The sequence below is a fragment of the Micromonospora sp. NPDC005087 genome, assembly GCF_042872965.1.
GTDB lineage: Bacteria > Actinomycetota > Actinomycetes > Mycobacteriales > Micromonosporaceae > Micromonospora.
Genome location: NZ_JBIALB010000001.1, coordinates 778337 through 834010 on the forward strand (window position 1 = coordinate 778337; position 55674 = coordinate 834010).

The 55674-nt window shown below is 73.2% G+C and carries 55 protein-coding genes and 2 pseudogenes (1 of these 57 running past the window's edge); 22 read left to right on the top strand and 35 right to left on the bottom strand.

Translation table 11 applies throughout. The features are described from left to right. Positions 1-138 precede the first annotated feature (138 nt). Both cydB and ACFYPS_RS03650 read right to left on the bottom strand, forming a co-directional pair. Positions 139-1137 carry a cytochrome d ubiquinol oxidase subunit II gene (cydB, locus tag ACFYPS_RS03645; protein ID WP_354965167.1) on the bottom strand — a complete coding sequence of 333 codons (999 nt, stop codon included), beginning with the start codon at positions 1135-1137 and terminating at the stop codon, positions 139-141. Between the two features lie 15 nt (positions 1138-1152). Then, positions 1153-2565, bottom strand: a complete 1413-nt coding sequence (locus ACFYPS_RS03650) for a cytochrome ubiquinol oxidase subunit I (RefSeq protein ID WP_354965168.1) — start codon at positions 2563-2565, stop codon at positions 1153-1155. A gap of 190 nt (positions 2566-2755) precedes the next feature. Between ACFYPS_RS03650 and ACFYPS_RS03655 the strand changes: the two genes are divergently transcribed. From ACFYPS_RS03655 to ACFYPS_RS03690, 8 genes are all read left to right on the top strand, one after another. Then, complete coding sequence (locus ACFYPS_RS03655) at positions 2756-3529, top strand: lysophospholipid acyltransferase family protein (protein ID WP_387322819.1); 774 nt, start codon at positions 2756-2758, stop codon at positions 3527-3529. A 46-nt stretch (positions 3530-3575) separates the two neighbouring features. Further along, positions 3576-4160, top strand: a complete 585-nt coding sequence (locus tag ACFYPS_RS03660; protein WP_354965169.1) for a TetR/AcrR family transcriptional regulator — start codon at positions 3576-3578, stop codon at positions 4158-4160. A 58-nt stretch (positions 4161-4218) separates the two neighbouring features. Further along, complete coding sequence (locus ACFYPS_RS03665) at positions 4219-5178, top strand: SDR family NAD(P)-dependent oxidoreductase (protein ID WP_354965170.1); 960 nt, start codon at positions 4219-4221, stop codon at positions 5176-5178. 283 nt (positions 5179-5461) lie between these two features. Continuing rightward, entirely contained in the window at positions 5462-6031 is a 570-nt protein-coding gene (locus tag ACFYPS_RS03670; RefSeq protein WP_387322571.1) for a hypothetical protein, read from the top strand. A 2-nt stretch (positions 6032-6033) separates the two neighbouring features. Next, a complete protein-coding gene (locus ACFYPS_RS03675; RefSeq protein ID WP_387322821.1) occupies positions 6034-7179 on the top strand; it encodes an NYN domain-containing protein in 1146 nt (381 codons plus the stop codon). A 52-nt stretch (positions 7180-7231) separates the two neighbouring features. After that, positions 7232-7999, top strand: a complete 768-nt coding sequence (locus tag ACFYPS_RS03680) for a glycerophosphodiester phosphodiesterase (RefSeq protein ID WP_354965172.1) — start codon at positions 7232-7234, stop codon at positions 7997-7999. Between the two features lie 16 nt (positions 8000-8015). Beyond that, the gene (locus ACFYPS_RS03685) at positions 8016-9407 is read left to right on the top strand and encodes an MFS transporter (RefSeq protein WP_354965173.1); all 1392 of its coding nucleotides are present in this window, start codon (positions 8016-8018) and stop codon (positions 9405-9407) included. A gap of 53 nt (positions 9408-9460) precedes the next feature. After that, positions 9461-10177: a thymidine kinase gene (locus ACFYPS_RS03690; RefSeq protein ID WP_121652894.1), complete on the top strand. Its 717-nt coding sequence runs from the start codon at positions 9461-9463 to the stop codon at positions 10175-10177. 10 nt (positions 10178-10187) lie between these two features. Here ACFYPS_RS03690 and ACFYPS_RS03695 read toward each other — a convergent pair. Continuing rightward, positions 10188-11410: pseudogene (locus ACFYPS_RS03695) on the bottom strand (low temperature requirement protein A). After that, positions 11397-11855 carry a hypothetical protein gene (locus ACFYPS_RS03700; protein ID WP_354965175.1) on the bottom strand — a complete coding sequence of 153 codons (459 nt, stop codon included), beginning with the start codon at positions 11853-11855 and terminating at the stop codon, positions 11397-11399. Before ACFYPS_RS03700 ends, ACFYPS_RS03695 begins: the two are co-directional and overlap by 14 nt. 148 nt (positions 11856-12003) lie before the next feature. On the opposite strand from ACFYPS_RS03700, the pseudogene ACFYPS_RS03705 reads away from it, so the two are divergent. From ACFYPS_RS03705 to ACFYPS_RS03715, 3 genes and pseudogenes are all read left to right on the top strand, one after another. Beyond that, positions 12004-13350 (top strand): annotated as a pseudogene (locus ACFYPS_RS03705) (acyl-CoA dehydrogenase family protein); the annotation flags it as partial. 145 nt (positions 13351-13495) lie between these two features. Then, positions 13496-13708, top strand: coding sequence for a hypothetical protein (locus ACFYPS_RS03710; protein ID WP_387322823.1), 213 nt, complete (start codon positions 13496-13498; stop codon positions 13706-13708). Positions 13709-13795: 87 nt separating this feature from the next. Further along, positions 13796-14143 carry a VOC family protein gene (locus ACFYPS_RS03715; protein ID WP_387322825.1) on the top strand — a complete coding sequence of 116 codons (348 nt, stop codon included), beginning with the start codon at positions 13796-13798 and terminating at the stop codon, positions 14141-14143. Positions 14144-14171: 28 nt separating this feature from the next. On the opposite strand, the gene ACFYPS_RS03720 is transcribed toward ACFYPS_RS03715, so the two are convergent. Continuing rightward, positions 14172-15017: an LLM class flavin-dependent oxidoreductase gene (locus tag ACFYPS_RS03720; protein WP_387322574.1), complete on the bottom strand. Its 846-nt coding sequence runs from the start codon at positions 15015-15017 to the stop codon at positions 14172-14174. Between the two features lie 29 nt (positions 15018-15046). Further along, positions 15047-16045, bottom strand: coding sequence for a tyrosine-type recombinase/integrase (locus ACFYPS_RS03725; RefSeq protein WP_354965179.1), 999 nt, complete (start codon positions 16043-16045; stop codon positions 15047-15049). Positions 16046-16147: 102 nt separating this feature from the next. Between ACFYPS_RS03725 and ACFYPS_RS03730 the strand changes: the two genes are divergently transcribed. Then, positions 16148-17203, top strand: a complete 1056-nt coding sequence (locus ACFYPS_RS03730; protein WP_354965180.1) for a YafY family protein — start codon at positions 16148-16150, stop codon at positions 17201-17203. On the opposite strand, the gene ACFYPS_RS03735 is transcribed toward ACFYPS_RS03730, so the two are convergent. The 5 genes from ACFYPS_RS03735 to ACFYPS_RS03755 form a co-directional block, all read right to left on the bottom strand. Further along, the gene (locus ACFYPS_RS03735) at positions 17110-17628 is read right to left on the bottom strand and encodes a GNAT family N-acetyltransferase (RefSeq protein ID WP_354965181.1); all 519 of its coding nucleotides are present in this window, start codon (positions 17626-17628) and stop codon (positions 17110-17112) included. The two genes, ACFYPS_RS03730 and ACFYPS_RS03735, sit on opposite strands and share 94 nt — an antisense overlap. A 73-nt stretch (positions 17629-17701) precedes the next feature. Further along, positions 17702-18127: a DUF6069 family protein gene (locus ACFYPS_RS03740; protein WP_354965182.1), complete on the bottom strand. Its 426-nt coding sequence runs from the start codon at positions 18125-18127 to the stop codon at positions 17702-17704. 75 nt (positions 18128-18202) lie between these two features. Beyond that, a complete protein-coding gene (locus tag ACFYPS_RS03745) occupies positions 18203-18679 on the bottom strand; it encodes a MarR family winged helix-turn-helix transcriptional regulator (RefSeq protein WP_354965183.1) in 477 nt (158 codons plus the stop codon). A gap of 52 nt (positions 18680-18731) precedes the next feature. Next, positions 18732-19247 carry a DUF2087 domain-containing protein gene (locus ACFYPS_RS03750; protein ID WP_354965184.1) on the bottom strand — a complete coding sequence of 172 codons (516 nt, stop codon included), beginning with the start codon at positions 19245-19247 and terminating at the stop codon, positions 18732-18734. A gap of 61 nt (positions 19248-19308) precedes the next feature. Further along, the gene (locus ACFYPS_RS03755) at positions 19309-19806 is read right to left on the bottom strand and encodes a MarR family transcriptional regulator (RefSeq protein ID WP_354965185.1); all 498 of its coding nucleotides are present in this window, start codon (positions 19804-19806) and stop codon (positions 19309-19311) included. Between the two features lie 65 nt (positions 19807-19871). Here ACFYPS_RS03755 and ACFYPS_RS03760 point away from each other — a divergent pair, with 65 nt between their 5' ends. Then, on the top strand, positions 19872-21110 hold the full coding sequence (locus ACFYPS_RS03760) for an MFS transporter (RefSeq protein WP_354965186.1): 1239 nt from the start codon (positions 19872-19874) through the stop codon (positions 21108-21110). Positions 21111-21132: 22 nt separating this feature from the next. Here ACFYPS_RS03760 and ACFYPS_RS03765 read toward each other — a convergent pair whose 3' ends face one another. Both ACFYPS_RS03765 and ACFYPS_RS03770 read right to left on the bottom strand, forming a co-directional pair. Continuing rightward, positions 21133-21642, bottom strand: a complete 510-nt coding sequence (locus ACFYPS_RS03765) for a DUF664 domain-containing protein (RefSeq protein ID WP_354965187.1) — start codon at positions 21640-21642, stop codon at positions 21133-21135. A gap of 21 nt (positions 21643-21663) precedes the next feature. Next, the gene (locus ACFYPS_RS03770; RefSeq protein WP_354965188.1) at positions 21664-22692 is read right to left on the bottom strand and encodes an aldo/keto reductase; all 1029 of its coding nucleotides are present in this window, start codon (positions 22690-22692) and stop codon (positions 21664-21666) included. Between the two features lie 506 nt (positions 22693-23198). Here ACFYPS_RS03770 and ACFYPS_RS03775 point away from each other — a divergent pair. The 3 genes from ACFYPS_RS03775 to ACFYPS_RS03785 all read left to right on the top strand — a co-directional run bounded on the left by ACFYPS_RS03775 (position 23199) and on the right by ACFYPS_RS03785 (position 26145). Next, entirely contained in the window at positions 23199-23864 is a 666-nt protein-coding gene (locus ACFYPS_RS03775; RefSeq protein WP_354965189.1) for a hypothetical protein, read from the top strand. Positions 23865-24106: 242 nt separating this feature from the next. Then, on the top strand, positions 24107-24532 hold the full coding sequence (locus ACFYPS_RS03780; RefSeq protein ID WP_354965190.1) for a hypothetical protein: 426 nt from the start codon (positions 24107-24109) through the stop codon (positions 24530-24532). Between the two features lie 59 nt (positions 24533-24591). Beyond that, positions 24592-26145 (top strand): glycosyltransferase family 39 protein, encoded by a 1554-nt coding sequence (locus ACFYPS_RS03785; protein ID WP_354965191.1) that lies wholly within the window; start codon positions 24592-24594, stop codon positions 26143-26145. 7 nt (positions 26146-26152) lie between these two features. On the opposite strand, the gene ACFYPS_RS03790 is transcribed toward ACFYPS_RS03785, so the two are convergent. Further along, complete coding sequence (locus ACFYPS_RS03790; protein WP_354965192.1) at positions 26153-26638, bottom strand: Rrf2 family transcriptional regulator; 486 nt, start codon at positions 26636-26638, stop codon at positions 26153-26155. A gap of 140 nt (positions 26639-26778) precedes the next feature. Between ACFYPS_RS03790 and ACFYPS_RS03795 the strand changes: the two genes are divergently transcribed. Continuing rightward, positions 26779-27513: an SDR family oxidoreductase gene (locus tag ACFYPS_RS03795; RefSeq protein ID WP_387322579.1), complete on the top strand. Its 735-nt coding sequence runs from the start codon at positions 26779-26781 to the stop codon at positions 27511-27513. Positions 27514-27600: 87 nt separating this feature from the next. Here the strand turns inward: ACFYPS_RS03795 and ACFYPS_RS03800 are convergent, their stop codons facing one another. Next, positions 27601-28341 (bottom strand): hypothetical protein, encoded by a 741-nt coding sequence (locus ACFYPS_RS03800; RefSeq protein ID WP_354965194.1) that lies wholly within the window; start codon positions 28339-28341, stop codon positions 27601-27603. A 516-nt stretch (positions 28342-28857) separates the two neighbouring features. On the opposite strand from ACFYPS_RS03800, the gene ACFYPS_RS03805 reads away from it, so the two are divergent. Beyond that, positions 28858-31635 carry a LuxR C-terminal-related transcriptional regulator gene (locus ACFYPS_RS03805; protein ID WP_354965195.1) on the top strand — a complete coding sequence of 926 codons (2778 nt, stop codon included), beginning with the start codon at positions 28858-28860 and terminating at the stop codon, positions 31633-31635. A gap of 177 nt (positions 31636-31812) precedes the next feature. Then, complete coding sequence (locus ACFYPS_RS03810) at positions 31813-32358, top strand: hypothetical protein (protein WP_354965196.1); 546 nt, start codon at positions 31813-31815, stop codon at positions 32356-32358. Here ACFYPS_RS03810 and ACFYPS_RS03815 read toward each other — a convergent pair. From ACFYPS_RS03815 to ACFYPS_RS03900, 18 genes are read right to left on the bottom strand one after another with little or no spacing between them, the layout of a single operon-like run. Then, positions 32345-32902, bottom strand: coding sequence for an NAD(P)H-dependent oxidoreductase (locus tag ACFYPS_RS03815; protein WP_354965197.1), 558 nt, complete (start codon positions 32900-32902; stop codon positions 32345-32347). The two genes, ACFYPS_RS03810 and ACFYPS_RS03815, sit on opposite strands and share 14 nt — an antisense overlap. 23 nt (positions 32903-32925) lie before the next feature. Further along, positions 32926-34056, bottom strand: coding sequence for an LLM class flavin-dependent oxidoreductase (locus tag ACFYPS_RS03820; protein ID WP_354965198.1), 1131 nt, complete (start codon positions 34054-34056; stop codon positions 32926-32928). 4 nt (positions 34057-34060) lie between these two features. Further along, on the bottom strand, positions 34061-36841 hold the full coding sequence (locus ACFYPS_RS03825) for a cytochrome P450 (RefSeq protein WP_354965199.1): 2781 nt from the start codon (positions 36839-36841) through the stop codon (positions 34061-34063). 24 nt (positions 36842-36865) lie between these two features. Beyond that, positions 36866-37603: a class II aldolase/adducin family protein gene (locus ACFYPS_RS03830; protein ID WP_354965200.1), complete on the bottom strand. Its 738-nt coding sequence runs from the start codon at positions 37601-37603 to the stop codon at positions 36866-36868. Beyond that, a complete protein-coding gene (locus ACFYPS_RS03835) occupies positions 37596-38288 on the bottom strand; it encodes a 2-hydroxychromene-2-carboxylate isomerase (protein WP_387322583.1) in 693 nt (230 codons plus the stop codon). The genes ACFYPS_RS03830 and ACFYPS_RS03835 overlap by 8 nt, the downstream gene beginning before the upstream one ends. Beyond that, positions 38288-39196 carry a thioesterase family protein gene (locus tag ACFYPS_RS03840; protein WP_354965202.1) on the bottom strand — a complete coding sequence of 303 codons (909 nt, stop codon included), beginning with the start codon at positions 39194-39196 and terminating at the stop codon, positions 38288-38290. The genes ACFYPS_RS03835 and ACFYPS_RS03840 overlap by 1 nt, the downstream gene beginning before the upstream one ends. Then, on the bottom strand, positions 39193-40002 hold the full coding sequence (locus tag ACFYPS_RS03845) for an alpha/beta fold hydrolase (protein WP_387322585.1): 810 nt from the start codon (positions 40000-40002) through the stop codon (positions 39193-39195). The genes ACFYPS_RS03840 and ACFYPS_RS03845 overlap by 4 nt, the downstream gene beginning before the upstream one ends. After that, positions 39999-40967 carry a beta-ketoacyl synthase N-terminal-like domain-containing protein gene (locus tag ACFYPS_RS03850; RefSeq protein WP_387322587.1) on the bottom strand — a complete coding sequence of 323 codons (969 nt, stop codon included), beginning with the start codon at positions 40965-40967 and terminating at the stop codon, positions 39999-40001. The genes ACFYPS_RS03845 and ACFYPS_RS03850 overlap by 4 nt, the downstream gene beginning before the upstream one ends. Then, the gene (locus ACFYPS_RS03855) at positions 40964-42079 is read right to left on the bottom strand and encodes a beta-ketoacyl synthase N-terminal-like domain-containing protein (protein ID WP_354965205.1); all 1116 of its coding nucleotides are present in this window, start codon (positions 42077-42079) and stop codon (positions 40964-40966) included. The genes ACFYPS_RS03850 and ACFYPS_RS03855 overlap by 4 nt, the downstream gene beginning before the upstream one ends. A gap of 3 nt (positions 42080-42082) precedes the next feature. Then, positions 42083-43117 carry a beta-ketoacyl synthase N-terminal-like domain-containing protein gene (locus tag ACFYPS_RS03860; RefSeq protein WP_354965206.1) on the bottom strand — a complete coding sequence of 345 codons (1035 nt, stop codon included), beginning with the start codon at positions 43115-43117 and terminating at the stop codon, positions 42083-42085. Continuing rightward, a complete protein-coding gene (locus tag ACFYPS_RS03865) occupies positions 43114-44319 on the bottom strand; it encodes a beta-ketoacyl-[acyl-carrier-protein] synthase family protein (RefSeq protein WP_354965207.1) in 1206 nt (401 codons plus the stop codon). The genes ACFYPS_RS03860 and ACFYPS_RS03865 overlap by 4 nt, the downstream gene beginning before the upstream one ends. 3 nt (positions 44320-44322) lie before the next feature. Further along, the gene (locus ACFYPS_RS03870; RefSeq protein WP_089020954.1) at positions 44323-44577 is read right to left on the bottom strand and encodes an acyl carrier protein; all 255 of its coding nucleotides are present in this window, start codon (positions 44575-44577) and stop codon (positions 44323-44325) included. A gap of 21 nt (positions 44578-44598) precedes the next feature. Then, a complete protein-coding gene (locus tag ACFYPS_RS03875; protein ID WP_354965208.1) occupies positions 44599-45069 on the bottom strand; it encodes a beta-hydroxyacyl-ACP dehydratase in 471 nt (156 codons plus the stop codon). Then, positions 45069-45539, bottom strand: coding sequence for a hypothetical protein (locus ACFYPS_RS03880; protein WP_354965209.1), 471 nt, complete (start codon positions 45537-45539; stop codon positions 45069-45071). Before ACFYPS_RS03880 ends, ACFYPS_RS03875 begins: the two co-directional genes overlap by 1 nt. After that, positions 45536-46288: a 3-oxoacyl-[acyl-carrier-protein] reductase gene (gene fabG / locus ACFYPS_RS03885; protein WP_354965210.1), complete on the bottom strand. Its 753-nt coding sequence runs from the start codon at positions 46286-46288 to the stop codon at positions 45536-45538. Before fabG ends, ACFYPS_RS03880 begins: the two co-directional genes overlap by 4 nt. A gap of 12 nt (positions 46289-46300) precedes the next feature. Then, positions 46301-47560: a CoA transferase gene (locus ACFYPS_RS03890; RefSeq protein WP_354965389.1), complete on the bottom strand. Its 1260-nt coding sequence runs from the start codon at positions 47558-47560 to the stop codon at positions 46301-46303. 18 nt (positions 47561-47578) lie between these two features. Next, entirely contained in the window at positions 47579-48718 is a 1140-nt protein-coding gene (locus ACFYPS_RS03895) for a steroid 3-ketoacyl-CoA thiolase (RefSeq protein ID WP_354965211.1), read from the bottom strand. A gap of 36 nt (positions 48719-48754) precedes the next feature. Next, positions 48755-50029, bottom strand: coding sequence for a cytochrome P450 (locus tag ACFYPS_RS03900; protein WP_354965212.1), 1275 nt, complete (start codon positions 50027-50029; stop codon positions 48755-48757). Positions 50030-50107: 78 nt separating this feature from the next. Between ACFYPS_RS03900 and ACFYPS_RS03905 the strand changes: the two genes are divergently transcribed. Genes ACFYPS_RS03905 through ACFYPS_RS03915 form a run of 3 tightly spaced genes read left to right on the top strand, consistent with a single transcriptional unit; the run spans position 50108 to position 54818 of the window. Further along, positions 50108-51319 (top strand): cytochrome P450, encoded by a 1212-nt coding sequence (locus tag ACFYPS_RS03905; protein ID WP_354965213.1) that lies wholly within the window; start codon positions 50108-50110, stop codon positions 51317-51319. Further along, a complete protein-coding gene (locus tag ACFYPS_RS03910; RefSeq protein WP_354965214.1) occupies positions 51316-52524 on the top strand; it encodes a cytochrome P450 in 1209 nt (402 codons plus the stop codon). Before ACFYPS_RS03905 ends, ACFYPS_RS03910 begins: the two co-directional genes overlap by 4 nt. Before the next feature lie 29 nt (positions 52525-52553). After that, positions 52554-54818 carry a xanthine dehydrogenase family protein molybdopterin-binding subunit gene (locus ACFYPS_RS03915; protein ID WP_354965215.1) on the top strand — a complete coding sequence of 755 codons (2265 nt, stop codon included), beginning with the start codon at positions 52554-52556 and terminating at the stop codon, positions 54816-54818. A 43-nt stretch (positions 54819-54861) separates the two neighbouring features. Here the strand turns inward: ACFYPS_RS03915 and ACFYPS_RS03920 are convergent, their stop codons facing one another. Together ACFYPS_RS03920 and ACFYPS_RS03925 are read right to left on the bottom strand one after the other, a co-directional pair. Continuing rightward, positions 54862-55056 (bottom strand): ferredoxin, encoded by a 195-nt coding sequence (locus ACFYPS_RS03920; protein WP_354965216.1) that lies wholly within the window; start codon positions 55054-55056, stop codon positions 54862-54864. A 3-nt stretch (positions 55057-55059) separates the two neighbouring features. Next, positions 55060-55674, bottom strand: partial view of a methyltransferase gene (locus ACFYPS_RS03925; RefSeq protein WP_387322593.1) — the 3' portion only. 411 nt of this gene lie beyond the right edge of the window; only the last 615 of its 1026 coding nucleotides appear in the window; its start codon lies beyond the right edge, outside the window; it ends in the stop codon at positions 55060-55062.

A 55674-nucleotide genomic window follows, 5' to 3' on the forward strand; every position in this document is an offset into this window, starting at 1 on the left:
GGGGGGGGGGGGGGGGGGGGGGGGGGGGGGGGGCGGGGGGGGGGGGGGGGCCCGCCCCCCCCCGGGGGGGGGGGGGGGGGGGGGGCCCCCCCGCCGGGGGGGGGGGGGGGGGCCCCCCCCCCCCCCCCGCCCCGGCGGTCAGTGCTGCGGGATGTTGGCCACGCCGATCCGCTTGCGGAACACCCAGTAGGTCCAGCCTTGGTAGGCCAGCACGACCGGGGTGAAGATCACCGCCACCCAGGTCATGATCTTCAGGGTGTAGGGGGTGGAGGCGGCGTTGGTGGCGGTCAACGTGCCCGCCGCGTCCAGGGTGGAGGGCAGCACGTTCGGGAACAGCGCCGCGAACAGGGTCGCCACCGCCAGCCCGATCGCCACGGCGGTGCCGGTGAACGCCCAGCCCTCCCGGCGTACCCGGGCGGCGGCGAGGCCACCGAGCAGGGCGAGGGCCGCGCCGACGGCGAGCACGACGGCGGCCGCGCTGGAGCGGATGCTCAGCGTCCAGGCCAGGAAGCCCACCGCGAGCACGGCGGCACCGACGCCGAGGCGCACCGCGAGGGCGCTGGCGCGCTCGCGGATCTCGCCGGCGGTCTTCAGGGCGATGAACACCGCGCCGTGGGTGACGAACAGCGCCAGGGTGGTCGCGCCACCGAGCAGGGCGTACGGGTGCAGCAGGTCGACCAGGCCACCGACGTACTCGTGCTCGGCGTCCAGCGGCACACCGCGCAGGATGTTGGCGAAGGCGACGCCCCACAGGAACGCCGGCAGCAGCGAGCCGACCACGATCGCCGCGTCCCAGCGACGCTTCCAGGACACCTCGGGGCGCTTGTGCCGGTACTCGAAGGCCACCCCGCGGCCGATCAGGGCCAGCAGGATCAGCAGCAGCGGCAGGTAGAAGCCGGAGAAGAGGGTGGCGTACCACTCGGGGAAGGCGGCGAACATCGCGCCGCCGGCGGTGATCAGCCACACCTCGTTGCCGTCCCAGACCGGGCCGATCGTGTTGATCAGGACCCGTCGTTCCCGGTCGTCGCGGCCGAGCACGGGCAGCAGCATGCCCACGCCGAAGTCGAAGCCCTCCAGGATGAAGTAGCCGGTGAAGAGCACGGCGATGAGGAGAAACCAGATGGTGGTGAGGTCCACGGCAGGCTCCGGTGATCAGTAGGCGAAGGCGAGCGGACGCTCGGCGTCGTCGGTGTCGTCGGACGGGGGCGTCTCGGTGACGTCGGGTACGCCGGCGCGGGCGTAGCGCAGCAGGAGCTTGACCTCGATCACCGCGAGGGTGGCGTAGATCAGCGTGAAGGCGGTGAACGAGGTGAGCACCTCGGCCAGCGAGACGCTGCGGGACACGCCGTTGCGGGTGAGCATCTCGCCGAAGACGATCCACGGCTGGCGGCCCATCTCGGTGAAGATCCAGCCGAAGGAGTTGGCCAGCAGCGGCAGCACCGGCATGACCATCCCGGCGCGCAGCAGCCACCTGCTGGTGGGCGTGCGGCCCTTGCGCTGGCTCCAGAGCACCAGCAGGGCGATCGCGGCGGCGGCCATCCCGAAGGCGATCATGAAGCGGAAGCTCCAGTAGGTGACCGGGATGATCGGGGTGTAGCTGCCGGCGCCGTACTGGGTGGCGTACTGGGCCTGGAGGTCGTTGATGCCGTGCACGGTGCCGTGGGGGTCGCCGGTGCCCAGGTACGACAGCAGGTACGGGATCTTGATGGCGAGCACCTCGCGGCTGCCGTCGAGGCTGCCGACGGTGAGCACGGAGAACGAGGCGGGGCTCTCGGTGGTGTAGAGGCCCTCGGCGGCGGCCATCTTCATCGGCTGGACCTCGGTCATGATCTTGCCCTGGATGTCGCCGGTGAACAGCACGGCGGCGGAGGCGACCAGGACCACCCAGGAACCGAACTTCGCAGCGAAGCGGTAGGCGCCGGTGTCGGCGGAGTCGCGGTTGCGGATCAGGTGCCACAGGCCGACGGCGGCGACCAGCGACCCGGCGACCAGGAACGAGCCGGCCAGGGTGTGCGGGAAGGTGATCAGGGCGACCTTGTTGGTCAGCACGGCCGGGAAGTCGGTCAGCTCGGCGCGGCCGGTGTCCGGGTTGACCTTGTAGCCGACCGGGTTCTGCATGAACGAGTTCGCGGCGAGGATGAAGTACGCGCTGAGGTTCGTGCCGATCGCGGCGGCCCAGATGCTGGCCAGGTGTGCTCGCTTGGGCAGCCGGTCCCAGCCGAAGATCCACAGGCCGATGAAGGTGGATTCGAGGAAGAACGCGACCAGCGCCTCGATGGCCAGGGGCGCGCCGAAGATGTCGCCGACGAAGCGGGAGTAGTCGCTCCAGTTCATGCCGAACTGGAACTCCTGCACGATGCCGGTGACCACGCCCATCGCGAAGTTGATGAGGAAGAGCTTGCCGTAGAACTTGGTGAGCTTGAGGTAACGCTCGTTGCCGGTGCGGTGCCACAACGTCTGCAGGATCGCCACCAGCACGGACAGGCCGATGGTCAGCGGAACGAAGAGAAAGTGGTAGACGGTGGTGACACCGAACTGCCATCGGGCGACGTCCAACGCGTCCACCTGGAACCCCCAGCCATGTCGTACTACGAGACGTAGTAAATACTACTGCTCGTCGTAGAGGAGCGGGCAGGGTCGGGCGGCCCGAACCGGCCCGGGACCAATGACCTTGATCACCCGGGCCGCCGGGCCCGGCGGCAACCGGCCGACCCGCCCTCGCGGCACCGCTCGCGCGTGCGACGATGGCGCGCTGATGGACACCGCGCACTCCCCCTGGCAACCGCCGCTGATCTGGCGCGCCGCCCAACTGCTGGCCCGAGCCCTGGTCGGCCTGGTGGCCCGCCTCGAGGTCACCGGCGACGTCCCCGCGCACCTGCGCCGCGGACCGCTGGTGCTGGCCGCCAACCACATCAGCCCGTTCGACCCCGTGGTGATGGCCGCCGCCTGCCAGACCCGCGGCATCGCCCCCCGGATCATGGCGACCGCCGGGCTGTTCCGCGCCCCGGTGTTCGGCTCCCTCATGCGCCACGCCGGGCACATCCGCGTCGACCGGGGCACCGATGCGGTGCACCGGGCCCTGGAGGCCGCCACCGCCGCCGTCGCGGGAGGATCGGTGATCCTCATCTACCCGGAGGGGCGCATCAGCCTCGACCCCGGCATATGGCCCGAACGCGGCAAGACCGGCGCCGCGCGGCTCGCCCTGGCCTGCGCCGCCCCGGTCATCCCGGTCGCCCAGTGGGGCGCCCACGAGGTGCTGCCCTACCGCGCGCCCCGGGGCATGCTGCGCGGCGTCGCCCGCGCGCTGTGGCGCCGTCCGGTGATCCGGGTGCACTTCGGCGCACCCATCGACCTGCACGAGGCAGCCGCCAGCGGCCCCGGCGCCGCCCGCCGGGCCACCGACCAGATCATCGACGCGCTCACCGACAGCCTCGCCCCGCTGCGCCCCGACGAACCCGACCGGCCTCGACACATCGACCCCAGCCGCCCGAGCGACCCCAGCAGGTCCCACCGCCGCCGGCTCGGATGACCTGACGGGTTAGACAGATTTCCGAAACCTGTCTACGCTGTCTAACGTGAGCAGCGTGGAGATGGAGCACGAAGACCCGAAGCGCGCCGCTGTCCTTGCAGCGGCGGTCGGGGTGTTCGGGCGCTACGGGTTCCAGAAGACGTCGATGGAGGCGGTCGCCAAGGCGGCCGGCATCTCCCGGCCGGGCCTGTACCTGATGTTCCCCACCAAGGAGCAGCTGTACCGCGCCACCATGCAGGGCGTCATGGAACGCGCCCAGCAGGCCATGCAGGCGCGCTTCGGCGACCAGGCGCTGAGCTTCGACGAGCGGATCGTGGCGGGGCTGGATGCGCTGATGGGCCCGTACATCGACACCCAGGTGGCCCGCGACCTCAACGAGCTGCTCGAGAACAGCGGGCCCCAGTTGGGCTCGATGTTCCACGACTACCAGGAGCGGGCCCGGGCGGCACTGCGCGCCCACGTCGACGCTCTCGCCCCGCCCGGCCTGCTCGACGGTGGCCTGACGGCGGACGACGTGATGGACCTGCTCTTCTCCGCCGCGTTGACCTGGAAATCGACCTCGGCCACCAGGGACGAGTTCCGCGACCGGATCCGCCGGGCCCTGCGGCTGATCTGCCGCGCCGCGGGCTGACCCGCCGCCCACCCCACCGCACCCTCACGCTGCATCCCTGCGTCCAAGGAGTTCCGAAATGTCACGAATCATCACCCCTTACTCCGCCCGGTCGACCGCCGCTGAGGTGATCGGCGGCGTCGACCTCAGCGGCCGGCGGGCCGTGGTCACCGGCGGCGCGTCCGGGATCGGCCTGGAGACCGTCCGGGCGCTGGCCAACGCCGGCGCCGAGGTGACGCTGGCCGTCCGCGACACCGTCGCCGGCGAGCGCGCCGCAGCCGACATCACGGCGGGCGGGGCGCACGGCGCGGTCCGGGTCGCCCGGCTCGACCTGGCCGATCGCACCTCCCTCGACGCCTTCGTCAATACCTGGACGGGCCCGCTGCACATCCTGGTCAACAACGCCGGCGTCATGGCCCTGCCGGAGCTGACCAGGACCACCGAGGGCTGGGAGGCCCAGTTCGCCATCAACCACCTCGGTCACGCCGCGCTGACCCTGGGCCTGCACGACGCGCTCGCCGCTGCGCAGGGCGCCCGGATCGTCGTCGTCAGCTCCTCGGCCCACCAGCAGTCCCCGGTCGATTTCGACGACATCCACTTCACCGACCGGCCCTACGAGGCCTGGTCGGCGTACGGCCAGTCGAAGACCGCGACCATCCTGTTCACCGTCGCCCTGGCCCGACAGTGGGCCGTCGACGGGGTCACGGCCAACGCCCTGCACCCCGGCGGCATCATGACCAACCTGCAACGGCACCTCGACGACGCGCAACTGCGCTACGTCGGTGCGGTGGACGAGCAGGGCAACCGCCTGGAGGTGCCACCAGGCTGGAAGACCCCGCAGCAGGGCGCGGCCACCTCGGTCCTGCTGGCCGCCTCCCCCGAGGTCGACGGCGTGACCGGACGCTACTTCGAGGACGGCAACGAGGCCCTGGTCATCGCCGAGCGGGCCGACGGCATGAGCGGCGTGCTCCCGTACGCCATCGACGACAAGAACGCCGAACTCCTCTGGGACGAGACGATCCGGCTCCTGCGGCGCTGACCGGGTCGGCGGTGCCGGCCGGACAACTGACCGGCGAGGCGGAGTTCACGGAGACCGGGCATGCCCGCGCCCCGGACACCCCGCCTTCCACGGCCCCCGGCGGCCACCCCTTTCCGCGCGGCACGTGCGCTTGGCGTCGGTTCCCCTGGCTGAGGGATGCGGCTGGCTCGGCGGGGGGATGAGGTCGCCTGGGCATGTGGTGATGCTGGTTCACGTCAGCCAACCGCTTGCTCAAAGGAGTGACATGTTCATCTCTGGTTCGCGTACGACGGTGTTGGGGGCGGTGGCAGCCGTGGTGGTCGCGGCGTGGCCCTCGGTGGCGTGGGCCCAGCAGTCCGAGCCGAAGACCGCCGCAGCCGGGTGGTCGGTGGTCGCCGGGATGGGACATTTCGTGTACGACGAGCCCAACGTGGTTAGGCACCGGATCTGGTTCGGCGTCTCGGCGGTTTCGGCCGCGGACGGATCAGCGCACGGCCAGTTCCTTTACCGGCACGAGCGAGCGGACGGCACACTAGTCGCGCAGGGACGGGCCGACGTGACGTGTCTGAAGGTCGCCGGGAACGTCGCGTTGTTCACCGCGATCGTGCCGGAGGGCGAAGGGACGGCGAAGAACCACGGCTACTACGTGAAGATTATCGACGGCGGGACGCGGCCGGATGTGATCGTCGACGCTCAGGCGCAGAACGGGACCGAGCGGCCACCCACACACTGCCTCGATCCCGAGACGGACCTCCCTCCGGAACTCCCCCAGCGGCCCCGGTACCCGGTTCTCACTGGCGGATATGCCGTGTATGGCGCTGAGCAGAGCCAAACGGCCGCCGAGCTTCCCGACGCCGGAGACCGGGCCCGGTGACCATGCTGTGGCTCTGGTGGAGGCACTGGCCGACCTGGTCCGGATACGCCGCCGCGGGCTTCTCGCTGCTGTACGGCGGATTGGGGCTGTACTGGACGGCCGGAGGTGACGGGTTCCCGTTCGCGCCGATCGACCCGGCACGCGCGTCGGGGTCCATCCTGGAAGGCAGCCGCGCCGAGGTCGTCGCCCCGGTCATCGCCGCGCTCGGGCTGCTCGGTGCGGTCGTCGCGTGGATCATGACGCGGCGCGCCCGGCCTGGTCACCTGTCGGCGGCGCTGGTTGTCTTCGGATGGGTGGCGGCGGTCGGGTTGACCCTGGTCATCCCCGACTACACCATGATCGTCCTGGTGGCGTTCGCGCCGCTGCTGTTGGTCTTCGCCTTCACCGGCGTACCAGGTGACCAGGGCGGCATCGGTGACATCCTGTACTGGCACCGGACGAACCTGATCATCGTGTTCGTCGGCGGCCTGCTGTGGGCCGCTGCCACCCTCGCCTACCAGCGGCGGGTCCGGGCCGCCTGCGCACACTGCGGCCGCCGCCACGGAGACGGCCGTGGCCCGTCACGGCAGACGCTGCTGCGGTGGGGCCGGTGGGCCGTCGCGGTCGCCTGCCTTGCGCCGTTGCCCTACGAGGTCACCAGGATCGCCTGGTACCTCGGCTATCCCCTCGGCATCAGCCGGGACTTCCTGCGGATGATGCAGGACACGCCGGGGATGCTTGAGGTCGGGCTAGGCTGCGCGGTCGCGTCGGCGCTGGGGGGTGTGCTCACCCACGGTCTGGTGGCCCGATGGGGGGAGGTTTATCCCCGCTGGATCTGGTTCAAGGCCGGCAAACGGGTCCCGCCCGCCCTCGCCGTCGTCCCGGCGTCGATCGTCGCTGTGACGATCATTCCGGCTGGCCTGATGTTGCTCTGGACAAGCGAAGCCCGGGGCACCTGGGCCCTGTACGTCCCGAGCCTCTTCTGGACGGTGTGGGGGGCCGGACTCGGCGCCGCCACGATCGCCTACCACCTGCGCCGGCGGGGCGCCTGCCACCGCTGCGGGCGGGGCCACCAACCGGGCCCGGCACCAGAGCCGCCAGGCGACGAACCAGCCGCCGGACGGCAGGTGCTCGACGAACTCCCTGACGCCCCCGTGGCACGGGCCTGATCTTCGCCGACAGGTCACCCACGATCCATCGGCGGCGGGCATACTGCGTCGCGTGCTGACCCGATTCGGCTACCTGGACGCGCCCGGGCCGCTGGCGTTCGCCCACCGCGGCGGCGCCGCCGAGGGCGACGAGAACACCACCGAGGCGTTCGCCCGTGCCGTCGGGCTCGGCTACCGGTACGTGGAGACCGACGTGCACGCCACCGCCGACGGGGTGGCGGTGATCTTCCACGACCCGACGCTGCGCCGGATCACCGGCGAACCGGGGCGCATCGCCGACCTGCGCTGGGCCGACCTCGCCTCGGTACGCGTCGGCGGGGCCGCCGTCGTACCCCGGCTCGACGAGGTGCTTGGCGCGTGGCCGCAGGTCCGCTTCAACGTCGACGTGAAGGCTGACGGCGGCGTCGAGCCGACGGTGGCCACGGTGACCCGGGCCGGCGCCGGCGACCGGGTGCTGCTCGCCTCGTTCAGCGACGCCCGGCTGACCCGGCTGCGCGCCCTCACCGACGGGCGGGTCGCCACCAGCCTCGGCATGCGCGGGGTGGCCCGGCTGCGCCTGGCCTCGCTGCACGGCCGCCGGCTGCGGCTGCCCCCGTCGGTGGTCGCCGCACAGGTGCCACCGCACTACGGTCGGGTGCCGGTCGTGGACCGCCGGTTCCTCGACTACTGCCACCGACTCGGCCTGCAGGTGCATGTCTGGACGATCGACGAACCAGCCCAGATGCACGACTTACTGGATCGTGGCGTGGATGGCATCATGACCGATCACGTCGGCGTGCTGCGCGACGTCTACCGCAGCCGCGGCCACTGGGCCGCCTGACCATCAAGGACCCCCGATGGCCTCGACCGTGACCCCCACGGTGGACGACACCCCGCCCCCGGCGAGCACCCGCCGCGAGCGGCGCGGCTGGTACATCTACGACTGGGCCAACTCCGCCTTCCAGACCACCGTCATCACGGTGTTCCTCGGCCCGTTCCTCACCACCGTCGCCGAGCTGGCCGCCGGCTGCGAGCTGGGCGCGGACAGTTGCGACGGCTACGTGCACCCGCTGGGCATCCGGGTGGCCGCCGGCTCGTACTACCCGTACCTGATCTCGCTGTCGGTGTTTCTCACCGTGTTCGTGCTGCCGATCATCGGCGCGATCGCCGACCGGTCGGCGCACAAGAAGCGGCTGCTCGGCGGCGCGGCGTTCACCGGCGCCGGCGCGACCATGGCGATGGCCTTCGTCACCGGCGACCGGTACCTGCTCGGCGGGGCGCTGTTCCTGGTCGCCAACATCTCCTTCGGCGCGGCCATCGTGGTGTACAACTCGTTCCTGCCACAGCTCGGCGGCCCCGACGAGCGCGACGGCATCTCCAGCCGAGGCTGGGCGCTGGGCTACCTCGGCGGCGGCCTGCTGCTGGCGTTCAACCTGGTCGCGGTCACCCTGCTCAGCGAGGACGACAACCCGCAGCGCACCCTGGACCTGGCCCGCTGGTCGATCGTGTCCGCCGGCGTGTGGTGGGCGGCGTTCACCCTGGTGCCGCTGCGCTGGCTACGTGAACGCCCCACCGCGGCGGCGCTGGCCCGCGGCGGCAACGTGCTCACCGACGGGTTCCGGCAGCTCGGCCGCACCCTGCGTGAGGTCAAGGCGTACCCGCTGACGCTGTTCTTCCTGCTCGCGTTCCTGGTCTACAACGACGGCATCCAGACCGTCATCACCCTCGCCAGCCAGTACGGCACCGAGGAGCTGCGGCTGGAGCAGAGCACCCTGATCATCACCATCCTGCTGGTGCAGTTCCTCGCCTTCGGTGGCGCGCTGAGCCTCGGCGCGCTGGCCCGGCTCATCGGCGCCTGGAAAACGGTGCTGCTCAGCCTCGTGCTCTGGACCGGTGTGATCATCGGCGCTTTCCGGCTGCCCGCCGAGGCGCCGGTGCCGTTCATGGTCCTCGGCGCGGCCATCGGCCTGGTCCTGGGCGGCAGCCAGGCGCTGAGCCGGTCGCTGTTCAGCCAGCTCATCCCGGCCGGCAAGGAGGGCGAGTACTACGGCTTCTACGAGATCAGCGACAAGGGCACCAGCTGGCTCGGCCCCCTCGCCTTCGGCCTGGTGTTCCAGCTCACCGCCTCCTACCGAGTGGGCCTGGTCTCCCTCCTGATCTTCTTCGTGGTCGGGTTCCTGCTCCTTCTGGCCGTGCCGATCCGCCGGGCCATCGTCGCGGCCGGGAACACCCCGCCCCGGGTGCTCTGACCCCGCCCGCGCCGGGCTGATCGGCCCTGGTCGATCAGATAGGCTGCCCGACCGTGACCGACGACGCCGCTGCCGCCCCGACCTGCCTGGCCCACCCGTTCCCCGGCCAGCCGCACGCTCCGGCCGGGTGCGCGGCGGCGCGGGGGCTCGACGGGCGTCCGGTGCACGCCGCGGCGTTGAAGTTCTTCTGGGGGCCGATGGACTGCGGCAAGTCCACCATGGCGCTGCAGATGAACTACAACCACGCCCGGCAGGGCCGGCGCGGGCTGGTCACCACCCGCATCGACCGGTCGCTGGGCCCACAGGTCACCACCCGCATCGGTCTGGCGCACGAGGCGATCGAGGTCACCGACGACCTGGACCTGCGGGCCCTGGTCCGGGGCCGGTGGGCCGAGGGGGAACGCGTCGACTACCTGATCTGCGACGAGGCGTGCTTCTACACCGTCGAGCACGTCGAGCAGATGGCTGAGCTGGTCGACAGCTACGACGTGGACGTGTTCGCGTTCGGCCTGGCCACCGACTTCCGGTCCTGCCTGTTCCCCGCCACCCAGCGGCTGTTCGAGCTGGCCGACGAGGTGGCCCGCATCCAGGTCGAGGTGCTCTGCTGGTGCGGCCGGGAAGGGCTGCTCAACGCCCGGGTGGTCGACGGCCGGGTGGTCCGCGAGGGCGCGCAGGTCGTCATCGGCGACACGGTCGACACCGCCGAGGTGCGCTACCAGGTGCTCTGCCGGCGGCACTACCGCAGCGGCGACCTCGGCCCCCGCGACTGACCAGCAGCGGTCACGCCCGGTCGTCTCGGGCGGCTGCCGCGGCCCGGCGCTCTCCGCCGGCCCGGCGTCGGTCGACCAGGATGACCGCGACGGTCACCACCAACGCCGCCGCCGCGCACACCGCCACCGGCGCCTCCAGTTCCACGCTCACCGGTACGAGTGCCAGCAGCAGCGCCACCGCCCCGATCCGGCTGGTCGGCCGGGCCCGCCACAGCACCGCCCGGTAGGCGGCGTGCCCGGCGAGGAACAGCGCCGGACCGCCCAGGATGAACAGCGCGGCGACAGTGTCGGCGGGCGCGCCGGGCTCGTGCAGCAGCCGCTCGTCGCCCGCCGAGGTGACGACGATGCCAGCGACCATCACCGGGTGCAGATAGTTGAACGCCACCCGACTCAACCCGCCGGTGCGCTCACCGGCGCGGACCACGACCTCCGTCGCCGCCGAGGCCGAGCGGGCGAAGTACACCCACCACAGCGCCACCGACCCGGCGAACGCCAGCACGAACGCCCCGGAGGTCACCACGCTCAGCTGCTGCGCGAGGGTGCTCCCGGTGACCAGGATCGACTCGCCCAGGGCGATGAGGATGAACGCCTGGCACCGCTCAGCCAGGTGCCCGCCCTCCACCTCCCACCGCTCGGCGCGGGTACGCCCCAGACCGGGCACGGGATACCCGATCGACAGGCCAACCACGTCACACACGATCGCCGTCGCCCACAGCGCCTCGCGGACACCCTCGCCACCCAGTCCTCCGAGCACCACAGCGCCGACGTCCCGGCGAACCACGGCAGCGTCTTCTGAAACCCGTCGACCAGCAACGGATGGCCCCGCACCGCCCACAGCGCGAACAGGGTGCGGCCCACCTGCACCGTCACGTACACCAGGGCGAAGAGCAGGCCGGTACCGGCGAACGCCCCGGGGATCGCTGCCGACAGCAGCAGGCTGCCCAGCATCAGCCCGATCAGGAGTGCCCGCACCGGCGCCCGGTCCGGGTGCAGCCAATTCGTCACCCAGGCGGTGTAGACCCACACGAACCAGACCAGCGCCAGCAGCAGCGCAGTGCGGGCGGCGCCACGCCAGTCCGCGTGTTCGATCAGATAATGCGCCAACTGGGTGATGGTGAAGATGAAGACCAGGTCGAAGAAGAGCTCCGTCGAGGTGGTCGGCTCCACCCCCCGACGCTCGCGTAGCAACCAGGGGCGCACCGGCCTCGCGACCGGCGGCTCAGAAGGGGTCACCGCAGACCCGCCAGTCCCCGCCCTCGCGGACCACCGGCAGCCGCCGTTCCTCGCTGAGCCCGCCGTCGCGGGTCAACTTCACTGTCACCGTGCCGTGCGGCCGACCGCCACTGGTCGCCACCGACACGTCGGTGATCTCGTAGTCGGTCACCATCGGCGGCGTACGCACCCAACTGGTGAAGCCGATCGCGCTCCATCGGCTGCGGGCGTCCGCGCAGAGCCGCTCGTACGCCCCGTCGCTGTCGCCGAGGGTCACCTCGCTCAGGAAACCGTCGGCGGTCTCCCGGATCGGGCCGGCGGCCTGGCGTACGGTCTGCAGGTTCCAGGAGGCCAGCCCGGCCACCCCGACGCAGCACAGCGCCACGCCGATCCCGGCGAAGGCCAGCCCGGTGCGCATCGGGCGGTGCCGCCGGGCCGGTCGGCTGTACGGCTGGCCGGCACCCACGACTACCGACCGTAGAGAACTCCGTCACAGTCGAGCACGACAAGTCGGAAACTGGGTGCGACCGGTGGGCTGCTGTGCCCTGTTCCCGGCGGCCACGGATCGTCTACCGTCGTCGCACACCCCCACAGCAGTGCCAGGGAGCCGATCGATGAACCGCTTCGTGCAGCCGGTACCACCCCCCTCCGACCCGTACGCCGGTGACGCCCTGCTGCGGTCCTGGCTGGAACGCCACCTCGGCCCGGACGGGCACGCCGCCGCGAAGGGGCGCCTGGCCGACCTGGCCGCCGACGTCACCGGGCCGCTGCGCGCCGCGCACGCCGACGCTGAGGCGCACCCGCCGACGCTGGTCCGCTACGACCCGTGGGGCGCCCGCGTCGACCGCATCGACACCTCCGCCGGCTGGCAGGCGCAGCGTGCCGCCGCCGCCCGGCACGCCGTGGTCGCGCTGCCCTACCTGCCGGACGCGCGCGGCACCTGGGGTGCGGCCGCGCGGGTGGTGCAGCACGCCCTGCTGCACCTGTACGGCCCGGAGTCGGCGACGTTCTCCTGCCCGGTGGCGATGGCCGACGGGGCGGCGGCGCTGCTGAGCCTGCCCGATGTCGACGCCGGGGTCCGCGACGCGTGGCTGCCCCGGCTGATCTCCACGGACCCGGCCACGGCCATCACCAGCGGGCAGTGGATGACCGAGTCGCAGGGCGGTTCTGACCTGGGGCGCTCCAGCACGGTGGGTCGGCCCGCCGCGGACGGTTCGTGGCGGCTGACCGGGGAGAAGTGGTTCTGTTCCGCCGCCGACGCGGCGATGGCGGTGGCGCTGGCCCGCCCGGAGGGCGCCGGCCGCGGCAGCCGCGTACTCGCCCCGTTCCTGGTCCCCCGGTACGCGGCCGACTCGCCCCTGGCCGACGGCGCCGCGGCGGACGCGCCGGCGCCGGGCGTCACCGTGCACCGGCTCAAGGACAAGCTCGGCACCCGGGCGCTGCCCACCGCCGAGATCGGCCTGCACGACGCGTACGCCGTGCCGCTGGGCGACCCGACGGTACCCGGCCTGGTCCGGGCGATGACCCTGGTCGTGGTGACCCGGGTGCACAACGCCGCCGCGGCGGCCGGGGGGATGCGGCGCGGGCTGGCGTACGCCCGGGCGTACGCCGACGCGCGTCACGTCGCCGGCGGCGCGCTGGCGTCCTCGCCGCTGCACCGGGCCACCCTGGGCACCCTCGCGGTCGACGCGGCGGGTGCGTTCGCCCTGGCCGGGCATTCGTTCGCGCTGCTCGGCCGGGTCGAGGTCGGCGGCGACCCGGCGGCCGCGGCGGAGCTGCGCATCGTGGCGCCGCTGGCGAAGCTGGCCACCGGCCGGCTCGCCGTCGGTTCCGCCAGTGAGTACGTGGAGAGCTTCGGCGGGGCCGGTTACGTGGAGGACACCGGCGTGCCCCGGCTGCTGCGCGACGCGCAGGTCCTGCCGATCTGGGAGGGCACCACCAATGTGCTCGCCCTGGACGTGCTGCGCGCGTTGACCCGGGAGGACGCCGGGGCGCCGCTGCTGAGCCGGCTCGCCGCCGCCGTCGATCTGGCCCGGCCACTGTCACCGGGCGCTGGCCGACACGCTGGCCACGACCGCCGCGCAGCTCCGCGACACCATCACCGCGGTGACCGCCGACCCGGGGGCCGAGGCGGTGCTCGCCGGTGCCCGCGGCCTGGCGCTGCGACTGGCGTACGCGCTGACCACCGCGCTGCTCGTCGAGCACGCCGCGTGGGGCGACGAGCAGGCGGAGTTGGCGGCCCGGCTGTGGGCGCGGCGTTGGCTGCGGCACGAGGAGATCGCCGAGGACGCGCACCACCACCTGGACCTGCTCTGCTGAGCGGGCGAGAAACACCGGCGTACCTGACACTGGTTGGCAGGTACGCCGGTGCAGACTGCCAGCATGACAACAACCGCCGACCTCGCCATGGTCAACCTGGACAGCTCCGACCCGGCCGCGCACGCCGCGTTCTACCACCGGGCCCTGGGCTGGGAGATCACCCACAGCCAAGCCGAGTACGCCATGATCAAGGGCGGTGGCGTTTCCATCGGCTTCGGGCTGGTCGAGGGATACCGGCCGCCGTCCTGGCCGGACCCGGCTGGTGGTAAGCGCTACCACCTCGACCTCTACGTCGACGACCTGGCCGCGGCGGAGAAGGAGTTCGTCGAGGCCGGCGCGTCGAAGCCTGAGTTCCAGCCCGGCGGCGACGGGTGGGTGGTGCTCATCGACCCGATCGGGCAGCCGTTCTGCATCTGCCCCCGCCCGCAGGGCTGAGCACCCGCGCCCACGGCCGCGCGGCGTGTCAGCGCAGCGGACCACGGGCGACGGCGGCCCGCATCGTCGCCGCGTCGCCGACCGGGACGTACTCCAACCACCAGGTGGCGCCTGCCTCGGCGAGTTCGCCGAGGTAGGCCCGCTCGGCGCATTCGTCCGGTCGGCGCCTCCGGCCGCCGATCGCCACGTCGAACGGCTGGCCGTCGGCGCGGGTGGGTGGCAGGGTGCCCACCAGCTCGCGTACCTCATCGGGGGTGAAGTCGGACCACCCGTCGGTGTCGGTGAGCTTGTAGGGCACGATGCCGTCGGCGCGGGCCGCCCGCCGCCGCACCGACCCGGCCTGGGTGCTGCCGCCGACCCAGACCGGCACCCGGGGCGACTGCACCGGCGGCGGCCGCAGCGCCACCGCGTCCGCGCGGTAGTGGGTGCCCTGGTGGCTGACCGGCGCTCCGCTGAGCAGCCCGGTCAGCAGGTCGAGACCCTCGTCGAGCATGGCGGCCCGGACGGCCACCTCGGTCGGCTCGCCGAACGCGGCCAGGCCTCGGTCGCCCGGGTCGCCGACGCCGACCGCGACCGTGGCGCGCCCCGCGCTGAGGTGGTCGAGGGTGAGCACCTCACGGGCCAGCTTCGCCGGGCGGCGCCGGGGCAGCGCGGTGACCGTGGTGCCCAACCGCACCCGACCGGTGCTCACGGCGATCGCCGTGAGCACCAGCCACGGGTCGTAGGTGGGCGGGTCGTCGCCGGAGTAGTGGACGAGATAGTCCTCCAGGAACACCCCGTCCCACCCGGCGCTCTCGGCGAGCTCACCCAGCTCGACCAGGGTGGACACCGTGACGGAGGCGCCGCCGCAGGGAAGCTCCAGACCGTGTCTCATCCATCGACCGTATTGCGGGGGTACGACCCTCAGCCGCGGCGACGGGACCGGGCCGCCCACACCACGTACGCCGGGTCGCGGTCGAGGTTGTGCCGGTCGCGGTCGTAGCGGCGGGTGGTACGGGGGTCGGCGTGGCCCATCGCGTCCTGCACGTCCTCCAACGGGACGCCCTCGGAGCGGGCGGTGGTGGCGAAGGCGTGCCGCAGCGAGTGTGGTGAGAGTTTCGCCCAGGCCGGGATGCCGGCGGCCCGGGCCAGCCGGCGGACCATCCGGAACACCGAGTGCCGGTCCAGCCGGGCGCCGTTGGCGGTGACCAGCAGCGGCCCGGTCAGCTGCGGCACCGGCACGCCGGTGGCGGCGGCCCGCTGGGCCAGGTAGGCGTCCACCGCGTACCCGGTGCCGGGGGTGAGGGCACGTCGGCGCTGCTTGCCGCCCTTGCCGACGAAGCGCACGCTGCGGTGCCCGCGCTCGGTGCCCAGGTCGGTGAGGTCCAGTGAGATCAGCTCGCCGACGCGCAGACCCAGGTCGGCCAGGAGGGCGATCGCGGCCCGGTTGCGGGCGGCCGTCGGGCCGGTGTCGGCGTCGGCCGCGCTGAGCAGCGCGTCCACCTCCTCCGGGGTGAGCCCGACCGTGGCGGAGTGGTCCCGGTCGACGCGGGGCCGGTCCGCGCCTGCGACCGGGTTGGCCGGCACCGCGCCGAGCTTGACGAGGAAGTCGTACCAGCTGGACAGCGCGGAGAGCCGGCGCGCCACGGTCGCCGGGGTCAGTGGCCGACCACTGCGCGCGCCGAGGGTGGACTCCAGGGCACGGGCGTATTCGTTGACGTGCAGGAAGTTGGCCCGCAGCGGATCCAGGTCGCGGCCGGTGCACCAGCTGAGCCAGCCGGTGACGTCGCGCCGGTAGGCGTCGCGGGTGTGCGCGGACAACCGGCGGTTGCGCAGCCACGCCTCGGTGACGTCGACCGGCCCGCCGGGCAGGGCCGGTCGGGCTGTCGGGCGGGCGAGCACCGGAGCGTCGGAGGACACCATGTGAAAAACACTCTCAGCTCGGGGTGGGTTGGCCGGGAAGGCGCGCCGAGACCACCGGCCCCGGTCGGTGTCGGGGCGCGGCGGGCCGGCTACCGTCGGGCGGTGCGTGCCAGTCGGCTGGTCTCCCTGCTGCTGCTCCTGCAGACGCGGGGGCGGATGACCGCTGCGGAGCTGTCCGAGGCCCTGGAGGTGTCGGTCCGGACGGTGTACCGGGACGTGGAGTCCCTGGGCGCCTCCGGGGTGCCGGTGTACGCCGAGCGCGGCCCGGCCGGCGGGTACCGGCTGCTCGACGGCTACCGCACCCGGCTGACCGGGCTGACCGCCGGTGAGGCCGAGGCGCTGTTCCTGGCCGGTGTGCCTGGCCCGGCCGCGGAGCTGGGCCTGGGGTCGGTGCTGGCCACCGCGGAGCTGAAGTTGCGGGCCGCGCTGCCGAGCGACCTCACCGACCGGGGCGGGCGGATCCGGCAACGGTTCCACCTGGACGCGCCGAGCTGGTTCCGCGAACCCGAGCCCACCCCGCACCTGGCCGCCCTGGCCGGCGCGGTGTGGGAGGACCGCCGGATCCGGGTGCGCTACCAGCGGTGGCAGCAACCCCGGGAGGTCACCCGCACCCTCGACCCGCTCGGCGTGGTGCTCAAGGCCGGCCGGTGGTATCTGGTCGCCGCGGCGGCCGGACAGGTACGCACCTACCGGGTGGGCGCGATCCTGGACCTGACCGTGCTGGATGAACCCGCCGACCGGCCGCCCGGCTTCGACCTGGCGGGCTGCTGGCAGGAGCACACCGAGCGCTACGAGAGCAGCGTCTATCGCGCCGAGGCACGGGTGCGGATGACCGTGGCGGCGCTGGCGCGGACGGTGCACCTCTTCCCGCCGGCGATGAGTCGGGCGGCGCGCGACGCCGCCGGCGCTCCGGACGCGGACGGCTGGTTGGTCACCACCGTGCCGATCGAGTCGGTCCGGCACGGCCACGTCGAGATGCTCAAGCTCGGCGCGCAGGTCGAGGTGCTCGCACCGGCCGAGTTGCGTGAGCTTGTCGCCGGCACCGCGCACGCGCTCGCCGCGCTCTATCCACCGACCCCCGGCACGGGAGAGCCGAGCTGCTTCTCGAACCAGTGCTCGGCGTACGGGCCGTGCGAGAACGCCGGGATCTCGACGTAGCCGTGCCGGGCGTACAGGGCGCGGGCCTCGACCAGGTCGTTGCGGGTGTCCAGCCGGATCCGGTCCACCCCGGCCGCCTGAGCCCGCTGCTCGACGGCGGCCAGCAGCGCGGCGCCCCCACCGGCGCCGCGATGTGCGGGGCGGATGAACACCCGGGTCAGCTCGGCCCAGCCCGGCTGCCACCGCAGCCCGGCGCAGCCGGCCAGGTCCCCACCGCGGTGGGCGAGCAGGAGCAGGCCGGACGAACCCGCCAGGTCGTCGTCGGGCAGTTCGGCCAGCGCCAGATCAACCTCGCCGGGCAGCGCGGGGCGGCGGTGGTAGCGGACCACCATCTCGGTCATGTACTCGCGGAGCAGCAGTGTCGCGTCGGGCTGGTCGGGCTGGACTGCGGTGGTCACCCAGGTGGGTTGGAGTGTGCTGGTCACCTGTCGATCATCAGCACCCGGTCAACGCGTTTTGTCCACCGTCCGGACCGGACCGGCGTCTGCGGCCCGGACGCTACCGACGGCGACCTGGAAACAGGGCGATCAGCACGACAGCCACGGCCACGTGCATCGCGCCGAGGGCCAGCTTGGCACCAGCGGTGGCCTCGGTGCCGAGCAATGGGCCGAAGGACAGCAGGGTCACCAGGACGGCCAACGAGATCCAGATGAGGCGGGCGGTGCGGGGGAAGAACCGCTCCAGCAGGGCCAGCGTCGCCCAGCCCAACAGGGCCGCGCCGAGGGCGATCCCGAAGATCTCGCCAAGCCCGATGACCAGGGCGGGTTGCCCCGGGCTCTCGACGGTGTAGTCGACCCCGGCAGCCTCGCCGATTCCCCAGATGGCCAGGCAGGCCACGACGGCTGCGGCGACGCCGAGGGTGCGGCGGCGCAGTGCCGACGTGGTGGCAGTGGTGGTGACGGATGGTTCGGCGGTCGCGCTCATACGGGCTCCTCGGTCAAGGGGACGAACGAGTGCGACCGTATCAGATAGTCCCGGACGAGACTATCTTCTTCGGGATTAGCAACCGGAGCGACCGCCGGGCGCGTACGGGGAGGAGCGGGCCAGCGGACCGTTCACCAGCGCGGTGAGCGCACGCAGGAAGGCCTCCCGATCCTGCTGGGGCAGCGTGGCGAGGAGCTCGTCCTGGATGCGCCGCACGACATCCTGCGCCCGCTCGAGGACCTGCTCGCCTGCCGGCGTCACCGCGACCAGCCGGGCCCGTCGATCCGACGGCGCTGGGCGACGTTCGGCGAGCCCGGCCCGCTCCAACTGGTCGAGGGTGACGACCATGGTGGTCTTGTCCACCCCGCACCGTTCGCCGATCTGCCGCTGGGTCAGGTCCCCGGTACGGGCCTGCGCCAGCACGTAGTGCGCCCGTGGTGAGATGCCCAGCTCGGCCAGGCCGGCGGCGTGCTCGGTCTGGAGCGCGTGACTTGCCCAGGAGAGCAGGAACAGCAGGTCCGGCGGGCCGTCGGCGGGCGAGCAGGAGGTCATGCAGGGAGGCTAACAACATGCTCCGCGACGGGACGGTTCGCGGGCCGGACGATCAGGATCGTTGGTAGATGCCGTGCTCGCGGATGAGGAGCTGCTCGTCGATGAGGTAGCGGCGCAACGTGGCGTGGTCCGACCCGCCGGCGGCGCACCACGGCTTGAGCGCCTCGTCCACGGCCCGCTCCGGGTAGCGCGTTCCCGGCTCGAACGACCGTTCCGCAATGTGCGCCAGCAGGACCCGCCGCCGACCGCGTTGCGCCGGCAGGCCCACCAGCACACCGGAGCGCAGGAACGTCCGCAGCACCGGGTCGTCGGCCGGCTCGGCGTCGTCCGCCTGACGACGCTCGCGCGCCGACGCCAGCAGCGACACCTCGTCGGCCACCAACGCTCCGTCAAGGCCCGTCACCAGGCCCGCGTCGGTGAGCCGGCGGACGCCGGTGAGCACCGCCCGCGGCGGCAGGCCGGTCCGCTCGGCGATCTGGGCCGCGCCGGCCGCACCCAGCACGATGGCCGCGAAGACCCGCCGGCGTCCGTCGTCGGCCAGGGCCCCGGCCAGAGCGTCCGCTGTCATGCCGGTCACCCTTTCATCGACGGTACGCCGACCGCCAGGCGATTTTCCGGTGCGTCCGGGCTCAGGCGGCCGGTTGCTCGGCGACGAGCAGCACCCGGCGCAGCAGGTCGGAGAGCAGCCGCCGCTCCGCAGGGGTGAGCGCGTCGAGCAGCCGGTGCTCCTCGGCGCCCCGGACGTCCATCGCCCCGTGCCACGCCGCCCGGCCGGCGTCGGTGAACTCCACATCGACCCTGCGCCGGTCGACTGTGGACGGGGTCCGCCGCACGAAGCCGCGCTCGACCAGGCTGTCGACCCGCGCGGTGATCGAGGCGGGCGCCATCGCCAGATCCGCGGCGAGTTCCGAGGGCGCGGCACGTCCCTGCCGGCCGGCGAGCGCGTGCAGCGTGTCGTACTCGTGTGCTGGCAGGTCGAAATCCACCAGGACCCGCTCCTTCACGGTGCGCAGGTGACGGGTCAGGACGCCCATCCGGGTCACCGCCCCTTCGACGTCCGGGTCGAGGTCGGGCAGGACGGGCAGCCAGCGCTCGACGTGCCCGTCGACGGAGTCGTGGGTGCTCATCGCCAGAGCTTACCGCACCAAAATATTCATTGCCGAAATATTCGATGCCGAAGTACCTTGGATCGGTGACCTCTCCTCTGCGCACCCGCTCCTTCCGGCTGCTGTTCCTGGGCCGGACCGTCTCCGCGGTCGGCGACGCCGTGGTGCCCGCCGCCCTGGCCCTGGCCGTACTGCGGGCCACCGGTTCGACCGGCGCGCTCGCCGTCGTCCTCGCCGCGGCGATGGTTCCCCGGCTGCTCCTGCTGCCACTCGGCGGCGTCGTTGCCGACCGGTTCGACGCCCGCCGGGTGGCTCTGCTGGCCGACCTGGTCCGCTGCGCGACCCAGCTCGCGGTCGGCGTGGAGCTGCTCGGCGGCGAGCCGTCGCTGACCACCGTCGTGGTGGCCTCGGCGCTCGGCGGCACCGCCTCGGCGTTCGCCATGCCGACCGCCTCCCCGCTGGTGGCCGGCACCGTCGAACCGGCCGCCCGGCAGCGGGCCAACGCCCTGATGGGGATCACCGCCAACACCAGCCGGCTCGCCGGCCCGGCGCTGGCCGGCGCACTCATCTGGGCCGCCGGACCCGGCTGGGCGTTCATCATCGACAGCGCGTCGTTCGCGCTCAGCGCCACGCTGCTCGCGCTGGTCCGGATCCGGCACGTGCCGGTGCCCCGCCGCTCCGTCGTCGCCGACCTGCGGCACGGCTTCGGCGAGGTGCGAGCCCGCGACTGGTTCTGGACCAGCCTGATCGGGCATGGCGTGTGGAACGGCGCCGCCGCCGTCCTGATGACCCTCGGGCCGGCCATCGCCATCGACCGCCTCGGCGGCGAGGCCACCTGGGTGCTGCTGTTGCAGGCCGGCGCGATCGGCATGCTCACCGGGTCGCTGCTGGCCGGGCGGATCCGACTCCACCGGCCGGTCCTGCTGGCCAACCTCGGGCTGGCCAGCTACGCCGCGCCACTGCTGCTGCTCGCCGTCGCCGCGCCTGCCCCGGCGGTGATCGTCGCCTACGGGGTCGCCTTGACCGCCCTCGGCTATCTCAACCCGGTCTGGGAGACCGTCGTGCAGCACCAGTTCCCGCCCGAGGTGCTGGCCCGGGTCACCTCGTACGACTGGCTGGCGTCGCTGGGCGCCGTGCCGCTGGGTTACGCCCTGGCGCCCCTGGCCGCGGACACCTTCGGGGCACCCGTACCGCTGGCCGTCGCCGGCCTGCTGGTCCTGGCCGCCTGCGCCGGCACCGCGCTGGTCCCCGGCGTGCGCCAGCTCACTTGGCCGGCGACCACGGCACCGCGACCGGTCGAACCCGCCGTCGCCGACGCGCGGTGAGCGGGTTCGACCGGTCGCCGGATCATTCTCCGGTCGGCCCACCCGCAAGCTCGGTCACGACGTCGAGGTGGCCGAGGTGGCGGGCGTACTCCTGGAGCAGGTGGAACAGCACCCGCTCCAGCGACGCGGGTTCGGCGCCGTCCCATCGCGGGCCTGGCGCGCCGATCTCCGCCAGGTCGTGGGCCGTCACCACCGCGCTGGTGTGCGCACCCTGCGCCCGCAGCGCCGCCACCAGCTCCGAGCGGGTCTCCTCCGGGGCGACGTACCAGCGATCCCCCCGGCGGTCACCCCACGGCTCGGGGACGTCCCGGCCCTGGAAACCCCACTCGATCCAGCGCAGCTCGACGTACCGCAGGTGCTTGAGCAGCTCCAGCGGGGTCCAACCCGACGGCAGGCCGCTGCGCCGCAGGTCCGACTCGGCCAGCGCCGACACCTTGGTCAACACGGACTCCCGGAAGTAGTCCAGGTAGCGCAGGAAGACCTCGGTGCGGCTGCCGGCGGGGCTCGTGGGCTCGGGGAAGGGCGTGGTCATCGGCCCATTGTGCGGGGCGGGTCAGCCGGCGGGCAGGTCGCGCCCACGCTGCTGAACACCGGCGGCGCCATACGGATAGTCACCCACCGGTGGGGCGCTCGCCTCGTCCAGCAGCCGGGTCTGCTCGGCGTCGAGGACCAGGTCCGCGGCGGTCAGGTTGTCGTCGAGCTGCGCCGTGGTGCGCGCCCCGAGGATCACCGAGGTGACCGCCGGACGGGCCGCCAGCCAGGCGAGCGACACCGCGGACATGGACACGCCCCGCTCGCCGGCAACCTGGCCGACCGCGTCGATCACCCGCCAGGTGCGGTCCTGGGCGTTGCGGCCCGCGTACGCCTCGACGCCGCGCTGCGGATTCTCGCCGAGTCGGGTGGCCCCGGTGGGCGTGCTGTCCCGCCGGTACTTGCCGCTCAGCCAGCCACCGCCCAGCGGCGACCACGGCAGGATGCCGATGCCCTCGTTCTCACAGACCGGCACCAACTCGAACTCGATCTCCCGGGCCAGCAGGTTGTACTGCGGCTGCAGGGTTACGATCGGGGCGAGGTTGAGGTGCTGGCTGAGCAGGGCGGCCTTCTGCAACTGCCAACCGGTGAAGTTGCTGACCCCCGCGTAGCGGATCTTGCCCGCGCGGACCGCGTCGTCGAAGAACCGCAGCGTCTCCGGCAGCGGGGTCAGCGGGTCCCAGGCGTGCGCCTGGTAGAGGTCGACGGCCTCGACGCCGAGTCGCCGGAGGCTGGCGTCCAGGGCACGGGTGAGGTGCACCCGGGACAGGCCGGCGTCGTTCGCCCCCGGGCCCATCGGGAACCGCCCCTTGGTGGCGATGACCAACCGGTCGCGCACGCCGGGCCGCGCGGCCAACCAGCGGCCGACGATCTCCTCGGAGACCCCGGCGGAATAGACGTCGGCGGTGTCGATGAACGTGCCGCCGGCCTCCACGAACCGGTCCAGCTGGGCGAAGCTGCCCGCCTCGTCGGTCTCCGCGCCGAAGGTCATCGTGCCCAGACACAGGGTCGACACCACCGTGCCGGTGGCGCCCAGAGTGCGATAGCGCATGTCTTCCTCTCAGTCGAGCGACCTTGCCGATCTTGCCACCGCCGCCCTGGCCTCGACCGCGGGGGCGGTCGCTTGCGGGACCCGGACCCCGAGGCGAGAGGAAGGTGACTCGTCCGTCCGCAAAGAACCTTGGGACCGTTCGTCCTGTTTCATCACTCAGGAAACCTGTTGGGGTGTTTGGTGGCTTTTGCGTCTTTCGTCCTGTCTTGCCCCTCAGTACACGGATGGGCTGTACAGTGCTGTTTGCCGGCTAAATCCTGTCTCATTACTCAGCGGGCGATCGTTCCTTTCGACCGCTAACAGCCCATATTTCGGGATATGCGAATGCCGAAACATCCGTCGAAGCCTGTGTCGCGAATCAGGACATACGCCAACAAGCTCCCCATAACCTCGACCGGTGGCTGTTCACATGTCTTTCGATGGGTTGCCAGGTCGCCCTCAGCACGTTCTGCCCGCTGTCCTGTCCCGACCCATCGAACCGGTGTTCGTGGACGCCACTGGGCGGCGTGGTCCTGCTGCAGACCGCGGCGCCGGCACTGGGCGGGCCGGTGGATTCGGTACTGACCGACCTGGCCACGTTCGGCGCCTGCTGGCTCCTGGGCTTCGCACACCGCGACGGTCAGCTGCAACGGCTCCCACTTCGGTCCCTGCTGGCCCTGGCGGCACTGTGCCCGGGACTCGCCGTCGGCTGGCTCGTCACCCACCCGGGCGGCGGGCTCGACCTCAACGACATCCCGGTGGCGCAGGCATTCTGGTCGCTCGGAATCGTGCTGCTGCTGTTGCGGGTGTCCCCACCGATGACCTGGCTGGCCCGGATCCGGCCACTCGACCGGCTGGTCACCGGGTTGAACAGCCGGGCCCTGACCATCTACCTCTGGCACAACGCCGCCATCGCGGTCTGCTTCGCCGTCGGCGACCTGCTCGGGGTCTGGCGCCTCGGCAAGCTGGGCTACCTGGTGGTGGCCCTGGTGCTTCTCACCGGCCTGGTTCTGGCCCTCGGTTGGATCGAGGACCTCAGCGCCCGGCGGTCCCCTCGTTTGCTGCCCTGGCCCCGGCCGCAGCGAACAACAGGGCGGGATCGGGCAGTACAGCCGGCTTCGGGGGCCGCCGTGGCCGATGAACAGGACGTTCCAGAAGTGCGCCACGAACACGCTCGATCAGTACTGACGTGAGCGTTGTTCCACGCGAAAGCACGCCGCGACGGCATGGCCGGAAACGACACGGCCCGGCTGAGCCGCCGCCGGCGGGAGACGGTGATGGGGGTGATCACCGTCGGCCGGCACGGGCCTCGCCTCCTACGGGCCCGTGCCGGCCACCCAACAGAAGGCACAGTGAAGCGACCGCGACGGCGAGGTGCCGGCGAGGTCCGGGCCAGCAGGCTTCTGCCAGCCCGGTTAACGGAGAGGAGACGGTGATGTGGCAGCTGCCCACACCGGCAGAGCAGGAGCTGTGGAACGCCGTGGTGGCCGGGGTGCGAGCGGCCAACCAGAAGGACCACGCGCAGTTCCAGACTTCCATCGACCGCCTTCTGCGGCTGCCCCACGCGTGGGCGCACCAGGTCCTCAGGGACACCGCAGGGCTGCTCGCCGAGAAGCTGGACCCGGACGGGTGGGATCGGTGGTCGCTGCTGGCCGTACTGCTCCCTGGCGGTCACCGACCGCCGGTCACCGACCTACCCGGCGAACCGGAGCACACGCGGCATCGACTACTGCTCATCGCCCAGCTGGCGGACGCCGCGCAGGTCGGCGTCGGGGCATTCGTTGACGTCGCATTGGGCAAGAACAAGCGGGCTGGTGGAACTCTCGCCGTATCGGTCCCCCACTGCCGGACCGGGCGCTGACGCCCGAAGCAGCCAGATGGAGGGCGTGAGCAGCGCGGTGGATCGGTGATGATGGGTGCGTGAGCGAACCCGGCACCGCCACCGACCGCCCCCACCAGCCGGCCCCAACGTCCCCGCCGCCGGGGCCATCGACGCCCGGCCCCCGCACGCTCGGGCCGTGGCTGGTGGCCGCGGCGGTCAGCGTGACGCTGCTGGTGCTCGCCGGCCGCTACGGCTATCACCGCGACGAGTTGTACTTCCTGCTCTGCGGCCGGCACCTCGACTGGGGCTACGTCGACCAGGGTCCGCTGGTCCCGGCGCTGGCCCGGCTGCTCGACACGATCGCGCCCGGCAACCTGGTCGTGCTGCGCACCCCGTCGGCACTGCTGGCCGGTGGTGCGGTCCTGCTGGTCGCCGCCATCGCCCGGGAGCTGGGCGCCGGCCGGGGCGGGCAGAGCTTCGCGGCGCTGCTCGCCGGGCTGTCCGGCATCGTGCTCGCGGGCGGGCATCTGCTCAGCACCACCACCGTCGACCCGCTGGCCTGGCTGGCCGCCGTGCTGTGCGCGGTGCGGCTGCTGCGCACCGGCGACAGCCGGTGGGCGCTCGGCATCGGGCTGGCACTCGGCGTGGGCATGCTCAACAAGCTGCTGCCCGCGCTGCTGGCCGTGGGCCTGATCGCCGGGGTGGGCATCGCCGGGCCGCGCCGGCTGCTGCGCGACCGGTGGGTGCTCGCCGCCGCCGGGATCGCGGCGCTGCTGGCCGCGCCGAACCTGATCTGGCAGGCCGCGCACGGGTTTCCGCAGCTGTCGGTGGCCGCCTCGATCTCCGGTGGCGACAGCTCCTACAGTGGCCGCCTCGACGCGCTGACCCTCCAGTTCGTCATCATCAGCCCGTACGCGGTGCCGATCTGGATCGCCGGGCTCGTCGCGTTGCTGCGCCGGTCGGCGTGGCGGGCGTACCGGGCGGTGGGCTGGTCGTGGCTGGTCGTGGTCGGCATCGTGCTGATCGCCGGCGGGAAGGGCTACTACGACGCGCCGCTGCTGCTGGTCCTGACCGCCGCCGGGGCAACGGTCATCGCCGCCTGGGCGTCGCGCGGTGCGGTCGGGCCGCGCCGGAGTCTGCTCGCGCTGGGCGCGGTGCCGCTGTTGCTACCCAACATCGTGCTGCTGCTGCCGGTGCTGCCGGCCGACCGGTTGCCCGGCTTCGTGGTGGACGTCAACTACGACGCCGGTGAAACCATCGGCTGGCCGGCGTTCGCCGACTCGGTCGCCACCGTCCACCGTGGCCTGCCACTTCAGGAGCGCTCGCGGACGGTCATCCTGACCGGCAACTACGGCGAGGCCGGCGCGCTGGCCCGCTACGGCCCGGCCCATGATCTGCCCCGCGCGTATTCCGGGCACAACAGCATGGTCGACTTCGGCCGACCACCCGCCGACGCCGACGTGGTGATCGTCGTCGGGTGGGAACGCTCCGCCCCGCTGAACGCCTGGTTCGACGAGTGCGCACTCGCCGGGCGGGTGGACCAGCGGGTCGAGGTGGACAACGACGAGAACGGCGGCCCGATCTTCGTGTGCCGGGGGCTGCGGCGTCCGTGGGCGCAGATCTGGGACACCGAGGTACGCCACGCCGGCTGACGGCGGGTCAGTGGTCGTTGGCGCCGGTCAGCCAGGTGCCCACCGCGGGCAGTGCCTCCGGGCCGGAGTCGGTGCCGACGTCGCGGGCGAGATCGGCGATCGTGACCGCGGCGAGCGCCTCGCGCCACGCCTCCTCGGCGGTCCACATGGCGCGGGCGACCGGGCACGCCCGGGTGCAGGCGTTGGCCGGGGTCGCCATCGGGCCGCGTTGTCGGATCTCGGTGCAGACGAAGGCGGGCCCGGGGCCGTCGACGGCCCGCACCACGTCGAGCAACGTGATGCTTCCCGGTGCGCGGGTCAGCGCGTAGCCACCGGACTTGCCCTGCACGGAGTGGATGAGGCCGGCGCGGGCGAGCGACTGGAGCTGCTTGGCGAGGTAGCTGCTGGAGACGTCGTGCAGTTCCGCGAGCTTGGCCGCCGGGACGGGCCTGCTGCTGACCGTGAGGACGACGCAGCAGTGCAGCGCCCACTCGACCCCGCCGGACATCTTCATCGCTTCACCCTAGCCACCCCGATACTCGGACTCATCCTATCCGAGTACAGTTCCCGGACATAAGAAGTCCGAGTATCCGGCCCGGCAGAGACGTCGCCGGACAAACGGGCTGCAATCACCACAGGGAAGGTGGAACGAACATGAAGATCGCCGTGATGGGCGGGACCGGCCTGATCGGGTCCCAGGTCGTCAAGATCCTGCAGGCGGCCGGGCACGACGCGCTGCCGCACTCCCAGTCGACCGGGGTCGACCTCCTCACCGGGCAGGGTCTGGCCGAGGCGCTCAAGGACACCGACGTCGTCGTCAACCTGACGAACTCGCCGACCTTCGACGACGCCTCCCCCGCCTTCTTCCAGACGACCATGGACAACCTCCTGACCGCCGCCGAGCGGGCCGGCGTCGGGCACGCGGTGGTCCTCTCCATCGTGGGCGTCGACCTGGTCCCCGACCTGGCCTACTACCGCGCCAAGGCCCTCCAGGAGGACATCCTCAAGGCCGGTCCCGTTCCGTACTCAATCGTCCGCGTCACCCAGTTCTTCGAGTTCGTCGACGCGGTCATGTCCTGGACCGCCGACGAGAACACCGTCCGCCTGCCCAGCCGCCCGCTGCAGCCCATGGCGGCGGCCGACGTCGCCCAGGCCGTCGCCGACGTCAGCATGGGCGCTCCCCTGCAGGGCACCCGCAACGTCGCCGGTCCCGACGTCTTCCCGCTCGACGAGCTGGGCCGAATCACCCTCGCCGCCAAGGGCGACCAGCGCACCGTCACCACCGACGACAGCGCCGGGATGTTCGCGGCGACGCCCAGCGGCGTGCTGATCGCCACCCAGGACGCCGTGATCGCGCCCACCTCCTACCGGGACTGGCTCGCCCGCTGACCCTGGCAAGCAGGGTGGTGTCCGGCGTCGGGACCATCGGTCGCCCCGACGCCGGAGGGCCGCGGACGAGCGACCCCGGGTGCCCACTCAGCTATTCGGGCGGACCGCCCCGGCATGCAGGACACTCAGGTGTGACCGCGTCGAGTGGCGCGGGGTCCGGCGCCGCGACAGCGTACGGATCAGGTCGGCGTGCACGCGCTGCTCGTCACGAGGGCTGAGCCCGAGCTGATTGTGCAGCAGGTGGACCAGGTCGAACGTCATCGCGCCGTCGTACCCGGGGGCGCGGCGGCACGCCTCCAACAGGCGCGACCAGCAGGTCAGCGGATGACGTTCGGTGGCCAGCGCGGCGGAGATCCGCTGCCAGCGAGCGCCCGGCAGGACGGTCACGCCCTCGGACGTGGTGGGCTCGGCCCCGCTCCGCACGGCGGGACAACTGCGCACGGCCGCCACCATCGCAAGGTCGGCGGCGGCGGCGAGCCGGGCCTGGCGACCAGGGGTCATTCCGATCAGATCGACCGCCACGCCGACCAGTCGTGGATCGCGGGCCGACGGAGCGCCGAGGTCCGGGGCGTGCACGGGCCCCTCCGCACCGACCGCCGCACACAGCCCGGCCAGTCGGGCCGCCAGCAGTCGCGGCGCGCGGCCCAACAGGTGGAGGTTGACCACCCGGGGCGACTGTCGGGTGAATGACCAGCCGGACAGTTCGTCGGCGGCCTGGAGGTCGCGCAGCAGTGGACTGACACCGCGGGTGAGGAACGCGTCGGCCACTGCGGCGCGGGGCGGCAATAGGCACTGGAATGCGTGCCATCGCTCCGACTCGTTCAGCATCCCCTCCACATTTACCGAATTGTCCAGATAGGATCGGTAATGAACGGTCATCCGAAGTCCCCCCAAGGCGTCGCACCGCCGGAGTCGACATTAAGCGACGCAGAACGATGCGACAGTAGGGGAAACCCCACATTGTCGTGTACCCAACGCAACCGTCGGTACGCGCTGGGTCAAGAACGAAGTCCACTATTTCGGTTTTTGGGTATCAACATTTGCTCTCTTCGGCAATAGGACCAACCGGTCGCGTGATCGCCGTTCTTGGCTTGCCACCCTAGAGTTGCATCTGCCGCTCGCCCGAGCGCCGGCAATTGGCACCGCCGGCATCGGGCACGCCGAGAGGCCCGAACGGGACACATCCTGGGGGTGGCAGTTGAAACTGGACCGAAGCTCGCCGCATCGTCGCGGACAACCAGGCCGCCCGGCCGTCGTCGCACCGCACGACGCGCGTCCGACCGCGCCCACGCGGCGGCGCACCTCTGCGGGCGGCGCCGCACGAGCGTTCGTCGCGGACCACCGATGAACACCAGCGAGGAGGACCTCGCCCCGACAGTGTCGGGCGACCCTCTCGAGCCCCTGGTCGGCCGCAACTGCGCGCTCGACCTGTTCGACCGGGCACTGGCGAGTGTCCGCGACGGCCAGCCAACGATGATCGAGTTCGTGGGCGACCCCGGCACGGGCAAGACGCGGCTGCTGCGCGAGGTCGCCGCGCGGGCCCGACGGGCCGGCGTACCGGTGCTGGCCGCCGCCGGGCGCGACGGTGACCAGGTCGAGGCGGCCCTCGCCAGTCTGCTGGACGCGCCGGCGACCCCGCTGCTGTTCCTCGTGGACGACCTGCACACCGTCTCGCCCGCGACGGCGGCCCTGCTGGGCCGACTCGCGCAGGTGCCGTCCCCAGGTCTGCTGTGGGTCACCGCGTACCGGCCGCGGCAGATGCCCTCCTGCGCGACGGCGGCGCTCGCCGCCGGGATCTACCTGAGCCGCCGGGCGGTCACCCTGAGCCCGCTCGATCCGGCCAGCGTCGCCGCGCTGCTCGGGCTGCCGGAAGGGCGCGCCGCCCAGCGGGTGCACGTGCTCTCCGGCGGTGTGCCCCGCTACGTGCTGGCCTACCGGCCGGGCGCCTTGGACGGTCCGGTCGCCGCCCTGCGTGGCCTACCCACCGAGCTGCCCGTCGACGTCACCGGCGCGGTCCAGCTCGACCTCGACGGGCTGACCGACGAGCAACGGCAGATGCTGGAGGTCGTCTCGGTGTGCCCGTGCGGGTTCGAGCCGGCACTGGCCGCGGCGTTGGCCGGCCGCGGCCCGGAGGTCACCAGCGATCTGCTGGACGCGCTGGTGGCCGCCGACCTGTTGCGCACCGACCCCACCGAGGCGTCGACCCTGTCGTTCCGCCACGAGGTGGACCGCACCGTGGTGTACCGCTCGCTCTCCCCCGGCCGGCGACGACGACTGCACGCCACGGCGGCCAGCGTCCTGCGCGATGCCGGACATCCGGTGAGCCGGTACGCCGAGCACCTGTCGGCCAGCGGGCAGTGCGCCGAACCAGCGACGGCCGACGCGCTCATCGAGGCCGCGGAGAGCGCGCTGGCGCCCCGACTCGACGCGATCCGCTGGTTGACCAACGTGCAACGGCTGCTGCCCGCCGCCGAGGTCACCGAGCCGCGCCGCACCCGGCTGGAGTTCGCCATGGCCGACGCGCTGGTCGGTGCGGGCCACCTGCGCCAGGCCCGCACCCTGTTGCAGGAGCTCACCCGCCGTCCGCTCGCCGACTGCGACCAGCGGCTGCGGGCGCTGGCCGCGCGGGCGCGCGTGGAACGACTGCTGGGCCGGCCGTTCGACGCGTACGCGCTGCTGCTGCCGCACCGCGACGAGCGGGTCGCGCCGCGCACCCGTTTCCTGCTGACCACCGAGACGGCGATCGCCGGAGTCCTCAGTGGATCCGTGAACGCGGTGGAGGACGCACGGGGTCTGGATCTGCTGGCCGCGCAGACCGGTGAGCCGGTCTGCGCCACGACGGCGGCGGTGGTGCAGGCGTTCGTGGCGGCGTACAGCGACTGCGGGATTCACGTGCCGGAGACACTGGACCGGGCATCGTCCGAGGTGGACGCACTCGCCGACACCGATCTCGCCCAACACCCGGACCTGCTGGCCCTGCTCGGTTGGGCGGAGTACTTCCACGAACGGGAACGCTCGGCCCTGCACCACTTCGACCGCGCGCTGGACATCTGTTGCCGCTCCGGTCTGGTGGCGCTGACCCCCTGGCTGCTGGTCGGCCGGTGCGCGGTGACCGCCCGGTTGGGCAACCTGGACCGCGCCCGATTCGAGGGCGAGGACGCCGAGGAGGTGGCCGTCGCCATGGGCGTCGACCCCTTGGTGGCGCTGGCGCGCGCGTACCGGGCGATCGCCGTGGCGTGGCGCAGCGGCCCGACGGCGGGCCGTCAGCTGGCCGACGCCGCCGTGTTGGACGCCGGCACCCGGCGGGAGAACTGGTACGACGGGGCGAGCCAGCGGGTGGCGGTGCGCCTGCGGTTCCTGGCCGGTGACCGGGCCGGCTCGACGTCGACGTTGCTGCGGGCCTGCGGCGGAGACGGTCTCGACCACGTCGAGCTGACCAATCGGGCGTGCTGGGCCTCGGCGCTGGCCGAGATGGCCCACAAGGCCGGTCGTCGGGACACGGCGGCGCGCTGGTTGACCGTGGCCGAGCGGTACGCCGAACGGCTGGGGCTACGGGGGCAGAGCGCGCTGACCCGGACCGCCCGGGCCCGGCTGACCCTGGAGGCCGATCCGCGGCGCGCGGCAGAGCTGGCCGCCGCCGCGGCGGACACCTTCGCGACCCTCGGTTGGCGACTGGAGGAGGCATCGGCACGGCTGGTGCGGGCACGGGCCCTGTGTGAGGCGCGGGAGTGGGCCGCAGCCGAGGTCGAGCTCGCCGAGACGCGGCGCATCGCGGAGCTGGTCGACTCCCCGCCGCTGCGGAGAGCCGTGGCCGGCGAGCAGAGTCGTGCCGCGGGCGCGGCCGGGCGCCTGCCGGATGCGGTCCCCGGCGGGGAGCTGACCCTGACGCGCCGGGAGTGGGACATCGCCCGGCTGGTGGCGGCGGGTGCGAGCAACGCCGAAGCCGCGGACCAGGTGTACGTGACGGTCAAGACGGTGGAGGCTCACCTGACCCGCATCTTCCGCAAGACCGGGGTGTCGTCGCGGGCCGGGCTGGCGGCGCTGCTGGTCTCCGGAGGGGTCAACCATCGAGGGTCTGGCGAGGATCGCGGGTCCGCACGGAGAACCCGATTTGATCAGTGATGCCCACTATCAAACGGAGATGAGGGATAGGCGTCCCGTGGGGAGTGTCGGATATCTCGCCTTCTGCCTGCCAGAATCTGATATCTTGTCTCCCACCAACGGCCAAACCCGACAGGGTTGACCGGCGGGCCGGAAGCCGCACTGGCTCTCCCGGAGATGCGCAAGAAAGGCATCGTCGTGAGTCAATACATCATCACCATCGTGCCCGTCGAGGACGACGGTGAGGAGATCACCGGCCCCGTGGCGCAGACCGTCGTCCGTCTGGAGACCGGGAACGGCCACCCGGTCGTGCGGGAGCTCACCGTCCGCGCGCCACAGAGCGCCGGCCTGACCGGCGAGCTGCCGTACGTCGACTTCGACGCCCTGCTGCGCGCCTTCATCCCGCCGCAGGACCGAGACCGGAGCCGCCCGGTCGGCGACATCCCGCCGGCCGCCTCCCGTCCGGCCGTGACGGTCGGGCCGGTCCCCGCAACCACCGCCGCGGCCCCCCGCCCGCAGACGCCCCGCCCCGCCCACCGGGCCGCTGAAGCCGAGCGGCTCAGCCGGCTCAAGGCCGGGCGCGCCTACCGCCGGGCACCCGACCCCGCGGACCTGGAGGCGGTCTACGAGCAGGTCGGCACGATCAGCCGGGTGGCCGAGCACTTCGACGTCCCGGTGCACACGGCGCAGGGCTGGATCAGCCGGATGCGCCGCAAGCACGATACCGAGGTCAACGCCGGCTGACTCCGGGCTCGGCTGCCGGGTCGGGCACGTCGGCCAGCGCGTCCGCCACCGCTGGCGCCGCCCGGTCCAGCCAGAGCCCGATGCCGACCTCCGCCGTGTCGAAGTCCCGTTCGAGCACGCACAAACCCGAGGTGGGTACGCACGCGCCCACCTCGGCCAGGAGGGCACCCAGGTAGGTGTCGACGACGTGCCGATGACCGGATCGGGCCGCGGTCATCAGCGGCACCGCCACCACCCCGGCCAGCGCGCCCCGGGGCAGCACGTCGACGAAGAGCTTCAACAAACCGCTGTACGCCGCCTTGAACGTGGGACTGGCCACCAAGAGCAGCCCCGGTCGGCGTACCGCTTCCAGCACCTCGTCGAGGGTCTCCGGCCGGCTGCCCTGACCGACCAGCTCGGCCGTCAGCTCGGACAGGTCGATCACGGTCGGCGTTGCGACCGGGGTCGGGCAGTGGGTCAGCCGGGCCCGCAGCGCCGCCGCGGTGGCCAGCGCGACGGTCCGCGTCCGCGAGTGCGGCTTCGGGTTGCCGATCAGTGTGGTCATCGGCAGTTCCGTGCCGGACGACGTCATCGGCCCACCGCCAGCTCCGGGGTCCGCGCGGCGCCGGCGTCGAGGAGACCGTCGTGCCGCAGCAGCGGCAGCACCCCCTCACCGAACCAGTACGCCTCCTCCAGGTGCGGCTGCCCGGACAGGATCAGATGCTCGACCCCCGCGGCGTGGTATTCGGCGATCCGCTCCGCGACCTCCTCGTGGCTGCCGACCAGCGCCGCGCCGGCGCCCGGCCGGATCAGGGAGTAGCCCGCCCAGACGTTCGGGTACACCTCCATCCGGGCGTTGCCGCCCGCGTGCAGCGCCGCCGCCCGCCGCTGCCCCTCCGAGTCGGTACGGGCGAACCGCTGGCGGGCGGCGGTGATGCGCGCCGAGTCGACGCCGGCGAGCAGCCGGTCCGCCTCAGCCCACGCCTCCCGGGCGGTGTCCCTGGTGATCACGTGCAGTCGACTCCCGGTGCGCAGCGTCCGCCCGGCCTCCGCCGCCAGGTCGCGTGCCCGGCCCAGCAGCTCCCCGAGCTGGGTGGGTGTCTCACCCCAGGCCAGGTAGACGTCCGCGTGCTGGGCCGCCGCCCGCTGTGCCGCCGGCGAGGACCCGCCCAGGAACACGGCCGGCGCGGTGGCCGGAGGCCGGGCCAGCAGCGCGGCCTTCATCCGGTAGTGCTCGCCGGTGTGGTCGACCGGCTGGCCGCCCCAGAGGCCGCCCAGCACGGTGAGGAACTCCTCCGCGCGGGCGTAGCGGGCGTCGTGGTCCAGCCAGTCGCCGTAGCGGCGCTGCTCGTCCGGGTCGCTGCCGGCCACGATGTTGAGCAGCACCCGGCCGGCGGAGACGCGTTGCAGGGTCGCGGCCATCTGGGCCACCAGCGTGGGTGAGGCCAGCCCCGGCCGCAGCGCGATCATGAACTTCAGCCGCTCGGTCTGCGCGGCCAACGCGGACGCCACCACCCACGGGTCCTCACAGAACAGTCCGGCCGGGGTGAGCACGCTGGTGAACCCCAGCCGGTCGGCGGCGCGGGCCACCTGGGCCAGATAGCCGATGTCCGGCGGCCGGCGGGTGACGCGGGTCGGCCTGGCGCCGCCCCGGGCCGGCTCGGCCAGGTCACGGCCGTCTCCATGCGACGGCAGGAACCAGTGCAGGTCCAGTGGCATGGGGTCACTCCCCTTCCGGCGCGGCGTCGAAGCGCGCGGGCATCGCGGTGATGGCGTTCATGAAGTTGGTCCGCATCCGGCGCACCGGCCCGGTCGGTCGAAGCCGGGCCAGATGCGGGCGGATCGCGGTGAGGAAGGCCGCCATCTCCAGCCGGGCCAGGTGCGCGCCCAGGCAGAAGTGCGGCCCGATGCCGAACGCCAGGTGCGGGTTGGGATCACGACCGAGGTCCAGCCGGTCCGGGTCCGCGAAGGCGGCCGGGTCCCGGTTGGCCGAGGCGTAGTAGATGACCACCTTGTCCCCGGCGGCGATCCGGGTGCCGTCGAGGACCGTGTCGCGGGTGGCGGTCCGCCGGAACTGCATGATCGGCGTGACCCAGCGCAGCAGCTCCTCCACCGCGGTCCCGGTCAGGTCGGGGTCGGCGATCAGCCGATCCCGCTGCTCGGGGCGCTCCAGCAGCGCCTGCACCCCGTTGGAGATCAGGTGCCGGGTGGTCTCGTTGCCGGCGATGACGAGCAGCAGCCAGAGCTGGCACAGTTGCGCGTCGGTCAGGCCCCGGCCGTCGGCCTCGGCGTGCACCAGCAAACTGAGCAGGTCGTCGGTCGGCCGGGCGCGCCGCTCCGCGGCCAACTGCCGGACGTACGCGAAGGCGGCGGCGAAGGTGTCCCGGTACCGGTCCACGCTGCCACCGCCGTACCGCGGATCGTCGAACCCGACCAGGTTGTTGCTCCACTCGAACAGCAGCGTGCGGTCCGCCTGCGGCATGCCCAGCAGGTCGGTGAGGACGAGCAGCGGCAACTCCGCCGCGAGGTCCGTCACCACGTCGATCTCCCGGGCGGCCACCGCCCGCGAGACCACCTCCTCGGCGTGTCGGGTGACCAGCTCACCCAGGCGACCCACCGCGCGCGGGGTGAACGCCCCCGCCACCAGCCGACGCACCCAGGCGTGCTCCGGAGCGTCCATGTTGATCAGAAGCTGCCGGTTGCGGTGCAGGTCCTGCAGGGTCCGGGGGTCGGCGAGGAACGCCCCGCTGGCCGCGGACGAGAACGTCGCCGGGTCGCGGGACACCTCGGACACCGCGGCGTACCGGGTGACGGCCCAGAAGCCCCGGCCCTGGGAGCGCACCGACCGGTCCTGGTCGGTACGGGTCAGCTCGACCTCGTCGACCCAGGCCACCGGCGTGTCCCGCCGGCGGCGGGCGAACTCGTCGTGCGGCACGCCGGTCAGGTAGCTGGCCGGGTCCGCGAGCAGACTCGGCGACACCGGAGCCTGCCGGTAACGGTCCCGCAACGCCCGCCGGGGCAGCTTGCCGGTGGGCTCGCGGGGGATCCGGTCGATCACCTCGTACGAGCGTGGCACCTTGAAACCGGCCAGGCTGGCCCGGCAGTGCGCGTCCAGGACCCGGTCGATGTCCTCGGCCGGCCACGCCGGGTCGAGCTGCACCACCGCCCGGACCTGCTCGCCGAACTCCTGGTCCGGCACCCCGATGACCACGCCGTCCTGCACGGCGGGGTGGGTCAGCAGCACCGCCTCCACCTCGGCCGGGTAGACGTTCACCCCGCCGGTGACGATCAGCTCCGCCGAGCGGCCGGTGAGGAACAGGTAGCCGTCCTCGTCCAGGCGGCCGAGGTCGCCGACGGTGAAGGTGTGCGGGGCGACGTGCGCCTGCTCGGTCTGCTCCGGGGCGTTGTGGTAGTGGAATCCCCGGCCCGGAGGCCGCCGGACGGCCACCCGGCCCTCCTGCCCGGCGGGCACCGGTCGGCCCTCGTCGTCGATGACCACCACCTCGGTGGGCGGTGCCGGCCGGCCCACCGTGCCCGGCCGGGCCAGCCAGGTGTGCGAGTCGGCGAGGGTGACGATGCCGGCCTCGGTCGCGGCGTAGTACTCCACGAACACCGGCCCCCACCAGTCGATCATCGCCCGCTTGGTCTCCGGTGGACAGGGGCCGCCGCCGTGCCAGATCCGGGTCAGGCTGGCGCCGGAGAACGCCGCCCGGGTGGCGGCGTCGACCCGGAGCAGGCGGATGAACTGGGTCGGCACCAGATGACTGATCGTGATCTTCTCTTCGTCGATCAGTCGCAGCACCTCGACCGGGTCGAACCCGCGGCGCATCACCAGCCCGCACCCGCGCAGCAGCGGAAACTGGGCGAAGAACAGCTGCGCCGAGTGGTACCAGGGACCGACCAGCAGCGCCTGGCCCTCGGTCGGGATGCCCAGCCCGCCGCCCAGCATCTCGGTGGTGGCGGCCACCCGGTCGACCGGAGCGCCGACCTTCAGCAGCGGATTGACCACCCCCTTGGGGCGTCCGCTGGTGCCCGAGGTGTAGAGCAGCACACCACCGGAGACCGTCGGGACCGCCGGGCCCTCAGGCAGGTCGTCCACCAGCGTGAAACCCTCCCCGCCGTCGACTGTCATCAACAGCTCGGGCGCCACCGGTGTGCGGGCCACCGCCTCGCGTACGGTCGCGGCGTACGTCGCCTCGGTGAGCACCGCCCTGGCGTTGCAGTCGGTCAGGATGTGGGCGATCTCCGGTGCGGTGAGGTGCCAGTTGACCGGCACCGCCACCAGCCCCGCGTGCACGCAGGCCAGCAGCGCCTCGAAGGTCTCGTGCCGGTTGCCGAGCACAAACGCCACCCGGTCCCCCACGTCCAGGCCGGCCCCGCGCAGCACGCCGATCCACCGGTCCACCGACCGGTCCAGCTCCGCCCACGTCCGCGTGGTCCGCTCGTCGGTCAGCGCTACGTCGCCGGCCCGGTCCCGGACCATGTTCTTCAGCAGCTCGGCCACTGGTCACTCCTGTCTGCGCGTGATTCAGTCCGTGAGGTCGGAGCTGAGGGCCAGGACGTGCTCCGCGACCGGCCGGAAGTTCAGTCGGGCGATCTGCGGGGTGCCGATGTCCGCCCGGGCGGCTCGGGCCGCATCGGCGGGAATCACCACCAGCTCACCGGCCGCCTGGGCGAGCAGCTGCACCTGGCAGCAGCGGTCCATCGCCAGGAACCACCAGGCGGCCTCGGCCACCGAACCGCCGACCGTGAGCAGGCCGTGGTTGCGCAGGATGACCGCCTTGCCGGTGCCCAGCGTCGCCGCGATCCGGTCGCCCTCCGCGCCGTCGAGGACCACCCCGCCGTACTCGTCGTGGACCTCGTGGTCCTCGAAGAAGGCGCAGGCGTCCTGGGTGATCGGGGCGAGCGGCCGACCCAGCGCCGAGAACGCCCGACCGTGGATCGAGTGGGTGTGGGCGGCGGCCACCGCGTCCGGGCGTGCCTTGTGGATGGCCGAGTGGATGGCGTACCCGGCGGGGTTGATCCGGCCCGTGCCGTCGACCACGTCCCCCGTGTGGTCGACCCGCAGCAGGTCGTCGTCGCGGACGTGCCCGAAGTGCCGGCCGAACGGGTTGATCCAGAAGGTGTCCGGCTCGATCGGGTCCCGGGCGGTGACGTGGCCACCGGCGCCCTCGTCGAACCCGGCCAGGGCGAAGGCACGCAACGTCAGGATCAACTGCCGGCGGCAGTGGGCCCGCTCCCGCTCCGGATCTCTTCGCTCAGCCACAGCCGCCTCCGGTGTCGGTGTCGTAGCCGCCCACTCCCGCCGTCACCGCCGGCGGCGTGACCGGTGTGCCGGTCCGCTGGGCGTACGCGGTGAGGAAGTCGTCCACCCGGTCCACTCCCCAGAACCGGTGCGGGCCCAGCCGCAGGTAGGGAATGCCGAAGATGTCCTCCTCGTAGGCCCGCAGCAGGCAGTCCACCCCGGCGGACCGGACCGTGGAGTCCTCGACCGCGCCGAGCACCACCGCCGGGTCCACCCCGGCCCGCTCGGCGACCCGGGAGATCACCTCTGGTGTGCACACGTCCTCGCCCCGTTGCCAGCGGGCGGCGATGACCTCCCGGTAGAACGCCTCCCCCGCTCCCCGCTCCCGCGCGGCCAGCCAGCCCAGGTGCGGCACCTCCCACCAGGGGTCGATGTCGATCGGCCAGCGCATCGGCAGGTCCAGCCGCTGGGCCTGCCGCTTGGCGTCCTGGAGCAGGTACAGGTGCTTCGGCTTGCTCATCTGCACGTAGTGGAAGGCGCCGCCGCGGGCTCTGAGCGCCGCCTCGGTGCGCTCGTCCGGGTCCCAGTAGGGGATGAACTCCAGCACCTCCTGCGGTCGGCCCAGTGTCCGGGTCAGCCGCTCCACCGCCAGCCAGCTGTACGGGCTGCGGAAGGAGAAGTACAGGCGGGGGCGCTTGACGGCCATCACCGACCTCCGTCGGTGAGGGCCGCGACGGTGTCCGGGTCGAGGGTGGCCAGCCGGCCCGCCTCCGGCCCCCGGCTGACGGCGTACCCGTGCAGGATGCTGGCGGTCGCCACCCGGACCAGGCGTCCCTCGCGCCGGACGTGACAGTCCATCCGCGCGTCGTACGTGACGTCCTTGAGCACGTCGGTGACGGTGAAGGTGATCCACATGGGCTCGTCGAGGTGGGCGTCGCCGAGCACCTCGATCCGTGCCCGGGAGACCACCGGGATCCAGCCCCGCTCGCGCAGCATCCGACCCACCGACACGCCCCGGTCGGCGAGGTAGCGGTCGACCACCTCCTCGAGCAGCCGGACGTACCCGGAGTGCTGCACGCGCTGGGAGTACTGGCAGTAGAAGTAGGGCACCCGCCAGGGCCACACGAATCCCGCGCCGGCGGCGCGCAGGGTCGCGGCCGGGTCCGCGCCGGCGGGGACGCCCGGCTCACCGGCGGCCGGCTCCTCCGCGAGGCCGGCCAGTTCCGCCGGCAGGGGCGCCGCCTGCGGTACGTCCGCCTCCCGGACCAGGGCGACCCGCACCCGGGCCCGGCACACGGTGACGTCGGCGTCGCGGCGGACGTTCATCCGGACCGCGAACCGGCCGTTGGCGCCGGGGGTCGTCACCACCGTCGCCTCGTCGTCGACATCGAGCACGGCGGGCAGCAGCAGCGAGCAGTCCCGGATCGACAACCCCACCCCGTGTTCGTGGTAGAGCCGGCCCGGGCCGTGCCCGTGTTCCCGGAACCACTGCAGGACGCCCTGCTCCACCAGGTACGCGAAGTGTTTGAACCCGATCCAGGTGCGGATGTTCGCGCCCTCGAAACCGGGCCGGGCGGACAGTGTCACGGATGCGTTCTCAACCGCCGTGGTCACGGCGTACCTCCTCGGATCGCGGGGTCGGGGCAGACCTTCTCGACGAAGCCCGCGACGTGTCGGGCCACCTCGGCCGCCCGGTCGAGATGACAGAAGTGGTGAAAGTCGGACTCGACGACGACGTGCGCGTCGGGCAGTTGGACCCGCAGTGCGCCGACGCGCGGGCCGTCGAGGCCGGGGTCCCGGCCGCCGGTGAGCACCATGGTCGGCACGGTCACCGCGTGCAGCGGCAGGTGGGCGGTCGCGGTGAAGTGGTCGAACAGCGTCGTGAAGCCGACCGGCCCGATCCGCTCCACCATGATGTCCCGCATGGCGGCCAGCGTCTCCGCGTCCAGATCGGCCAGCCGAGGGCCGAGGCGGTTGCGCAGCCCCTCGTCGATGATCTGCACGAAGTTGGCCTGCGCCCGCTCGTGCACCGCCCAGGTGATCGGCAGGTCGGGCGGGCAGTAGAACGGCGCGATGAGCATCGCGCCGCGGGGTGCGACGTCCGGTTCGGTGGCCACCATCTCCAGCACCGCGTTCGCGCCGAGCGAGTGCCCGATCACGACGTCGGGTGGCGTGGCCATGGCGCGTACGGCGGCGGCCAGCCAGGACCCCGGGGTGCCCCGACGCCGCCAGCGGTGGTCGGTGCCGGCCTTCCACGGCAGTTCGGCCGCGAGCAGCCGCCAGCCGCTGGGTAGCCGCGCCGCCAAGGGCCGCCAACTCCGCCAGGTGTCGGACATGCCGTGCGCGAGGAGCACGGTCGGCGCCCCGGATCCGGGGCCGGCGAGCCGGTGCACGGCGACCGGGGGTGGCGTGCCGCTCATCGCGGTCCCACCAGGACACTCAGCTCGCGGACACCGTCGACGGGGTCGCCGCAGCGGACCGTGACGCTCGTCGCCTCGCCGCCGCCCAGCCGTACAGCCAGCGCGGTGTGCACGACGCCCGCGGCGCCGTAGTGGTCGCCGGCCAGGACGGTCGAGTCGACCAGGGGCGCGTGCGGTGAGCCGTCGGTGGGGGCACCCGCCCGGACCGGCCCCAACAGGGCCAGCGGTCGCTGTGGCGCGCCGACCGGGCTGAGCAGCAGGCAGGCCGCCCCGGCCCGCAGGGGCCGCCCGGCGACAGCACCCTCCCGGGCGGCGTGCAGGGCCTGGGCCTGCGGGTCGTCCGGTTCCGTGCCGACCACGACCACCCGGTCGGCGCGCCCGGTACGCAGCAGCAGCCCTGCCAGCCAGATCGCGTCCAGGCCCGCGGTGGCCCCGGAGCAGACGGTGAGGTTGGGCCCTCCGAACCGGAACCAGATGGCGATTGCCCCGGCGATGACGTTGCTGGAGGCGTTCGGCGCTTCGAGGGGCCCGACCTCGCGTGGGCCGCCGTCGCGCAGCCGGCAGGCGATGTCGCCGACGGTCGCGACGTTGCCCAGGTTGGAACTGACCACCACGGCCATACCCGGGTCCGCCGGCCCGGTCCGGCGGGGCGCCTTCGGCGGCAGGCCCAACGCCCGGTGCACGGCGCAGAGGGCGAGCCGGGTGGCCGGCTCCTTGGCCAGCAGGCCTTTACGGCCGAGCAGGTCGGCGGCCCGCTCGGAAGGACAGGCCGGCTCGTCGTCGGCGACACCGTCCGGCAGGCCGACCCCGGGCAGGTGCAGGGAGGCGGCGAGGACGGCGGCGATCGGCCGATCCGGACCGTTCCCGGTCCCGGCCGAGTCGGTGGCGGGCGACCCGTCCGGCGGCATCTGCACGGAGCGGTCCGAGGGCGGCGCGAGGTGCGCGGCGTCGGCGCGGCCGGTCATCGCAGCGCCTCCAGGAGGGTGACGGCGTTGAGACCGCCGAAGCCGAACGCGTCGACCTGCGCCACTCGCGGGTCGGCCCGGACGGCCGCGTCGCGGACCAGCCGCAGCCCGGCCGCCTCGGATGCCGGTCGGGTCAGCCCGACCACCGGCGGAACCCGGCCGGTACGCAGGATCTCGATGGCGACGGCGACGCTGAGCAGCGCCGATCCGCCGGACGTGTGGCCCACGGCGCCCTTCACGGCGGTGACCAGGGGCCCGGGCTCGCAGCCGGCGAACACCTCCGCGACGACGCGCGCCTCGGTCTCGTCGTTCAGCGCGGTGCCGGTGCCGTGCGCCAGCACGAGATCGACCTGGTCGGGCCGGCGGTCGGCACGGCGGTGAGCGTCGTGGACGGCCCGCAGGATGCCGGCCGGGTCGGGTGCCGTCTCGTGCCCGGCGTCGCAGGACAGCCCGGTGGCGAGCAACCGGGCCAGGCCGGCGCCGGAACGTTCCGGCTCGACCACCAGGACCGCCGCGCCGTCGCCGAGCAGCACGCCGGCCCGATCGGCGTCGAAGGGCCGCACCCGGTGTGCCGGCCGGCTGGCCACCCGACCGATCATCGCGAGCATGGAGGCGGTGCTGCCGTCGGTGCCGCCGACCAGCACGGCGTCCGCCTCACCAGTCTCCACCAGATCCTGCGCCAGAGCGAGGGCGTGCCCGCCGGCGCTGCACGCGTTGGCCAGGGTCACCACCCGCCGCACGCCGGGTGCCGCCGTGGTGACCGCGCCAGCGAAGTGCAGCCGCTCGGCGGGAAAGTCGACCGTCCCGCTCAGGGCCGCGCGCTCCACCTCCGCCGACTCGCGCAGCCCACTGCCGATGAGGCTGACCACCCGCCGTCGACGCGGGTCGAGGCCGGCAGCGGCGAGGGCCTCCGCCACGCACTCGGTCAGCCAGCGGCTCGGGCCGAACGGCCGGTCGTCGGCGATCGGGTAGCCGTGCCCGACGCCCACCCGAGCGGGGTCCGTCCGCCGCAGCGGGGCGGTACCGCAGTCACCCCGCAGCAGCGCCGCGAAGGTGGCCGGGCCGTCGCCGAAGCAGGTACGGACCGCGCTGGCGGTGATGGTCGCCGGCATGTGCTACCCCCGCACCACGGCCGCGGCAACCGCGCCGTCGCGGGACTGGCCGGTGATCAGCGCGGGTCGTCCGCGGGTGGCGGGTTCTTCGGCGTACCGGGCCAGCAGCACGCCCAGCGCCAGCGCGCCGGTGGCGGCCTGGCAGTCACCGAGCGCCGGGCGCACCGACAGCCGCTGCGCGGTGGCCGGCACCACGTCGGACAGGCTGTCCGCGTCGAGGTCACCGCTGGCGACCGCCCAGACGTCGGCCGGGCGGACCTTCGCGGCGGCCAGCGCACGGCGGACGCAGCCGGCGAGTGCGTCGCCGGTCCCCTCCGGTTGGAAGCCGGTGGCCACCGCGAGCACCTCCGCGCGCGATGGCATGGTGACGCCGGGCGTCGGGCGGCGCAGCAGATAGACGGCCGCGGCCTCGCCGGCCGGGCCGGCGCCGGTGAGCTCCGCCGCCCACGCCGTGTTCGGCGTGTACTCCTCCACCCCGCCGACCAGCAGGGCGTCGGCGTACCCCCGGCGCAGGGCGTTGAGCGCGTAGCGCAGCGCGTACAGGAAGGCGAGCGGGCCGCCGGCCACGGTGGCGTTGACGCCGCGCAGCCCGTAGCGGATCGCCGCCTGGCCGCTCGCGCAGTTCATCACCGTGTTCGGGAACAGCACCGGGTTGACCAGGTACGGCTTGTCCTGCAGCAGCGTCTCGCGGGAGAAGTCCATGGTGGACTTCAGGCTGCCGGTGGTGGTGCCCAGCACCACACCGACGCGGTGCCGGTTGTCGTCGTCCGGGGTGAGCTCCCCGTCGGCCAGCGCCCGTCCGCAGGCCACCATGGCCAGCGCGGTCGCCCGGTCCAGGAAGCTGGTGCCCTTGCGGCCGAGCAGTCGGCGTACGTCGAAGTCGGCGATCGCCGGCGCCTCGGCCGTGGGCAGCGGCTCCTCGAAGCGGTCGCGGACGTCGGCGCGGACGACGGCGTCGGCCCGCACGGCGGCGAGCAGTTCCGTGACGGAGTCCCCGGCGGCGGAGAGCACACCCCAGCCGGTCACCAGGCCGGTCACCGGATCGCCCCGAAGATCGTGATGGCGTTGTTGCCGCCGAAGGCGAACCCGTTGTTCTGCGCCACCCGTACGGTGGCCGATCGGGCCGTGTTCGGCACCGGGTCGATCCAGGACAGCTCCGGGTCGGGGTTGACCCAGTTGATGGTCGGGGGCAGGAACCCGTGCCGTATGCCCAGCGTGGTGGCGATGGCGCCGAACCCGCTCGCCGCGCCCATGGTGTGACCGAGCATCGACTTGATCGAGCTGACCGGGGGCACCCGGTCGCCGAACACCGCCCGGATCGCCCGCGCCTCACACAGGTCGTTGGCGGGCGTGCCGGTGCCGTGCGTGCTGATGTAGTCGACGTCCTCCGGCTTGACCCCGGCGTTGTCCTGGGCCAGGCGCATGCACGCCGCGACGCTCTCCTCGTTGGGCGCGACCATGTGGTGGGCGTCGCAGTTGACGCCGTAACCGAGCACCTCGGCGTAGATCCGGGCGCCCCGGGCCCGCGCGTGGTCCAGGGTCTCCAGCACCAGGGCCGCGCCGCCCTCGCCGGTGAGGATGCCGGAGCGGTCCCGGTCGAACGGTCGGCACGCCCGCTCGGTCAGCGCGCCGAGCCGGAAGAAGCCGGCGTGCGCCCAACGGCACACCGAGTCGGCGCCGCCGGCCACCATCACGTCCGCCTCATCGCAGCAGAGCAGGTCGTACGCGTACCCGATGGCGTAGTTGCTGGCCGAGCAGGCGGTGGTGAGGGTGACCGACTCACCGGCCAGCCCCAGCTCCGCACTCACCGCGTAGGACAACCGCTCGGCCGGCGCCTGCCGTAGCGCCTCGACGGACATGGCCGGGTAGCCGCCCTCGACGAGCTCCGCGGTGAGCTGCTCCACCACCGTGGACTCGCCGCTGGTGGTGCCGACGACCGCGCCGACGCGCCCCGGATCGAGGGCGGGCAGCGGCAGACCGGCGTCCGTCACGGCCAGCCGGGCGGCCGCGGCGGCGAACAGCGCCGAGCGGCCCCAGTCGGCGATCCGCAGGCGTCGCAGCAGCGCCTCCGGTCGGAACGCGGGCACCTCGCCGGCCCAGTGGTGCGGGAACCCGCTCGCATCAAAGCTGGTGATGGGCGCGGCGGCCGACCGGCCGGAGCGCAGCCCGGCGGTGAACTCGTCGACGCCGATGCCGATGCCGGACACCGGACCGAGCCCGGTGACGACCACGCGGTGCACGGGTCAGTCCTGCCAGCCGGCGTGTCGCGCCACGACCTCGTGGACGGCCTTGAGGCTGCGCATCTCGTTCAGCTCGGCCTGCGGGATCTCCACCCGGTACCTCTTCTCGATCCGGGCCAGGATCTCGATCGCCCGCAACGAGTCCGCCTCGTACTCCTCGACGAAGTCGGCGGTGTCGGCGACCTCCTCCGGTTCCAACTCGAGCACCTCGGCCACGATCTCCCGCAGCTCCGCCATGTGCTGTTCGCGTTCACTCATCGGGATTCCCTCTTCCTCTCATCATCGGGCTCCGGAGATGGCGTCGGCCGGTCGGACGACCGCCATCATCGAGCCGAACTCCGCCACCTGGTCGGTCCCGACCCAGCTGGATCCGGAGGCGAACGCGGCCCCGTGCACGACCTGTTCCAGCCGGACCCGGTGCCGGATCACGTCGCCCGGGTAGACCGGGCGCAGCAGAACGCAGTCGCGGGCCGCGGTGAACATCGGCAGCCCGGCCGTGCCCGGCCCGCGGGACAGCAGCCAGAGCACCGCCGCGCCCTGACCGAACGACTCGATCAGCAGCGAGGCGGGGTACGCGTACCGGTCGGGGGCCTGCCCCTCGGCGATCCCCCGGTAGCAAGGTTCGCAGCCGGTGACCGCCTTGACCGCCTCCAGGCTCGCTCCCGGCTCGACGCTGTCGACCCGGTCGAGCAGCAGCATCGGGTACCGGTGCGGCAGCAGGGCACGCAGCTCGCCGTGGTCCAGTCTCATCAGGTGCCCTCCCCGTCCGGGGCCGGCCAGCGGTACACCGCCCGCACCGTCGCCGCGCGGACCCCGTCGCCGCGTACGCACCGGGCGGCGACCTCGAACGACTGGTCCTCGGCGACCGGGCCGACCGACGCCTCGACGGTGAGCGTGTCCCCGGCGAGCAGTGGGGCGAGGAACCGGGCGGAGCGCAACCGGTGCAGCTGGGGCAGCCGGCCCGCGCAGTAGCCGACGGCCGCGGTCACCGCCTGCCCGATCGTCTCCAGGGTGAACACGCCCGGGTAGACGGTCAGCTCCGGGAAGTGCCCGCCCAGGTAGACGTCGGCCGGGTCGACCGTGGTGCCGGCGCGCAGGCTGATCCCGCCCCGGGGCCCGGCGGACACCTCGACCCAGCGGATCGCCGGCAGGGGCGCCGCCGCGGCCCGGTACGTCTCGGCGGGGCGGGTTCCGACGCTGAACGTGGGTGCGGCGGTCACAGCACGATCCCCCCGTCCACCCGGATCACCTGGCCGGTGACGTAGCCGGCCCGCTCCGAGAGCAGGAACTCGACCAGCTCGGCGACGTCGGCGGGTGCGCCGAAACGGCCCAACGGGATCCGCCCCAGGGCCGCGTCGCGCAGCTTGCCCGGCAGCGCGGCGGTCATGTCGGTCTCGATGAAGCCGGGCGCCACCACGTTGACCCGTACGCCGTACCCGGCGACCTCCTTGGCCAGGGACAGGCTGAGCCCGATGATGCCGGCCTTGCTGGCGGCGTAGTTGGCCTGCCCGGTGTTGCCGCTGACACCCGCCACGGAGGAGAGGTTGACGATGGCCCCGCGGCGTCGCTTGAGGAAGCGGAAGGCGACGGTCCGGCAGGTGTTCCAGGTGCCGGTCAGGTTGGTGCCGAGCACGTCGTGCCACTCGTCGGGCGCCATCAGCACCAACGGCCGGTCCCGGGTGATGCCGGCGTTGTTGACCAGCGCGGTGAGCGGCCCGAGGTGCCGCTCGGCGGTCGAGACGAACTCGTCGACCGCGGCCGGGTCGGTCACGTCGCACGGCCCGAACCAGGTCCCGACCCCGTACGCCTCGACCTCCGCGCGGGTCTTCTCCGCGGCCTCGCTCGGCGCGCTGTAGCAGCCCGCCACCGCGTACCCCTCGGTGGCCAGCCGCAGCGCGACCGCCCGGCCGATCCCCCGGGACACCCCGGTCACCAGCGCGCAGCGCGGCGCGGCGCCTGCCGTTGCCATGTCACCTCCTCCTCATCCGATCGCCCGTTGCGCGCGCAGCCGTTCCCGGGTGGCCGCGTCGACGCCGATCTCGTCGAGGACCCGTTCGGTGTCGGCGCCGGGTTCCGGTGCGCCGGAGCGGACCGCCGTCGGCGTCCGGGAGAACTTGACCGCCGGCCCGGTCAGTGGCGCGGTGCTGCCGTTGGACAGCACCGTCTCCTGGACCATCGCCCGGGCGTGGACCTGCGGGTCGGCCGCGGCCTCGGCGAAGGTGCGGACCCGCTCGGCGGTGATCCCGTTCGCGTCGAGGGTGGAGACCACCTCGGCGCAGCCCCGCCCGGCGCACCAGTCGGCGACGACCGCGTTGACCGTGGCGCGGTTGTCGCGGCGTTCCTGGTTGGTCGCGTACCCGGGTGCCCGGGCCAGTTCGGGGCGGCCGACCACCTCGGCCAGCCGACGCCAGGAGCGGTCCAGGGCGACCGCCACGTAGACGTGGCCGTCGGCGCACCGGAAACAGCCGGCCGGCACCACGAAGTCGGCCTGGTCGCCCCAGCGGCGCAGCGGCACGCCGGTGGCGCCGAGGGTGAGGTAGCCGTTGCTGGAGAAGAGCAGCGAGTCGAGCATGCTCACGTCGACGTGCTGGCCCTCGCCGGTGCGGTCGCGGTGGCGCAGCGCGGCCAGCGCGCCGATCACCGCGTGCAGGCCGGCGAGGTCGTCGGCGAGGAAGGTGGGCGCTTTCAGCGGTGCGCCGTCGGGTTCGCCGTTGAGCGCCATCCAGCCGGCGGCGGCCTGGGTGGTCGGGTCGTAGCCGGGCCGTCCCGCGTCCGGGCCGAACTGTCCGTAGCCGGAGACGGAGACCAGCACGACGTCCGGTCGGACCGCCCGACAGGCCTGGTAGCCGACGCCCCAGGCGTCCAGCGTCCCGGGCTTGTAGTTCTCCACCACCACGTCGGCGGTGGCGACGAGCCGCAGGAACACCTCGGCCGCGCCGGGGCGGCGCAGGTCCAGACCGATGCTGCGCTTGTTGCGGTGCACGCTCTGCCGGAACCAGGACAGCCCGGTGCCGGGGATGTCCGGGGGCATCAGGCCCTCCCGGTTGCCGGGCATCTCCACCCGCAGCACGTCGGCGCCGAGGTCGGCCAGGACGCAGCTCGCCACCGGGCCGGACCACACCTTGGTGACGTCCAGGACCCGTACGCCCTGCAGCGGCCCGGTCAGGTCGTGGCGGGCGTCGGCGTAGAAGGCCGCGGCGTCGCGGGTCTCGGGGGCGGGCGGCGTCGGCGCGGCGCGCATGTCGGTGTCCATGCCCGCCTACTCCCGCACCAGCAGCGACGCCGTGCCGAGCGAGCCGCCGCAGCACATGGTGACCAGGGCGACCTCGCCACCGTCGCGTTCCAGCTCGTGCAGGGCGGTCACCAGCAGCCGGCTGCCGCTGCTGCCCAGCGGATGCCCGAGGGAGATGGCGCCACCGTTGACGTTGACCCGGTGCAGGTCGGCGTCGTGGTGCGCGGCCCAGGAGAGCACGACGGACGCGAACGCCTCGTTGACCTCGACGACGTCGACGTCGTCGACGGTCATCCCGGCCCGCTTGAGCAGTTTGCGGGTGGCCACGGTCGGGCCGTCGAGCAGGTAGTAGGGGTCGGCGCCGGTGACCACCTGGTGGGCCAGCCGGGCTCGGGGCCGCAGACCGAGGGCGGCGGCGCGGTCCCGGGACATCCAGAGCACGGCGGCCGCGCCGTCGGAGATCTGGGAGATGGTGCCGGCGGTGTGGATGCCGTCGGGGATCACCGGCCGCAGGGCGGCCAGCCCTTCGGCGGTGGTCTCCCGGATACCCTCGTCGGCGTCGGCCAGGGTGCCGTCGGGCAGCGGCACCGGGGTGATCTCCCGGTCGAAGCGGCCCTCGGCGCGGGCGTGGGTCGCCCGCTGCTGCGAGCGCAGCCCGTAGGCGTCGGCGTCCGCGCGGGTCAGCCCCTGCCGGGCCGCGATCCGCTCGGCGCCGCCGAACTGCGCCTTAGGCGGGTCGTCGTACGGGTAGTCGGGGGTCTTGTAGTGCCCGGGCCCCTGGTAGAGGTTGGTGCCGACGGGCACCCGGCTCATCGACTCCACGCCGCAGGCGATGCCCACGTCGATGGCGCCGGCGGCGATGAGCGCCACGATCAGGTGGTTGGCCTGCTGGGCGGAGCCGCAGGAGGCGTCGACCGTGCTCGCCGCGACCTCGTAGTCGAGGCCGCTGTTGAGCCAGGCGTTGCGCGTGACGTTGAGGCTCTGCTCGCCCACCTGTGTGACGCAGCCGCCGATTATCTGCTCCACCTCGCCCGGTTCGATCCCGGCCCGGCGGATCACTTCGACTTGGACGTGCCGCAGCAGCTCCACGGCCTTCAGGCCGGACAGCACACCCTCGCGCCGGCCGATCGGCGTCCGGACCGCCTCGACGATCACCGCCTCCGGCATGGACTTCCCTTCCTGGTCGGCGCGTGGTTCGGGTGCTCAGGCCGGGACGAGCCGTACGCGCAGCTCCTCCAGGCCCCGGAAGGTGCTGCTGTGCCGCCACTCGAGGTCGATCTCGTCGGCGTCCGGGTCGGCCAGCTCGATCACCGCGAACCGGTCCACCAGCCGGCGGAAGGCGATCTGCCCCTCGGCGCGGGCGAGTTGCGCGCCGAGGCAGTGGTGTGGCCCCCAGGCGAACGACAGCGGCGTCTCCGGCGGTTCGGCGCCGGCGAAGCGGGCGATGTCGAGCACGTCCGGGTCGGCGTAGCGGGCCGGGTCGCGGTTGGCCGCGCCGATCAGGGTGATCACGTGCTCACCCCGGGCGAGCGGGGTGCCGTCGACGAAGGTGGTGTCCTCGAACGCGGCGCGGCCCAGCACGTGCACCGGGGAGTCGAAGCGCAGCAGCTCCTCGACGGCGGACCGGGTCAGCTCGGGCTCGGCGCGCAGCCGTTGGAGCTGGTCGGGGTTGCGGCACAGCGCGTGCGTGCCGAGGCCGATCAGGTCGGTCATGGTCTGGAAGCCGGCGCCGAAGAGCAGCACGATGACCTGGATCAGCTCGTCGACCGAGAGTCGGTCACCGTCGATCTCGACCTGGCCGAGGGCCGAGGCGAGGTCGTCGCGGGGATCCTCGCGCCGCTTGCGAACCAGGTCGGCGAAGTATTCCTCCATCTCGCCGAGCGCCTGGTCGGATGCCTTGAGGACCTCTTCCGGTGCGAAGATCTCCAGCCCGCCGGACGCGGCGCGGGTCAGCCGGCGCAGCAGCGGCCAGTCCGCCGGCGGCACGCCGACCAGCTCGCCGATCACCATCACCGGAAGCGGGAAGCCGAACGAGCCGACGATGTCGACCTCGCCGCCGCCGGGGCCGACCTGGCGGCTGATGTCGTCGAGCAGGCCGTCGACGAACGAGGTCAGCCGGGGGCGCAGGGTCTCGGTGCGGCGGGGGGTGAACACCCGGCTCACCAGCCCGCGCAGCCGGGTGTGCTCCGGCCCGTCGAGGAAGAGCAGGGTCCGGGCGCCCTCGCGGCCGCGGGAGTCGCCCATCCGGGGGCGTTGCGCCGACTTGTCCAGCGACGGGTTGCGCAGCGCGGCACGGCAGTCGTCGTACGTGGTGAGCACCCATCCCACGCCCTGGCCGGGCTGTTCCATCCGGTACTTCGGCGCTGCCGTTCGCAGCGCGTGGTAATGCGGGTAAGGGCTGCTGACGGTGGCCGGGGCCTTCATCAGCAACTCCATCGCGACGATCCGGGGATCAGCGCTCACCACGGTCTCGGTCATGGCTCGGAAGCCTAATAGCGTTTCGCGTATCTCGGAAGTACTTGTTTCTCGTATCTTTTATTGCGCATACTGGCGGGCATGACCTCGGCCCGTACCGGCATGCCGCCGAGATTCGACGCCCGCGACCCCGCCGTGGTGGCCGACCCCTACCCCACCTACGCGACGCTGCGCGCGGCCGGCCCGCTCTGCCGGATGGGGCCGGGCAGCTGGGGCGTCACCCGCTACGCCGACGTCGCCCGGCTGGTCCGCGACCCACGCCTGGGCAGCGAGTTCCCGGCGGCCTACCACCGGATGTCGGCCGGCGACGGCGCGGCCGGCTCCTTCTTCGGCAGCATCATCCTCTACCGCGACCCGCCCGAGCACGGGCGCCTGCGGCGGCTGATGGCCAAGGCGTTCAGCCCCGCACTGGTGCGCCGGCTGCGCCCGAGAATCGAGGCGATGGTCACCGACCTGCTGGCCCCGGCGACCCGCACCGGACGTTTCGACGCGGTCTCGGATCTGGCCTTTCCGCTGCCGGTCATGGTGGTCTGCGCCCTGATGGGCATCCCGCCGGCGGACCACGAACGCATCCGCCCGTACGCGCTGGACCTGAGCAAGGCGTTCGCCGCGATCGTGCCGGACGACGACCGCCCGGCCGCCGACCGGGCCGTCGAGTGGCTGCGCGACTACCTCGGCGAGATCCTCGACCGGCGCCGTGCCGAACCCGGCGACGACCTGCTGTCCCGGATGCTCGCCGCGACGGACGACGACGGCGCGGTGCTCGACCACGACGAGATCGTGGACAACGCGGTCTTCGCCTTCTTCGCCGGCTTCGAGACCACCACCAACCTGATCGCCACCGGCGTGGCGGCACTGCTCGACCACCCCGACCAGCTCGCCCTGCTGCGGGCGGACCCGACGCTGGCGCCCCGCGCGGTGGAGGAGTTCCTGCGCTACGACGCCCCGATCCAGGGCGTCGCCCGGCTCGTCCGGGAGGACATCGACGTCGGCGACCGCACCATCCGCGCCGGGCGGGTGCTGATCCTGCTGATCGGCAGCGCCAACCGGGACCCGGAGCGGTTCGGCACACCGGACCGCCTCGACGTCACCCGCGAGGACAACCCGCACCTGTCCTTCGGCGGCGGCATCCACCACTGCCTCGGCGGCTACCTGGCCCGGGTGGAGGCGCAGGTCGCCTTCGAGACCCTGCTGCGCACCTTCCCGACGCTGGCCCCGGCCGGACCGGCCCGCCGGCAGACCGGCGGGACGCTGCGCTCGTACGCCAGCGTGCCCGTGGCGGTGCGGCGGTGAGCCCCGCCGGGCGGGTCCTGCCCGCGCGGATGGACCCCCTCTCCCCCGAGGTCGTCGCCGACCCGTACCCGACGTACGCCCGGATGCGGGCGGCCGGCCCGCTGTGCCGGTTCGGCCCGGCGAGCTGGGGTGTGACCCGGCACCGGGACGTGGCCGCGCTGCTGCGTGACCGTCGGCTGAGCAACACCTTCCCGGAGGACGACCCGCAGTTCCGGATGGCGCAGGACCTCTCCCGCGAGGTGTTCCGACGGATCATCCCGACCCGCGACCCGGACGACCACAGCCGGCTGCACCAGCAGATGGTCCGCGCGTTCAGCCCCGGCGTGGCCCGGCGCACCGCCGGCCGCGTCGGCGAGCTGGTCGACGAGCTGCTCGCGCCGGCCCTGGACACCGGGCGTCTGGACGCCGTCGCCGAGCTGGCCTTCCCGGTCGCCGCCACCGTGGTCTGCGAACTCATCGGACTGCCGGCGGCGCGGACCCGGGCCGAGGTCTGGCCCCGCGCGGCGGCACTCGGCCGCGCCTTCACCCCGTTCCTTCCCGAGACCGACCGCGCGGCGGCGGACGAGGCGCTGGCCTGGCTGCGCGGGTACGTCCGCGACCTGCTCACCAGCCGGCACGCCGACCCGGACGGCGACCTGCTCGACCGGATGCTCGCCGTGGCGGACCCGGCCGAGGGAACGGAGGAGGTCGTCGACAACATCGTCTTCCTCTGCTTCACCGGCTACGAGACGACCATGAACATGGTCTGCACCGGCAGCATCGCGCTGGCCGAGCGGCCCGACGAGTGGCGTCGGCTGCGCGACGACCCGTCGCTGGCCGCCACCGCGGCCGAGGAGTTCGTCCGGTTCGACGCCCCGATCCAGTACACCGCCCGGCTGGCGTTGGAGCCGATCCCGGTGGGTGACCGGGTGATCCGGGCCGGTCGGTCGGTCTTCCTCCTGCTCGGCTGCGCCAACCACGACGAGGACGTGTTCGCCGACCCCGGTCGCGTCGACATCGGCCGCCACCCCAACCCGCATGTCGGCTTCGGCGGCGGCGTACGCGGCTGCCTCGGCGCCGCGCTGGCCCGGATCGAGGGAGCGGTCGTCTTCGAACGGCTCGCCCGACAGCTCGCCGGCATCGACCTGGCCGCCCCGCCGGTGCGCGAGCCCAGCGCCCTCTTCCGGTCGTACGCGTCGATCCCGCTCGCCGTCACCCCGGCCTGAGCCGGCGTCGGCAGAACCAGGAGTCGCAGATGTCATTGATCGGCCGACCGGTACGGCGTACCGAGGACCGGGCCCTGCTCACCACCGGCGGCACGTACGTCGACGACGTCGTCGTGCCCGGCTGCCTGGAGCTGGTCTTCGTCCGCTCCCACATGGCGCACGGCCGGCTGCGCGGCGTGGACGCCGAGGCCGCCCGGCGGGCGCCCGGCGTGGTCGCGGTCTTCACCGCGGTGGACGTGGACCTGCCGCCGCTGCCGCCCGAGGCCGGCGTGCTGAACCAGAAGATGACCACCCCGGTGCTCGCCGACGGCGTCGTGCGGTTCGTCGGCGAACCGGTCGCCGCAGTGCTGGCGACCAGCCGCGCCGAGGCGGTGGACGCCGCCACCCTCGTCGAGGCGGACATCGCGCCGTTGCCGGCGCTGGTCGACGTCGACCGGGCGCTCGCCGACGAGTTGGTGCTGCATCCGCAGGCCGGCACGAACATGGTGCTCAAGCTCGGCTTCCGTCGCCCGGCCGGGCGGGCCGAGCTGCACGAGGGCGCCGAGGTGGTGGTCCGGCAGCGGATGATCAACCCGCGGGTGGCGCCGTGCCCGCTGGAGGCCCGCGCCGGGCAGGCCGAGTGGGGGCCGGACGGGTTGCGCTACCGGGCCGGCAGCCAGGCGGTGCACCTGTGGCGCGGCCAGCTCGCGGCGGCCCTCGGCGAGCCGGAGGAGCGGGTCCGGGTGGTCAACGGCGACGTCGGTGGGGCGTTCGGTTCCAAGGCGTTCGCCAGCCGGGAGGACATCCTCGTCGCCTGGGCGGGCCGCCGGCTCGGCCGTCCGGTGCGCTGGGCGGAGACCCGCAGCGAGAGCATGGTCGCCGCCGGGCACGGCCGGGCCCAGCACCAGAGCGCCGAGCTGGGCGGCACCCGCGACGGGCGGATCGTGTCGTACGCGCTGGAGGTCGTGCAGGACGCCGGGGCGTACCCGCGCATCGGGGCGATCCTGCCGTTCTGGACCCGGACCATGCTGACCGGCCCGTACGGCATCAGCCGGGCGAAGTTCAGCTCGTCCAGCGTCACCACCACGACCACCCCCGTCGTGTCGTACCGGGGCGCCGGGCAGCCGGAGGCGGTGGCCGCCCTGGAGCGGATGGTCGACCTGTACGCGGCGGAGATCGACATGGATCCGGCCGAGGTACGGCGACGCAACCTGTTGCCGCCGGAGAGCTTCCCGGTGACCACGGTGACCCGCGCCCGCTACGACACCGGCGACTACCCGGCGGCGCTGGAGCGGGTGCTCGCCGAGGCCGGCTATCCGGCGCTGCGCGCCGAGCAGGCGGCCCGCCGCGTACGCGGTGACGTCCAACAACTCGGCATCGGCCTGTCCACCTTCGTGGAGATCACCGGCGCGGACACCCGCAGCGAGTACGCCTCCGCGCGCGTCGACCACACCGGCCGGTTCACCGTCCACTCGGGAACCTGCCCGCACGGCCAGGGCCACGTCACCGCCTGGGCGATGATCGCCGCCGACGTGCTCGGCGTACCGCTGGATCGCGTGGACGTGCGCCACTCCGACACCGCGACGGTCCCCGAGGGCGGCGGCACCGGCGGGTCCCGGTCGTTGCAGACCGGTGGGATGGCGGTCCGCGAGGCGGCCCTGGCCCTGGTGGAGCGGGGCCGGGACGTGGCGGCCGCCCGCCTGGGCGTGTCCCTCGACGAGGTGAAGTTCGCCGCGGGACGGTTCCGGTCGACCGCCGGGCGCGTCGTCGACTGGGCCGAGCTGGCCGCCGACGACGCCGGCCCCGGGGGCGGGCTGTCCGCCGAGGCGACGTTCCAGCCGTCCGCCGCGACCTGCCCGTACGGCGCGCACCTGGCCGTGGTGGAGGTGGACACCGAGACGGGTCAGGTGGCCCTGCTGCGCGTGGTGGCGGTCGACGACGCGGGCGTGCTGCTCAACCCGCTGCTGGCCGAGGGGCAGGTGCACGGCGGGTTGGCGCAGGGCGCCGGCCAGGCGCTGGTCGAGGAGGTCCGCTTCGCCGCCGACGGCACGCCGCTGCACGGTGACCTGCACCGGTACGCCATGGTGGGCGCGGCCGAGCTGCCGTCCTTCGAGACGGTCGCGACGCAGACCCCGACCCCGGTGAACCCGCTGGGCGCCAAGGGGCTCGGCGAGTCTGGGGCGGTCGGTCTTCCGCCGGCGGTGCAGAACGCCGTGGTCGACGCCGTCCGCCACCTGGGCGTGCGGCACATCGACATGCCGGTGACCGCCGAGCGGGTCTGGACGGCGATCCAGGCCGCGGGCGCCGCGAGCTAGTGCCGCCAATGGGCCGCCCGGTGACCCGGGCGGCCCATTGGCGTCAGTCGTCCACCACGGACAGCGCCTGCTTCGGGCAGCGGCGCGCGGCTTCGCGTACCCGGGCGGCCAGTGCGCCCTCGAGCGGCTGTTCGGTGATGTGCAGCCGGTCGTCGTCAGCGACGTCGAACACCTCCGGCGCCTGACCCACACAGACCGCGTTGCTCTCGCATCGGGAGAAGTCCACGACCAGTCGCACTGCTCACGCCTCCGTCTTCGGGACGATCTCGAGGATCGGGAACATCATGGTGGGCACGCTGCGGGCCAGCCGCAGGTCGGCGACGTCCAGCAGCCGCTCGATGTGCTCGCGGGAGCGGGCGCCGCCACCGACCATGGCCAGCAGGAGCAGGTCGTAGAGGCGCCCGACGTCGAACCGGTCACCCGGCTCGACCACGGGCTCCAGCACCAGCAGCCGGCTGTCCAGGCGCATCGCCGCCCGCACGGCCGTCAGCAGGCGTACGGCGTTGTCGTCGTCCCAGCCGTAGAGGATCCGCTTGAGCAGGTAGGCGTCCGCGCCGGCCGGGACGGTCTCGAAGAAGCTGCCGTCGGTCACCGTGCACCGCTGGGCCACACCGAGCTTCTGCAGCACCGGCTCGGCCTCGGCGACCACGTGCGGCAGGTCGAACAGGGTGCCACGCAACGCCGGGAAGCGGGCCATGATGCCGCCGAGGAAGGCGCCGTTGCCGCCGCCGACGTCGACCACCGTGGCCAGCTCCCCCCAGGGGTACGCGGGCAGCGCGGCCCGCAGCTCCAGCCGGGTGGCCGCCTGCTGGGAGGCGTCGAAGCGGGCGCTGTCGTGCGGATGGGCGGCCATGTA

What these genes read in the sequence shown, in the direction of transcription:
- ACFYPS_RS03655 (WP_387322819.1), top strand. Translation starts at nt 2,756, where the DNA reads ATGGACACCGCGCACTCCCCCTGGCAACCGCCGCTGATCTGGCGCGCC.
- ACFYPS_RS03665 (WP_354965170.1), top strand. Translation starts at nt 4,219, where the DNA reads ATGTCACGAATCATCACCCCTTACTCCGCCCGGTCGACCGCCGCTGAG.
- ACFYPS_RS03675 (WP_387322821.1), top strand. Translation starts at nt 6,034, where the DNA reads ATGCTGTGGCTCTGGTGGAGGCACTGGCCGACCTGGTCCGGATACGCC.
- ACFYPS_RS03685 (WP_354965173.1), top strand. Translation starts at nt 8,016, where the DNA reads ATGGCCTCGACCGTGACCCCCACGGTGGACGACACCCCGCCCCCGGCG.
- ACFYPS_RS03715 (WP_387322825.1), top strand. Translation starts at nt 13,796, where the DNA reads ATGGTCAACCTGGACAGCTCCGACCCGGCCGCGCACGCCGCGTTCTAC.
- ACFYPS_RS03720 (WP_387322574.1), bottom strand. Translation starts at nt 15,017, where the DNA reads ATGAGACACGGTCTGGAGCTTCCCTGCGGCGGCGCCTCCGTCACGGTG.
- ACFYPS_RS03725 (WP_354965179.1), bottom strand. Translation starts at nt 16,045, where the DNA reads ATGGTGTCCTCCGACGCTCCGGTGCTCGCCCGCCCGACAGCCCGACCG.
- ACFYPS_RS03740 (WP_354965182.1), bottom strand. Translation starts at nt 18,127, where the DNA reads ATGAGCGCGACCGCCGAACCATCCGTCACCACCACTGCCACCACGTCG.
- ACFYPS_RS03745 (WP_354965183.1), bottom strand. Translation starts at nt 18,679, where the DNA reads ATGACCTCCTGCTCGCCCGCCGACGGCCCGCCGGACCTGCTGTTCCTG.
- ACFYPS_RS03750 (WP_354965184.1), bottom strand. Translation starts at nt 19,247, where the DNA reads ATGACAGCGGACGCTCTGGCCGGGGCCCTGGCCGACGACGGACGCCGG.
- ACFYPS_RS03755 (WP_354965185.1), bottom strand. Translation starts at nt 19,806, where the DNA reads ATGAGCACCCACGACTCCGTCGACGGGCACGTCGAGCGCTGGCTGCCC.
- ACFYPS_RS03765 (WP_354965187.1), bottom strand. Translation starts at nt 21,642, where the DNA reads ATGACCACGCCCTTCCCCGAGCCCACGAGCCCCGCCGGCAGCCGCACC.
- ACFYPS_RS03770 (WP_354965188.1), bottom strand. Translation starts at nt 22,692, where the DNA reads ATGCGCTATCGCACTCTGGGCGCCACCGGCACGGTGGTGTCGACCCTG.
- ACFYPS_RS03780 (WP_354965190.1), top strand. Translation starts at nt 24,107, where the DNA reads ATGTGGCAGCTGCCCACACCGGCAGAGCAGGAGCTGTGGAACGCCGTG.
- ACFYPS_RS03790 (WP_354965192.1), bottom strand. Translation starts at nt 26,638, where the DNA reads ATGAAGATGTCCGGCGGGGTCGAGTGGGCGCTGCACTGCTGCGTCGTC.
- ACFYPS_RS03795 (WP_387322579.1), top strand. Translation starts at nt 26,779, where the DNA reads ATGAAGATCGCCGTGATGGGCGGGACCGGCCTGATCGGGTCCCAGGTC.
- ACFYPS_RS03800 (WP_354965194.1), bottom strand. Translation starts at nt 28,341, where the DNA reads ATGCTGAACGAGTCGGAGCGATGGCACGCATTCCAGTGCCTATTGCCG.
- ACFYPS_RS03805 (WP_354965195.1), top strand. Translation starts at nt 28,858, where the DNA reads ATGAACACCAGCGAGGAGGACCTCGCCCCGACAGTGTCGGGCGACCCT.
- ACFYPS_RS03815 (WP_354965197.1), bottom strand. Translation starts at nt 32,902, where the DNA reads ATGACCACACTGATCGGCAACCCGAAGCCGCACTCGCGGACGCGGACC.
- ACFYPS_RS03820 (WP_354965198.1), bottom strand. Translation starts at nt 34,056, where the DNA reads ATGCCACTGGACCTGCACTGGTTCCTGCCGTCGCATGGAGACGGCCGT.
- ACFYPS_RS03835 (WP_387322583.1), bottom strand. Translation starts at nt 38,288, where the DNA reads ATGGCCGTCAAGCGCCCCCGCCTGTACTTCTCCTTCCGCAGCCCGTAC.
- ACFYPS_RS03845 (WP_387322585.1), bottom strand. Translation starts at nt 40,002, where the DNA reads ATGAGCGGCACGCCACCCCCGGTCGCCGTGCACCGGCTCGCCGGCCCC.
- ACFYPS_RS03850 (WP_387322587.1), bottom strand. Translation starts at nt 40,967, where the DNA reads ATGACCGGCCGCGCCGACGCCGCGCACCTCGCGCCGCCCTCGGACCGC.
- ACFYPS_RS03855 (WP_354965205.1), bottom strand. Translation starts at nt 42,079, where the DNA reads ATGCCGGCGACCATCACCGCCAGCGCGGTCCGTACCTGCTTCGGCGAC.
- ACFYPS_RS03870 (WP_089020954.1), bottom strand. Translation starts at nt 44,577, where the DNA reads ATGAGTGAACGCGAACAGCACATGGCGGAGCTGCGGGAGATCGTGGCC.
- ACFYPS_RS03875 (WP_354965208.1), bottom strand. Translation starts at nt 45,069, where the DNA reads ATGAGACTGGACCACGGCGAGCTGCGTGCCCTGCTGCCGCACCGGTAC.
- fabG (WP_354965210.1), bottom strand. Translation starts at nt 46,288, where the DNA reads ATGGCAACGGCAGGCGCCGCGCCGCGCTGCGCGCTGGTGACCGGGGTG.
- ACFYPS_RS03890 (WP_354965389.1), bottom strand. Translation starts at nt 47,560, where the DNA reads ATGCGCGCCGCGCCGACGCCGCCCGCCCCCGAGACCCGCGACGCCGCG.
- ACFYPS_RS03895 (WP_354965211.1), bottom strand. Translation starts at nt 48,718, where the DNA reads ATGCCGGAGGCGGTGATCGTCGAGGCGGTCCGGACGCCGATCGGCCGG.
- ACFYPS_RS03900 (WP_354965212.1), bottom strand. Translation starts at nt 50,029, where the DNA reads ATGACCGAGACCGTGGTGAGCGCTGATCCCCGGATCGTCGCGATGGAG.
- ACFYPS_RS03905 (WP_354965213.1), top strand. Translation starts at nt 50,108, where the DNA reads ATGACCTCGGCCCGTACCGGCATGCCGCCGAGATTCGACGCCCGCGAC.
- ACFYPS_RS03915 (WP_354965215.1), top strand. Translation starts at nt 52,554, where the DNA reads ATGTCATTGATCGGCCGACCGGTACGGCGTACCGAGGACCGGGCCCTG.